General features: G+C 67.1%; 65 protein-coding genes (2 of these 65 only partly in view). 42 read left to right on the plus strand and 23 right to left on the minus strand.

The window, feature by feature from the left end; all coding sequences use genetic code 11:
* Both AM590_RS19225 and cysS read left to right on the plus strand, forming a co-directional pair.
* Positions 1-287 carry the final stretch of a globin-coupled sensor protein gene (locus tag AM590_RS19225; RefSeq protein ID WP_058828874.1) on the plus strand. Its footprint begins 1,495 nt before the window's first position, so the window shows 287 of its 1,782 coding nt (coding positions 1,496-1,782); its start codon lies off the left edge, out of view; it ends in the stop codon at positions 285-287.
* 128 nt (positions 288-415) lie between these two features.
* The gene (cysS, locus tag AM590_RS19230) at positions 416-1,900 is read left to right on the plus strand and encodes a cysteine--tRNA ligase (RefSeq protein WP_058828875.1); all 1,485 of its coding nucleotides are present in this window, start codon (positions 416-418) and stop codon (positions 1,898-1,900) included.
* On the opposite strand, the gene AM590_RS19235 is transcribed toward cysS, so the two are convergent.
* Positions 1,901-2,374 (minus strand): hypothetical protein, encoded by a 474-nt coding sequence (locus AM590_RS19235; protein ID WP_058828876.1) that lies wholly within the window; start codon positions 2,372-2,374, stop codon positions 1,901-1,903.
* A gap of 78 nt (positions 2,375-2,452) precedes the next feature.
* Positions 2,453-2,737 (minus strand): DUF357 domain-containing protein, encoded by a 285-nt coding sequence (locus AM590_RS19240; protein WP_058828877.1) that lies wholly within the window; start codon positions 2,735-2,737, stop codon positions 2,453-2,455.
* A gap of 141 nt (positions 2,738-2,878) precedes the next feature.
* Between AM590_RS19240 and AM590_RS19245 the strand changes: the two genes are divergently transcribed.
* The gene (locus tag AM590_RS19245; protein ID WP_058567201.1) at positions 2,879-3,928 is read left to right on the plus strand and encodes an NAD(P)/FAD-dependent oxidoreductase; all 1,050 of its coding nucleotides are present in this window, start codon (positions 2,879-2,881) and stop codon (positions 3,926-3,928) included.
* A gap of 62 nt (positions 3,929-3,990) precedes the next feature.
* Here AM590_RS19245 and AM590_RS19250 read toward each other — a convergent pair whose 3' ends face one another.
* The 3 genes from AM590_RS19250 to AM590_RS19260 form a co-directional block, all read right to left on the minus strand.
* Positions 3,991-4,176 carry a hypothetical protein gene (locus tag AM590_RS19250; RefSeq protein WP_058828878.1) on the minus strand — a complete coding sequence of 62 codons (186 nt, stop codon included), beginning with the start codon at positions 4,174-4,176 and terminating at the stop codon, positions 3,991-3,993.
* A gap of 72 nt (positions 4,177-4,248) precedes the next feature.
* The gene (locus tag AM590_RS19255) at positions 4,249-5,457 is read right to left on the minus strand and encodes a TIGR04347 family pseudo-SAM/SPASM protein (protein ID WP_058828879.1); all 1,209 of its coding nucleotides are present in this window, start codon (positions 5,455-5,457) and stop codon (positions 4,249-4,251) included.
* Entirely contained in the window at positions 5,454-5,771 is a 318-nt protein-coding gene (locus tag AM590_RS19260) for an Htur_1727 family rSAM-partnered candidate RiPP (RefSeq protein WP_058828880.1), read from the minus strand. The genes AM590_RS19255 and AM590_RS19260 overlap by 4 nt, the downstream gene beginning before the upstream one ends.
* Positions 5,772-5,871: 100 nt before the next feature.
* Here AM590_RS19260 and AM590_RS19265 point away from each other — a divergent pair, with 100 nt between their 5' ends.
* On the plus strand, positions 5,872-6,381 hold the full coding sequence (locus tag AM590_RS19265) for a halocyanin domain-containing protein (RefSeq protein ID WP_058828881.1): 510 nt from the start codon (positions 5,872-5,874) through the stop codon (positions 6,379-6,381).
* Positions 6,382-6,463: 82 nt separating this feature from the next.
* Here the strand turns inward: AM590_RS19265 and AM590_RS21315 are convergent, their stop codons facing one another.
* Positions 6,464-6,598, minus strand: coding sequence for a hypothetical protein (locus tag AM590_RS21315; protein ID WP_256364952.1), 135 nt, complete (start codon positions 6,596-6,598; stop codon positions 6,464-6,466).
* Between the two features lie 94 nt (positions 6,599-6,692).
* Positions 6,693-7,334 carry a helix-turn-helix domain-containing protein gene (locus tag AM590_RS19270; RefSeq protein ID WP_058828882.1) on the minus strand — a complete coding sequence of 214 codons (642 nt, stop codon included), beginning with the start codon at positions 7,332-7,334 and terminating at the stop codon, positions 6,693-6,695.
* A gap of 183 nt (positions 7,335-7,517) precedes the next feature.
* On the opposite strand from AM590_RS19270, the gene AM590_RS19275 reads away from it, so the two are divergent.
* Together AM590_RS19275 and AM590_RS19280 are read left to right on the plus strand one after the other, a co-directional pair.
* The gene (locus AM590_RS19275) at positions 7,518-7,865 is read left to right on the plus strand and encodes a helix-turn-helix domain-containing protein (RefSeq protein WP_058828883.1); all 348 of its coding nucleotides are present in this window, start codon (positions 7,518-7,520) and stop codon (positions 7,863-7,865) included.
* Positions 7,865-8,065: a hypothetical protein gene (locus AM590_RS19280; protein WP_058828884.1), complete on the plus strand. Its 201-nt coding sequence runs from the start codon at positions 7,865-7,867 to the stop codon at positions 8,063-8,065. Before AM590_RS19275 ends, AM590_RS19280 begins: the two co-directional genes overlap by 1 nt.
* A 20-nt stretch (positions 8,066-8,085) precedes the next feature.
* Here AM590_RS19280 and AM590_RS19285 read toward each other — a convergent pair whose 3' ends face one another.
* The 4 genes from AM590_RS19285 to btuC all read right to left on the minus strand — a co-directional run bounded on the left by AM590_RS19285 (position 8,086) and on the right by btuC (position 12,621).
* Positions 8,086-8,784 (minus strand): RNA ligase partner protein, encoded by a 699-nt coding sequence (locus AM590_RS19285; protein WP_058828885.1) that lies wholly within the window; start codon positions 8,782-8,784, stop codon positions 8,086-8,088.
* 74 nt (positions 8,785-8,858) lie between these two features.
* Positions 8,859-10,028, minus strand: a complete 1,170-nt coding sequence (gene cetZ3 / locus AM590_RS19290; RefSeq protein ID WP_058828886.1) for a tubulin-like protein CetZ3 — start codon at positions 10,026-10,028, stop codon at positions 8,859-8,861.
* Positions 10,029-10,111: 83 nt separating this feature from the next.
* Positions 10,112-11,530 carry a heme ABC transporter ATP-binding protein gene (locus AM590_RS19295; RefSeq protein WP_058828887.1) on the minus strand — a complete coding sequence of 473 codons (1,419 nt, stop codon included), beginning with the start codon at positions 11,528-11,530 and terminating at the stop codon, positions 10,112-10,114.
* Entirely contained in the window at positions 11,527-12,621 is a 1,095-nt protein-coding gene (btuC, locus tag AM590_RS19300) for a vitamin B12 ABC transporter permease BtuC (protein ID WP_058828888.1), read from the minus strand. The genes AM590_RS19295 and btuC overlap by 4 nt, the downstream gene beginning before the upstream one ends.
* 60 nt (positions 12,622-12,681) lie before the next feature.
* Between btuC and AM590_RS19305 the strand changes: the two genes are divergently transcribed.
* The 4 genes from AM590_RS19305 (at position 12,682) to AM590_RS19320 (ending at position 15,482) form a co-directional block, all read left to right on the plus strand.
* The gene (locus AM590_RS19305) at positions 12,682-13,818 is read left to right on the plus strand and encodes a PGF-CTERM-anchored ABC transporter substrate-binding protein (protein ID WP_058828889.1); all 1,137 of its coding nucleotides are present in this window, start codon (positions 12,682-12,684) and stop codon (positions 13,816-13,818) included.
* Between the two features lie 96 nt (positions 13,819-13,914).
* Positions 13,915-14,193, plus strand: a complete 279-nt coding sequence (gene srp19 / locus AM590_RS19310) for a signal recognition particle subunit SRP19 (RefSeq protein ID WP_058828890.1) — start codon at positions 13,915-13,917, stop codon at positions 14,191-14,193.
* Entirely contained in the window at positions 14,193-14,417 is a 225-nt protein-coding gene (locus AM590_RS19315) for an H/ACA ribonucleoprotein complex subunit GAR1 (RefSeq protein WP_004977496.1), read from the plus strand. Before srp19 ends, AM590_RS19315 begins: the two co-directional genes overlap by 1 nt.
* 48 nt (positions 14,418-14,465) lie before the next feature.
* Positions 14,466-15,482: a presenilin family intramembrane aspartyl protease PSH gene (locus AM590_RS19320; protein WP_058828891.1), complete on the plus strand. Its 1,017-nt coding sequence runs from the start codon at positions 14,466-14,468 to the stop codon at positions 15,480-15,482.
* 498 nt (positions 15,483-15,980) lie between these two features.
* Here the strand turns inward: AM590_RS19320 and AM590_RS19325 are convergent, their stop codons facing one another.
* Positions 15,981-16,460 carry a PUA domain-containing protein gene (locus tag AM590_RS19325; RefSeq protein ID WP_004970910.1) on the minus strand — a complete coding sequence of 160 codons (480 nt, stop codon included), beginning with the start codon at positions 16,458-16,460 and terminating at the stop codon, positions 15,981-15,983.
* 119 nt (positions 16,461-16,579) lie between these two features.
* On the opposite strand from AM590_RS19325, the gene AM590_RS20665 reads away from it, so the two are divergent.
* Positions 16,580-16,747 (plus strand): hypothetical protein, encoded by a 168-nt coding sequence (locus tag AM590_RS20665; RefSeq protein WP_008092747.1) that lies wholly within the window; start codon positions 16,580-16,582, stop codon positions 16,745-16,747.
* A gap of 88 nt (positions 16,748-16,835) precedes the next feature.
* Entirely contained in the window at positions 16,836-17,756 is a 921-nt protein-coding gene (locus tag AM590_RS19330; protein WP_058828892.1) for a hypothetical protein, read from the plus strand.
* 10 nt (positions 17,757-17,766) lie between these two features.
* Here the strand turns inward: AM590_RS19330 and AM590_RS19335 are convergent, their stop codons facing one another.
* Positions 17,767-18,264 carry an NYN domain-containing protein gene (locus AM590_RS19335; protein ID WP_058828893.1) on the minus strand — a complete coding sequence of 166 codons (498 nt, stop codon included), beginning with the start codon at positions 18,262-18,264 and terminating at the stop codon, positions 17,767-17,769.
* 389 nt (positions 18,265-18,653) lie between these two features.
* Between AM590_RS19335 and dapA the strand changes: the two genes are divergently transcribed.
* The 11 genes from dapA to psmA all read left to right on the plus strand — a co-directional run bounded on the left by dapA (position 18,654) and on the right by psmA (position 27,648).
* Positions 18,654-19,571 carry a 4-hydroxy-tetrahydrodipicolinate synthase gene (gene dapA / locus AM590_RS19340; protein WP_058828894.1) on the plus strand — a complete coding sequence of 306 codons (918 nt, stop codon included), beginning with the start codon at positions 18,654-18,656 and terminating at the stop codon, positions 19,569-19,571.
* Entirely contained in the window at positions 19,568-20,329 is a 762-nt protein-coding gene (gene dapB / locus AM590_RS19345; RefSeq protein ID WP_058828895.1) for a 4-hydroxy-tetrahydrodipicolinate reductase, read from the plus strand. The genes dapA and dapB overlap by 4 nt, the downstream gene beginning before the upstream one ends.
* Positions 20,326-21,168, plus strand: a complete 843-nt coding sequence (locus AM590_RS19350; protein ID WP_058567180.1) for a 2,3,4,5-tetrahydropyridine-2,6-dicarboxylate N-succinyltransferase — start codon at positions 20,326-20,328, stop codon at positions 21,166-21,168. The genes dapB and AM590_RS19350 overlap by 4 nt, the downstream gene beginning before the upstream one ends.
* Positions 21,165-22,412: a diaminopimelate decarboxylase gene (gene lysA / locus AM590_RS19355; protein ID WP_058828896.1), complete on the plus strand. Its 1,248-nt coding sequence runs from the start codon at positions 21,165-21,167 to the stop codon at positions 22,410-22,412. Before AM590_RS19350 ends, lysA begins: the two co-directional genes overlap by 4 nt.
* Before the next feature lie 20 nt (positions 22,413-22,432).
* Entirely contained in the window at positions 22,433-23,299 is an 867-nt protein-coding gene (gene dapF / locus AM590_RS19360) for a diaminopimelate epimerase (protein WP_058828897.1), read from the plus strand.
* Positions 23,296-24,393, plus strand: a complete 1,098-nt coding sequence (locus AM590_RS19365; protein WP_058828898.1) for a M20 family metallopeptidase — start codon at positions 23,296-23,298, stop codon at positions 24,391-24,393. Before dapF ends, AM590_RS19365 begins: the two co-directional genes overlap by 4 nt.
* Positions 24,394-24,443: 50 nt before the next feature.
* Positions 24,444-25,004 (plus strand): BGTF surface domain-containing protein, encoded by a 561-nt coding sequence (locus tag AM590_RS19370; RefSeq protein WP_058828899.1) that lies wholly within the window; start codon positions 24,444-24,446, stop codon positions 25,002-25,004.
* A gap of 84 nt (positions 25,005-25,088) precedes the next feature.
* Complete coding sequence (locus AM590_RS19375) at positions 25,089-25,784, plus strand: RNase P subunit p30 family protein (protein WP_058828900.1); 696 nt, start codon at positions 25,089-25,091, stop codon at positions 25,782-25,784.
* The gene (locus AM590_RS19380) at positions 25,768-26,394 is read left to right on the plus strand and encodes a class I SAM-dependent methyltransferase (protein ID WP_058828901.1); all 627 of its coding nucleotides are present in this window, start codon (positions 25,768-25,770) and stop codon (positions 26,392-26,394) included. The genes AM590_RS19375 and AM590_RS19380 overlap by 17 nt, the downstream gene beginning before the upstream one ends.
* 9 nt (positions 26,395-26,403) lie before the next feature.
* Positions 26,404-26,883 (plus strand): Rpp14/Pop5 family protein, encoded by a 480-nt coding sequence (locus AM590_RS19385; RefSeq protein ID WP_058828902.1) that lies wholly within the window; start codon positions 26,404-26,406, stop codon positions 26,881-26,883.
* Between the two features lie 6 nt (positions 26,884-26,889).
* Positions 26,890-27,648, plus strand: a complete 759-nt coding sequence (gene psmA / locus AM590_RS19390) for an archaeal proteasome endopeptidase complex subunit alpha (RefSeq protein WP_058828903.1) — start codon at positions 26,890-26,892, stop codon at positions 27,646-27,648.
* Between the two features lie 197 nt (positions 27,649-27,845).
* Here the strand turns inward: psmA and AM590_RS19395 are convergent, their stop codons facing one another.
* The 6 genes from AM590_RS19395 to purH all read right to left on the minus strand — a co-directional run bounded on the left by AM590_RS19395 (position 27,846) and on the right by purH (position 34,281).
* Entirely contained in the window at positions 27,846-28,199 is a 354-nt protein-coding gene (locus AM590_RS19395) for a transcription factor (RefSeq protein WP_058567171.1), read from the minus strand.
* Between the two features lie 25 nt (positions 28,200-28,224).
* Entirely contained in the window at positions 28,225-28,977 is a 753-nt protein-coding gene (locus AM590_RS19400) for an NRDE family protein (protein WP_058828904.1), read from the minus strand.
* A 68-nt stretch (positions 28,978-29,045) separates the two neighbouring features.
* Positions 29,046-29,243 (minus strand): hypothetical protein, encoded by a 198-nt coding sequence (locus AM590_RS19405; RefSeq protein WP_058828905.1) that lies wholly within the window; start codon positions 29,241-29,243, stop codon positions 29,046-29,048.
* A gap of 58 nt (positions 29,244-29,301) precedes the next feature.
* Positions 29,302-31,797: a dihydropteroate synthase gene (gene folP / locus AM590_RS19410; RefSeq protein WP_058828906.1), complete on the minus strand. Its 2,496-nt coding sequence runs from the start codon at positions 31,795-31,797 to the stop codon at positions 29,302-29,304.
* 163 nt (positions 31,798-31,960) lie between these two features.
* Complete coding sequence (locus AM590_RS19415) at positions 31,961-32,386, minus strand: universal stress protein (protein WP_058828907.1); 426 nt, start codon at positions 32,384-32,386, stop codon at positions 31,961-31,963.
* Positions 32,387-32,703: 317 nt separating this feature from the next.
* Positions 32,704-34,281: a bifunctional phosphoribosylaminoimidazolecarboxamide formyltransferase/IMP cyclohydrolase gene (gene purH, locus AM590_RS19420; RefSeq protein WP_058828908.1), complete on the minus strand. Its 1,578-nt coding sequence runs from the start codon at positions 34,279-34,281 to the stop codon at positions 32,704-32,706.
* A gap of 189 nt (positions 34,282-34,470) precedes the next feature.
* On the opposite strand from purH, the gene purB reads away from it, so the two are divergent.
* The 8 genes from purB (at position 34,471) to AM590_RS19460 (ending at position 42,045) form a co-directional block, all read left to right on the plus strand.
* The gene (gene purB / locus AM590_RS19425; RefSeq protein ID WP_058828909.1) at positions 34,471-35,862 is read left to right on the plus strand and encodes an adenylosuccinate lyase; all 1,392 of its coding nucleotides are present in this window, start codon (positions 34,471-34,473) and stop codon (positions 35,860-35,862) included.
* A gap of 324 nt (positions 35,863-36,186) precedes the next feature.
* On the plus strand, positions 36,187-37,260 hold the full coding sequence (locus AM590_RS19430; protein ID WP_058828910.1) for a glucose 1-dehydrogenase: 1,074 nt from the start codon (positions 36,187-36,189) through the stop codon (positions 37,258-37,260).
* A complete protein-coding gene (gene gfcR / locus AM590_RS19435) occupies positions 37,257-37,889 on the plus strand; it encodes a transcriptional regulator GfcR (RefSeq protein ID WP_058828911.1) in 633 nt (210 codons plus the stop codon). Before AM590_RS19430 ends, gfcR begins: the two co-directional genes overlap by 4 nt.
* A gap of 96 nt (positions 37,890-37,985) precedes the next feature.
* Complete coding sequence (locus AM590_RS19440; RefSeq protein WP_058828912.1) at positions 37,986-38,330, plus strand: glutaredoxin; 345 nt, start codon at positions 37,986-37,988, stop codon at positions 38,328-38,330.
* Between the two features lie 168 nt (positions 38,331-38,498).
* Positions 38,499-39,065, plus strand: coding sequence for a hypothetical protein (locus AM590_RS19445; RefSeq protein ID WP_004043858.1), 567 nt, complete (start codon positions 38,499-38,501; stop codon positions 39,063-39,065).
* Between the two features lie 137 nt (positions 39,066-39,202).
* The gene (locus AM590_RS19450; protein WP_058828913.1) at positions 39,203-40,180 is read left to right on the plus strand and encodes a phosphoadenosine phosphosulfate reductase family protein; all 978 of its coding nucleotides are present in this window, start codon (positions 39,203-39,205) and stop codon (positions 40,178-40,180) included.
* Between the two features lie 123 nt (positions 40,181-40,303).
* The gene (locus tag AM590_RS19455; RefSeq protein WP_058828914.1) at positions 40,304-41,257 is read left to right on the plus strand and encodes a phosphoadenosine phosphosulfate reductase family protein; all 954 of its coding nucleotides are present in this window, start codon (positions 40,304-40,306) and stop codon (positions 41,255-41,257) included.
* 77 nt (positions 41,258-41,334) lie between these two features.
* Positions 41,335-42,045, plus strand: a complete 711-nt coding sequence (locus AM590_RS19460; RefSeq protein WP_058828915.1) for a diphthine--ammonia ligase — start codon at positions 41,335-41,337, stop codon at positions 42,043-42,045.
* A gap of 33 nt (positions 42,046-42,078) precedes the next feature.
* On the opposite strand, the gene AM590_RS19465 is transcribed toward AM590_RS19460, so the two are convergent.
* Positions 42,079-43,047, minus strand: coding sequence for a sugar phosphate nucleotidyltransferase (locus tag AM590_RS19465; protein ID WP_042662255.1), 969 nt, complete (start codon positions 43,045-43,047; stop codon positions 42,079-42,081).
* Between the two features lie 115 nt (positions 43,048-43,162).
* On the opposite strand from AM590_RS19465, the gene AM590_RS19470 reads away from it, so the two are divergent.
* On the plus strand, positions 43,163-43,462 hold the full coding sequence (locus tag AM590_RS19470) for a transcriptional regulator (RefSeq protein ID WP_058828916.1): 300 nt from the start codon (positions 43,163-43,165) through the stop codon (positions 43,460-43,462).
* 51 nt (positions 43,463-43,513) lie between these two features.
* On the opposite strand, the gene AM590_RS19475 is transcribed toward AM590_RS19470, so the two are convergent.
* From AM590_RS19475 to AM590_RS19485, 3 genes are all read right to left on the minus strand, one after another.
* Positions 43,514-44,188: a type 1 glutamine amidotransferase domain-containing protein gene (locus AM590_RS19475; protein WP_058828917.1), complete on the minus strand. Its 675-nt coding sequence runs from the start codon at positions 44,186-44,188 to the stop codon at positions 43,514-43,516.
* Positions 44,189-44,289: 101 nt separating this feature from the next.
* Complete coding sequence (gene hpt, locus AM590_RS19480; protein WP_004977534.1) at positions 44,290-44,856, minus strand: hypoxanthine/guanine phosphoribosyltransferase; 567 nt, start codon at positions 44,854-44,856, stop codon at positions 44,290-44,292.
* Between the two features lie 160 nt (positions 44,857-45,016).
* Positions 45,017-45,418 carry a hypothetical protein gene (locus AM590_RS19485; RefSeq protein WP_058828918.1) on the minus strand — a complete coding sequence of 134 codons (402 nt, stop codon included), beginning with the start codon at positions 45,416-45,418 and terminating at the stop codon, positions 45,017-45,019.
* A gap of 537 nt (positions 45,419-45,955) precedes the next feature.
* Here AM590_RS19485 and AM590_RS19490 point away from each other — a divergent pair.
* The 10 genes from AM590_RS19490 to AM590_RS19535 all read left to right on the plus strand — a co-directional run.
* A complete protein-coding gene (locus AM590_RS19490; RefSeq protein WP_058828919.1) occupies positions 45,956-46,384 on the plus strand; it encodes an NAD-binding protein in 429 nt (142 codons plus the stop codon).
* Between the two features lie 2 nt (positions 46,385-46,386).
* Positions 46,387-48,588, plus strand: coding sequence for a universal stress protein (locus AM590_RS19495; protein WP_058828920.1), 2,202 nt, complete (start codon positions 46,387-46,389; stop codon positions 48,586-48,588).
* 86 nt (positions 48,589-48,674) lie between these two features.
* Positions 48,675-49,154: an Lrp/AsnC family transcriptional regulator gene (locus tag AM590_RS19500; protein WP_058828921.1), complete on the plus strand. Its 480-nt coding sequence runs from the start codon at positions 48,675-48,677 to the stop codon at positions 49,152-49,154.
* Positions 49,155-49,322: 168 nt separating this feature from the next.
* Positions 49,323-50,417: a monovalent cation/H+ antiporter subunit E gene (locus AM590_RS19505; protein WP_058828922.1), complete on the plus strand. Its 1,095-nt coding sequence runs from the start codon at positions 49,323-49,325 to the stop codon at positions 50,415-50,417.
* Between the two features lie 2 nt (positions 50,418-50,419).
* A complete protein-coding gene (locus tag AM590_RS19510; RefSeq protein ID WP_008092688.1) occupies positions 50,420-50,707 on the plus strand; it encodes a cation:proton antiporter in 288 nt (95 codons plus the stop codon).
* 1 nt (position 50,708) lies between these two features.
* Positions 50,709-51,026: a monovalent cation/H(+) antiporter subunit G gene (mnhG, locus tag AM590_RS19515; protein WP_058828923.1), complete on the plus strand. Its 318-nt coding sequence runs from the start codon at positions 50,709-50,711 to the stop codon at positions 51,024-51,026.
* 2 nt (positions 51,027-51,028) lie between these two features.
* On the plus strand, positions 51,029-51,565 hold the full coding sequence (locus tag AM590_RS19520; protein ID WP_042662263.1) for a DUF4040 domain-containing protein: 537 nt from the start codon (positions 51,029-51,031) through the stop codon (positions 51,563-51,565).
* Complete coding sequence (locus AM590_RS19525; protein WP_058828924.1) at positions 51,562-52,026, plus strand: MnhB domain-containing protein; 465 nt, start codon at positions 51,562-51,564, stop codon at positions 52,024-52,026. The genes AM590_RS19520 and AM590_RS19525 overlap by 4 nt, the downstream gene beginning before the upstream one ends.
* Complete coding sequence (locus AM590_RS19530) at positions 52,023-52,382, plus strand: cation:proton antiporter subunit C (protein WP_058828925.1); 360 nt, start codon at positions 52,023-52,025, stop codon at positions 52,380-52,382. The genes AM590_RS19525 and AM590_RS19530 overlap by 4 nt, the downstream gene beginning before the upstream one ends.
* Positions 52,375-53,645, plus strand: partial view of a monovalent cation/H+ antiporter subunit D family protein gene (locus AM590_RS19535; protein ID WP_058828926.1) — the 5' portion only. The gene runs 208 nt beyond the window's last position; only the first 1,271 of its 1,479 coding nucleotides appear in the window; it begins with the start codon at positions 52,375-52,377; its stop codon lies beyond the right edge, outside the window. The genes AM590_RS19530 and AM590_RS19535 overlap by 8 nt, the downstream gene beginning before the upstream one ends.

Genomic DNA, 53,645 nt, shown 5'->3' on the forward strand with positions numbered 1-53,645 from the left:
TCCGCCGGCGCGCGGAGACGACGACCGACGGCGGCGTCGCAACCAGAGGCGGGCACTACGCGCTCGCGTCGGCGGCGAACGCCGACCGCGCGGTCAGCAGGGAGGCGGAACCTGCGAGTCTGACGGGCGACCGAGTCGGCGGCGCGGGGTCCACCCCGGCCGACGGCGACGCGACTGACGACGACCCGACCGACCGGATTCCGGCGTTCGTCAAGCGACTGCTCTCGGAGGAGACGCTGGCGAAAATTCGCCGCGGCGAGGCCGACCGCCCGGAGTGGACGAAGTAGCCGCCGCGAGGAGGTGACGACGGCGCGGCGGTCGCCCCGTAAGGACGGAGACACACCGACCGCGCACCGACCGTGCACCGACCGCGCTTCCGACGGGTTGAAAGTGGTCCCGGAAGTAGCCGAGTGTGATGACCCTGTCCGTGACCAACACCCTGACGGGAGAGCGCGAGGAGTTCGAGTCGCACGGCGACGAAGTGTTGCTCTACGTCTGTGGACTGACGGTCTCGGACCACGCCCACCTCGGCCACGCCCGCCTGTGGATGCACGCCGACCTGATGCACCGCTGGCTGGACTACGAGGGCTACGACGTGCGCCACGTCGAGAACTTCACCGACGTGAACGAGAAGATAGCCGCCCGCATCGGCGAGGACGACCTCGGCGACGACGAGGCGAGCGTCGCCGAGCACTTCGTCGGCGACGTGATTCACGACATGCGCGGGCTCAACCTGAAGCGCGCCGAGGTCTACCCGCGCGTCTCCGAGCACGTCCCCGAGATTATCGACCTCATTCAGACGCTCGTCGACCGCGGCCACGCCTACGAATCCAACGGCTCCGTCTACTTCGACGTGTCCACGTTCGACGACTACGGGAAGCTCTCGAACCAGAAACTCGAGGAACTGGAGTCGCGGGCGACGAAAGACGAGCGCTCCGAGAAGCGCAACCCGACCGACTTCGCGCTCTGGAAGGCCGGCGCGGTCGACCCTAAGACGGCCGCCGAACACCGGAACCCCGACCTCGAACCGCTCCACGAACCGTGCGGCGAGACGTGGGAGTCGCCGTGGGGCGAGGGCCGACCCGGCTGGCACATCGAGTGCTCGGCGATGTCGATGACGCACCTCGGCGACACCCTCGACATCCACGTCGGCGGCCGCGACCTCGTGTTCCCGCACCACGAGAACGAAATCGCCCAGTCGGAGGCGGCGACCGGCCAGCAGTTCGCCCGCTACTGGCTCCACGTCGGCCTGCTCCAGACGGAGGGCGACAAGATGAGTTCGAGTCTCGGCAACTTCTTCACCGTCGGCGACGCCCTCGACGAGTTCGGCGCGGACGTGATTCGGACGTTCTACCTCTCGACGGCCTACGGCTCCGAACAGACGTACTCCGAGGAGACCATCGCCGAGGCCGAAGAGCGCTGGGAGCGCCTCGAACGCGCCTACGAGGCCGCCGTCGACGCGGTCGACAGCCCCGACGCCCGGACGAAAGTCGAGGCGACGGAACTCCGCGACACCGTGACCGCGACCCGCGAGAACTTCCGCGAGGCGATGAACGACGACTTCAACGTCCGCGAGGCGATGGCCGAGCTGCTCGGCCTCGCCGGCGCGGTCAACCGCCACGTCGCTGACGCCGACCACTACGACTACCGCGCGCTCCGCCGGGCCGTCGAGGCGTTCGAGGACCTCGGCGGCGAGGTGTTCGGCCTCTCGTTCGGCGACGCTGGCGAGGGCGGCGACGTGTCGGTCGCGGAAGACCTCGTGCAGCTCGTCTTGGACGTGCGCGAGGCCGAGCGCGAGGCGGGCAACTACGAGCGCGCCGACGACCTTCGCGACGACCTGACGGCGCTCGGCGTCGAGGTCGAAGACGGCCCCGACGGCGCGACGTTCCGCTTCGAGTAGTCAGTCGAACCGAAACAGCACGACTGCGACGTCGGCTCGCGCCCCCTCGTCGGCCGCGGTTCGACCGCCGCCGTTCTCGGATATCCCGAGTTCACGAGCCAACAGGCCGTGGGCCGCGGCGTAGCGGTCGAGCAGGTCCGCGGCGAACTCGCCCGTGACGACCTCGCCGGTCGCCTCGCGCCGCTGGCCGCGGTACCACAGGCGGCACGCCATCGGCCGGCGGAAGTTCTTCCACCAGTTGCTCTCCGCCTCGGGCGTGACGGCGACGATGCCGCCGCCCGCGACGGCGTAGGCGACGGGGAACCTGTACCGTCGCCCGCTCTTGGGGCCGACGTAGGAGACGAGCACGAACCAGCGACTGGCGAGTCGGTGGAGCGGCGAGCGGAGCACGCGACGCAGAAACGGGTTGGCGAACCGCTGTTCGAGCATTCGCTGTGCGTCCGAAACGCGGTCGGTGGCGGCGGTCGGGGACATCTGTTCGCGTATTCGTACGGCCCCGCCGGAGAAAAACCGGTCACACGGCAAACGGGTGTAAGGCAGGTGCGAAGCGGGTCACATCGTAAACAGGTGCGAGTCGTCCGGGATGTCGAACAACCCCATCCTGACGCCCGCGTCGAGCCAGCCGTAGCCGTACGAGAACGACGCCAGCGCGTTTACCCAGTCGTCGTCGGCCTTGAAGTGTCGGCCGTCGTCGAGGTAGGACTCGGCCATCTCTAAACAGTCGGCGGCTGCCTCGCCGAGGTGCGTCTCGTCGGGGACGGCCTGCACCGCCTCGTCGAGCGCGTCGGCGAGCATCCCCTCGTAACGGTTCGTCTTCTCCTGTAGGTCGGCGGCCATGCGGAGTGATGCGTCGGCGACGGATACCGGTCTTTCGCTCCGCGCGCCGCGAACGCTGTGGCATGCGATATCGTGCCGGTGTTGTAGCACTCCTCGCAATACAGCGAAACCTTAAGACACCGGTGTAGCGAACTATCGGACATGACAGAGGACGCCGATTCGTTCGTGGAACACAGGAAACTCATCATCGCCGGCTCGGGCATCTCCGGGCTTTCGTCCGCCATCTACGCGGCCCGCTCCAACAACGAGCCGCTGGTGCTTGAGGGCGACGAGCCGGGCGGACAGCTCACGCTCACGACCGAGGTGGACAACTACCCCGGCTTCCCCGAGGGCATCTCCGGCCCGGAGCTCATCAACAACATGAAAGAGCAGGCCGAGCGCTTCGGCACCGAGATTCGCCACGGCATCATCGAGGACGTTGACGCCTCGGAGCGCCCGTTCACGGTCACGCTCAAGAACGGCGACGTGTACACCGCGGACGCCATCATCGCGGCGTCTGGCGCGTCGGCCCGCACCCTCGGCATCCCCGGCGAGGAGAACCTGATGGGCTACGGCCTCTCGACGTGTGCGACCTGCGACGGCGCGTTCTTCCGCGGCGAGAAAATCATGGTCATCGGCGGGGGCGACGCCGCCGTCGAGGAGGCCAACTTCCTCACGAAGTTCGCCTCGACGGTCTACCTCGTCCACCGCCGCGAGGAGTTCCGCGCCGAGGACTACTGGGTCGACCGCCTGATGGAAAAGGTCGACGAGGGCGAAATCGAGCTCATGCTCAACACCGAGGCGACGGAGCTTCACGGCTCGCCCGAGGAGGGCGTCGACCACGTGACGCTCGTCCGCAACCCCGAGGGTCACCCGAGCGACAAGCTCGACGACCCCGAGACCGAGGAGTTCGACTTCGACGTGGGCGCGGTGTTCTACGCCATCGGCCACACGCCGAACGCCGACTACCTCGACGGCACGGGCGTCCAGCGCGACGACGACGGCTACATCGTCGCCAAGGGCGGCTCCGGCGGCGGCCAGACCGCGACCGACGTGCCCGGCATCTTCGCCGCGGGCGACGTGGTGGACTACCACTACCAGCAGGCCGCGACCGCCGGCGGCATGGGCGTGAAGGCCGCCCTCGACGCCGACGACTACCTCGAAGAACTCGAACGCGAGGAGAAGCAGGCGGCCGCGGGCGCGGCCGAATAGGCGGCATCGAGCGCTCGCGCTCGGCGTTCTGTTTTCTGACTCTGCCTTCCGCTCGGTGCTCCCTACGTCAGCGACCGCAACAGCCACGCGAGGATGAAGCTAATCGCCACGAAGACGAGGTAGACGCCCGGCGCGAACCGCACGTCCACGACGCCGGCCGCGCCCGCGACCGCCACCGCGAAGAGGACGAGCCCGATGCCGACGAGCCCGTTCCCGAGGATGTTCGGAACCCCTCGTTTGGTTTCCATACCCCGCGGTTGGACTCGCCGAAAAATAAGCGTACGGAGCGTTCCCAGCGGGTGAAAGGGTGCGTGATCGGCTCAGTCGGCCGCGCCCGGACTCGCATCGGCACCCGCGCCGCGCTCGTCGGGCGTCAGGTAGCACTGCGGGTCGGGCCCGAACAGTTCGCCCGTCGCCGCGAGCGACCGAAGCCGCGAGGAGCCGCGGCACACGTCCTGATACTGGCAGGTCGCGCACTTGCCGGTCAGGTGTTCTTTCCGCTCTCGAAGCCTGGCGAGAAGCGGGTTCGACTCGTCGTCCCAGATGTCGCCGAACGGCCGGTCCCGAACGTTGCCAAGGCTGTAGTTCTGCCAGAACTGCGTGAGGTGGACGTCGCCGCGGTAGTCCACGTCGGCGACGCGCTCGCCGGTCGGGTCGCCGCCGTTGACGCGGAGATACCGGTGAATCCGCTCGGCGTGGTCGGCGTCGAGTTCCTCACGGGCGTACTCGACCACGTAGGCGGAGTCGGCGTAGTTGCCGACCAGAAGCGTCTCTATCTCCTCGCCCTCGGCGTGGTACTCACGGGTCATGTCGAACAGCCGGCGGACGGCGCGACGCTGGGCCTCGTCGTCGAGGTCGGCGTCGGCGATGTCGCCGCCGCGGCCGCCGTAGTCGAGGTGGTAGAAACAGAAGCGGTCGACGCCCACGTCGTACAGCAGGTCCACCACGTCCTCCATGTCGGCGGCGTTGTGCTCGGTGATGGTGTACCGGAGGCCGGTCTTGAGCCCCACAGAGAGGCAGTTTTCGATGCCGCGGACGGCGGCGTCGAACGCGCCGTCCTTCCCGCGGAAGCGGTCGTTGCGCTCCTCTAACCCGTCGACTGAGACGCCGGCGTAGGAGAGTCCGGCGTCGCGGAGCGCTCGGGCCTTCTCCTCGGTGATGAGCGTCCCGTTGGTCGAAAGCACGGCCCGGATGCCGGCGTCGGTGGCGTAATCGACGAGTTCGACGAGGTCCTCGCGGACGAGCGGCTCGCCGCCCGAAAACAGCAAGACAGGCACGTCGTAGGCCGCGAGGTCGTCGATGAGCCCCTTCGCCTCGGCGGTCGAGAGTTCGCCCTGCGCGGGGTCGAGGTCGGCCCCGGCGTAGCAGTGTTCGCAGTAGAGGTTACAGCGCCGCGTCGTGTTCCAAACCACGACCGGGCGTTTCTGTTTCTCCTCGCGTATCTGGTCGATGTCGGCGTCGGGGTCGTCGTAGCGGAGGCCGTCACCCTCGGCTCCCTGCCCGCACAGGAGCTTGCTGATGGAAATCACTCGGCCGACACCCCGTTTTCGGCACCGCGGACGTCTCTCGCGGCGTCACGGTTCTCTGTCTCGCCGTTCGACCCCTCACCCTTCGCCGCGAGGTCGTTCCCACCGAGACGGAGGAACTCGTCGGCCGGCGCGAGCCAGAGGTCCGCGTCGCCGTCGCCGAACAGCGTCCGCGCCTGCTCGGTCGCGAGGTTCTCGGCGGGCGCGCTCACGCTGCCGACGTGGCGCATCGGCTCGGCCGACGCGTCGCGGTAGAACACTTCCCACTGGCGGCTGCCGTCGATTCGCGGTCGTCGCCTCGGGTCGTCGTCGTCCATGTCATCGCCTTCGGGTGGAGTGGCCACGCTCGTTTCGCCCGTTTTCAGCGCGTGGGAATCGAAGCTTTAGACTTGTTCGGCCACTCACTACGGCCAGCTAATGACGCAACGGTTCACCCGGCGGTCGGTTCTCCGCGCAACGGCGGCTTCGACAGGTATCGCGCTGCTGGCGGGCTGTTCGAGTTCGTCCGGCGGCGCGGACGACGAGGGCGGGGATGGCGACAGTTCCTCCGATGGGGAAGGCACCTCCGAACACGAGATGCGGGACTTCGGCGGCTGGTTCGACCGGACGGCGAACTACGACGGCGTCCACGACCTGACGGGACAGGACACCGTCACGGTCGCGGTCGGCGCGGCCGGCAACGGCGGCGGCTACGCGTTCGCCCCCGCCGCGGTGCAGGTCTCGCCGGGGACGACGGTCGTCTGGGAGTGGACCGGAAACGGCGGCACCCACAACGTCGTCAACCGCGAAGACGGGCTGTTCGAGTCGGAACTCACCGTCTCAGAGGGCCACACGTTCGAGTACACGTTCGAGGAGTCCGGCGAGTACAAGTACGTCTGCGTCCCGCACGAGACGCTCGGGATGGTCGGGGTCGTCGTCGTCGAGTAAGCGTCCGTCGTCGCGCTCGCGTCGTCGCGGGCGAGTGAACTCCTCGACCCTCAGTCCGCGGGCAGGCCGGCCGGCGTCGGCATCACGCGGACCGCAGGGTGTCGTTCAGCGGCGCGGTACAGAGGACACAGCCGGTCTCCCGGAGCGTCCGCATCATCGGCTCGTTGACCCGATAGCGCTCGCCGCACTCGGGACAGGTCACGTCGAACTCGCGCATCGTTGCTCACCGACTAGTGGTACGCCGTGGAGACTCGAGGGGGTGCACCCTGCATTCGCGGGGGGCTGATACCCCGTCGGCGCGTCTCATCTCGTCACCCCTGGAGGATAGCACCCATGAGCTTCTTTTGCGCCATGGCGAGGTGCTCGGAGAACGTCGAGGTCGTGATGCCGAGTTCGGTGGCGACCTCGCCCTTGTTGGCGCGCCGCGGGTGGTCGAAGTAGCCCATCTCGTGGGCCGTCTCCAGCACCTCGCGCTGACGGTCGGTGAGTTGGCCGCGTTCGACCAACACGAGGTCCCGCGACTCGTCGGACGACGACTGGAGCAGTCGGCGCACGTCCACCGATCCCGACGACTCCCGGAGGGAAGCGACCACGTCGCGGAGCGTCTCCACGTCGGGCGCGTGGAACGTCAGAAACAGCGCGCCGTCGCGCGTCTGCACGTCCACGACCGGGCAGTCGAACGCCTCGACGCGCTCGCAGGGACAGCCGATGCCGCCCTCGCGGTCGAACCGGTAGACGCTGCCGTCGCCGTACTCGAACAATTCCTCCATCTCCTCGGGGACGTCGGTGTCGTCGTCAAAGACGAACTCCTCTATGACCGACCCGCGCTCGTTGGGAGCCATGCTCCGCGAGAGCGCGTAGCCCGAGGTGTCGCCCTCGGAGACGGTTGCGACCGGACAGCCATCCGGCCCCGTCACCTTCAACTCCGCTCTGATGCCCGCTGCGCTCGTCATAAGAGTATGCAGTCGCTCCAACCTCTGATATAAACACCCCCGATACACCGGGCCTTTATATCGTGGTCCGTTTCCTCCGCCCGTCGTCGCCACGCGGCCCGCGGCCGGTCGCCGAGGGTATAAAGCGCCCTGTATATTCCGGGTGCCCTTCGACGGGCGACGCGGGCGAATCTACGGGTGAGCATGCAGACCGGCCTCAGACGCACGCCGACCGGACCGAAGCCCGCCGAACTGGAGGCGGAACAGGTGCTGGAAGCGCTCTCGGACCGCGCGTGCCGGCGAATCCTCACGACGCTACAGAGCGCGACCGAGCCGATGACCGCACAGGACCTCTCCGAGGCGTGCGACGTGCCGCTGTCGACGACCTACCGGAAAGTCGAACAGCTCTCGGAGGCGGCGCTGCTCGACGAGACGCTCCAACTGCGGGCGAACGGGACGCACACCAACCAGTACCGGTCGAACGTCGAGTCGGTCACGGTCTCGCTGAGCGACGACCGGGGGCTGGAAGTCGCCCTCGGAGGGGACCGCTGATGGGGTCGGAGCCGGCGCATCCGCCGGACTCGGGGAGCGAACATCCCGTGCGCCCGCGGCTCGCGTCTCGGCTGACCACGCATCCCGACGGGCGCGAGGAGTGCACGATTTACCCGGCCGACGCGACGCCCGAAGAACAGCTGACCCGGTGGCTATCGGCGTTCGAAGGGAGCTTCGTCGACCTCGAATCGATGGAGTAAGCGTCGGCGTGACCGGAAGGTTACAGTCGGTCGGGGTCGACGCCGTCGTCGCTCTTGCTCCACGGGCGCGGGCTGTCGAGCGCCATGAGGTACTCTTCTAAGAGGGTCGGAAACGCTCGCCCGCGGAGGTTTCGAAGGCCGAAGTCGGCGGCCCAACTGATGATGCCGGTGTCTTCCGTGACGACGCCGGCGTTGAGTTCGCGGGCGAGGATGAGGAGGTCGAAGTCCTCCCGGGAGTCGAGGACGCCCTGTCTGAGCGCGCCGCGGTAGTCCTCGCGGAGGTCGGAGATGACCTTGTCCACGTCGGAGAGCTTCGACCCGCCGTTGGACCGCTGTTTCGACTCTTCGGCCTTTCGGACGGCCTTCTCGGAGACGCGGAGGCCGCGATTGACCCGGTCTGACATCTCGTCGATGAAGCGGTAGACGACCTCCGCGGGGATGTACACCTCGTAGCGGTCGGGGTGTTTCTTGATGACCCACGTGTCGAGCTTGCCGAGTACGTCCTCCGAGACGCCGCGCTCGCGCAGGATGTGTTCCAGCTCCGCGGCGATAGAGGGCGGCATGTAACACGAGATGTTCAGGTCCAGCCGCGCGGCGGCGATGGTGTCGAGGAGCCGTTCGATTCTCTCCTCGAACGTCTCGTCGTCGTCTCGAATCTCCTCGGAGAGAAACAGCGAGGTGTCGAGCACGAACCGTTGTTTCAGCGGGTACTCGGCCATCGTTCGTCAGTTGGTACCGCGGCACTATGACCCTTCCCCGTGGATAAAACTGAGAGAAACCGAGAGCGGGAGGCTCAGAACAGCGGTTCGATGCGGTCGTCGCCGGTCGAGACGAGGTCGTCGAGCGACGCCGCGCTGGACTCGCGCTTGGCGAGCATGTCGCGTTGGGTCTCGATGGCGACCGCCTGCAACTCCTTCACCCGCGGCACGTCGTAGACGCCGGACAGGAGCACGACCGCCGCGACGAAGTTCGAGTCGACGGGGTAGTCGCCGCCGCGAATCTCCATCGTTCCGGTCTCGTCTTCGAGCCACGTCCGCGCGCGCTCGATGCCGCGGCGGGAGAGCACGTCCGACGGGCCGGCGACGACGACGAGGCCGCGCTCCGCGCCGGCAATCTCACAGGGCATCGTGAGCCGGCCGAGGGCGGCGCGGCGCACGAGGCTGGTGATTCGGTTCGTCGAGTCGCCGCCGTCCTCGGCGTCGGCCTTCCCGCCGGAGAGCCGGGAGAGCAGGCCGCGCTTGGGGCGGTCGAGTTCGACGGCGGCGTAGCCGATAGTCGAGACGCCGCCGCTGCCGAGCGTGTTGATTATCTCGGAGGCGTCCACAACGGACTCCGCCACCGCGCCGGAGCCGTCGCCCTCGCCGGCGCTGAACAGCACGCCGAGGCGGCGGGCGAGTTCGGCGTTGAGGCTGCCGTAACCGGCTTCGAGCGACTCGCCGGTCTTCCGCCAGGCGTCGTTGTCGAACACGATGAGGTTGTCCACCTCGCGGACGAACGTCTGGAGCGACCGCGCGGCGTTGAGCGTGTAGATGCCGCCTTCGTCCCGCGCGGGGAGGATGCCGAGGCCGTAGACGGGCTCGGTGTAGATGTGCTTCAGTTCGCGCGCGATGACGGGAGCGCCGCCCGAGCCGGTACCGCCGCCGAGCCCGGCGATGACGAGAAACGCGTCTATCTCGTGGACCGGGAGGTCGTCGACCATCGAGAGCACCTCGCCTACGTCCTCCGCGGTCACCTCCGCGCCGAGTTCGTTGTCCGCGCCGACGCCGTGGCCCTTGACGCGCGTCAGCCCGACGAGCACCTGCCGTGATTCGGGGACGTTTCGGAGCCCCCGGAGGTCCGCGCGCGCCGAGTTGACTGCGATGGCGTCGACGACGAACCCCGTCTTCGTCCGCCGCTCGTAGTCGACGAGGGCGTCGACGACCTTGCCGCCTGCCTGTCCGATACCGATGAGTGCGAGTTTCATGTCCGTGTTCCTCTCAGAAAACGAACTACTAGACGCGCGCTCAGGCCTTGAATATGCTGTGCGTAGCGCTGTGCAACGACAGCTTAATCGGAGAACAGGTCGGCAGCCGTGTCGTCGCCACCGGCGTCGTCGTGGGTCGATTCGGCGTCGTTCGCGCCGGTGTCGGCGTCGCCCGAACCGGCCCCGCCGTCGACGGTGCCGTCTGCGCCGTCGTCGCGCTCGCGGAACGAGTCGCAGGCGAGTTCGCCGACGACCGAGAGCAGGTCGCTCGGTTCGACGATGGTGCCGCGCTCCCGGAGGCGCTCGTAGACCGCGAAACCGTCGTCTCCTGCGTAGTTTCGCTCCGAGAAGGGGCGTTCCTCGACGAGGACGAGACGGTCGGCCTCGGCGGCCGCTTCGAGGTTGGCGAGGTTGCCGTCTCCGACCTCCACGTCGGCGACGACGGTCACGTCGGCGGCTTCGACCCGCGACTCGACCGCAGCCCGTGCGGCGTCGTCAACCGGCGAGTACGGTGGCACGGTCACGAGGTCCGCGCCGACCCGGCGGGCCGCCTCGGCGTCGGTGTCGCCCTCGTTGAGCGCGCCGGCGGAGAGGGCGTAACCCGCCGCCGACAGAAGGTGGAGCGCCCGCGCGCCGGTGCCGCCCCCGCCGACGACGTGGACCCGGCCGTTGGCGTCGTCGGACGACGGCGGGAGGGCGGTCACGTACACCGAACCGGTGACTGGGTGCCGCGAGACGACCGCCTCGGCGTCGAACGCCTCGCGTAAGTGCTCCTCGGAGAGCACCGCCGCGGGGTCGCCCGCCGAGAGGATGCGCCCGCCCGACAGGAGGACGAGCGCGTCGCAGTAGTGGGCCGCGAGGTTGAGGTCGTGGATGGCCGCGACCGCGGTCGTCCCGTCCGCGACGAGGTCGGAGACGAGTTCGAGCGTTCGGACCTGGTGGTTGATGTCGAGGCTGGCGGTCGGTTCGTCGAGGAGCAAGACGGGTGTCTCCTGTGCCAGCGCGCGGGCGATGAGGACGCGCTGGCGCTCGCCGCCGCTGACCTCCGTCACCGGGCGGTCGGAAAGCGACTCGACCGAGGTGCGTCGCATGGCGGACTCGACGGCCGCGTCGTCGCGCTCGCGCCAGCCCTCGAACCGCCCGCGGTGCGGGGTCCGCCCCATCTCGACGACGTCGCGGACTGGGAAGTCGAAAGTGACGCTCGTCGTCTGGGGAACCGTCGCCACGAGCCTGCTCGCTGCCTTCGACGACAGGGCATGCACGTCTTCGCCGACGACTCGGACCGACCCCTCGTCGGGCGCGAGCGCGCCGTTGAGGGTCCGGAGCAGGGTCGTCTTCCCCGCGCCGTTGGGGCCGATGAGACCCACGAAGGTGCCCTCGCCCACGTCGACGGAGACGGAGTCGAGAATCGAGTGTCCGCCGAGCGAAAGCGACACGTCGTCGAGCCGAATCGCCGGATCGGCGTCGCTGAAGGGGCCGGGACCGGAGTCGGAATCGCTCACGGCGAACGCACCTCCCGCGTGCGGAGCAGGTAGAGGAAAAACGGCGCGCCCACGGCGGCCGTGACGACGCCGACCGGAATCTCCGCGCCGCCGGAGCGGGCGACGGTGTCGGTGGCGACGAGGAACGACGCGCCGGCCAGCGCCGACGCCGGAAGCAGGACCCGGTGGTCGGGGCCGACGAGGAGCCGAAGCATGTGGGGGACGACGAGGCCGACGAAGCCGATGACGCCGGAGACCGAGACGGCCGCGGCGGTGACGACGCTCGCGGTGGCGAGGAGCAGTTGTTTCGTCCGCTCGACCTCGATGCCGAGGGCGTGGGCGTCCTCCTCGCCGAGCAGCAGGACGTTCAGGTCGCGGGCGTGGACCAACAAGACGACGAACGGAAGCGGCAGGACGAGCGTGAGCATGCCGACCTCGCTCCACGTTGCGCCCGCGAGATGGCCCATGAGCCAGAAGACGACCTGCCGGAGGCTCTCGCCGCTTTGGAGGAGGAGAAACGAGATGACCGCGCCGAGGAACGTCTGGATGGCGACGCCCGCGAGAAGCAGGGTCGCCACGGGCGTTCGACCGTTCTCGCTGGCGAGCAGATAGACGACGAAGGCGGTGACGACGGCGCTGACGAAGGCCGCGCCCTCGAGACCGAACGGAATCGAAAGCGACAGCACGATGGTCGCGACCGCGCCGACGGCGGCCCCCGACGAGACGCCGACGATGGAGGGGTCGGCCATCGGGTTGCGGAAGAAGCCCTGCATCACGGTTCCCGCGGTGGCGAGCGCGAAGCCGACGAGCGCCGCGAGGAGGATGCGCGGCAGGCGGACCGAGAGGACGATGATGCGGGCGGGTCTCGGCACGGAGAACGCGAACGGCGAGACGAACTCCAGCGTCGGCGTCGGAACCGACCCGAGGATAGGGAGGACCGTCGCGCCGCCGAGAGAGATGCCGACGGGGACGGGCACCGCGTCCGCGAGGATGGCGGCGACGGTGCGCGGCGGGATGGTCACGGCCCCGATACCGGCGCTCACGACGACGACGAGAAGCAAGAGCCCGGAGAGGCCGAGCGACCACGTGGTCGCCCGCGTTCGAACGCTCATTGAACACAACCGCGCTTTCAGTAGGTAAATATTTATTGAACAGTCGCTGAGGCCACTACCGTGAACCGACAACTCGTCGTCGCCCTACTCGCGTTCGCGACCGTGTTCGCCGGAGTTCCGGCACCGGCCGCGGCCGCGGTAGATCAGACCGCACAGCAGCAGACCGCGCAGTGTACGTTCCCGATGACCGTCACCGACGCCACCGGGACCGAAGTCACCATCACCGATGACCCCGAGCGGGTCGTCACGACCAACCCGAGCGCCGCCCAGACCATGTGGGAACTCGGCGCGCGCGACGAGGTCGTCGGCGTCTCGCAGTACGCCATGTACCTCGACGGCGCGTCGGAGAAGGGGAACGTCTCCGGCTCCGGCGGCCTCAACGTCGAGGCCGTCATCGGTCTCGAACCCGACCTCGTGCTCGTCCCGAACTCCTCGTACAACGCCGCGCCCGACCGCGTCGGACAGCTTCGCTCGGCGGACATCTCGGTCGTCGTCTTCGAGTCCGGGAAGTCGCTCGCCGCCGTCGCCAACAAGACCGAGCGCGTCGGCCGCATGACCGGCAACTGCGAGGCCGGCGTCGAGCGCGCGGCCGAGATGCGCGAGTCGATGGAGCACATGCGGGAAGCCCTCGACGGCGCGGAGCGCCCCGTCGGCCTCAACTCCTTTTTCGGCTACACCTCCGGCTCCGAGACGTTCATCTCCGACATCATGACGACCGCCGGCCTGCGCAACGGCGCGGCGGAGGCGAACCTCACCGGCTTCGCCCAGATTAACGAGGAACTCGTCGTCGAGATGAACCCCGAGTACATCGTCGTCCCAGACCACGCGCCGGTGCCGAGCAGTCCGGCGTACAACAGCACGACGGCGATACAGGAGGGCAACGTCATCGTCATCGAGGCGCACAAGCTCCAACAGCCCGCCCCGCGAGCAATCGAGGCGAGCGAGGAGATTCTCGAAGCGGTCCACCCCGACGCCTACGAACGCTACCAGCAGCTCGAAAACGAGTCGGCGACGGATTCGACCGCGGACGAGACTGAGACGACCACGGCCGCGGACACGACTGCGACCGACGCGGCCGAATCGACCGCGACGACCGAGTCGGCGGATTCCACGACAGAGAGCGACGCGCCCGGGTTCGGCGTCGTCGCCGGCCTCGCCGCCATCGGCGCGGTGGTCCTGCTCGCGCGTCGCCGATAACCGCGCAGACACCCACGCCGTCTCCGTTTCTCCACCGCAGTCACTCGGCTCCGTGAGACCACAACCGTATTACCGTCGGATGGCGGACACACGGGTATGGTCGAGAACGTCATCTACCCCGCCTACCTCGACGCCTCTCTCTCGCGCAGCGAGGGTCGGCGGGTCGCCCAGTCCGCGGCGGTCGAAACGCCGACCGTCGACGAAATCGCGAAGGCCGTCCAGCAGGTCGGCTACGACGCCGTCATCGAACGGGACAAGCGGTACTCCCGCGAGTTCGAAACCCGCGGGCGCGTCCTCGTGAACAACGCCGACGACGCCACGAAAAACGACATCGTGCAGGCGGTCGCCGCCTACGTCGGAATCCTCCGCGACTGATGCGGCGAATCGGCACGGTCTCCCGGACGGCGCAGGGCCTCGCTATCGTCCGCCTCGACGACGACGACACGCCGGACATCGGCACGATGGTCCTCGACGAGTCGCTGTCGACGGTGGGCCGCATCGTAGACGTGTTCGGCCCGGTCGACCGCCCCTACGTCGCCGTCACGGCGGACGACGGCTCGCCCGCTCGGCTCGTCGGCAGCAAGCTCTACGCTCGCTGACGACTCCAGAGCGCAACCCCCATACCCCTCGGGTGGGAACGCCCCTGCATGTCACGCCGCGCCTATCGGGGGGTCGCCCTCGCCGCCCTCATCTTCCTCGTCGTGCAGGTGGGTGCGCTCGCCCTCGTGCCGACGTTCTTCGAACAGGGGTACCAGACGGTCGAAGACCCCACCGACCCGACGAACAGCCTCCTCTACATCGGCGCGATTATCGTCATGACCGCGTTCATGCTCGCGGCGTTCAAGTATGACCTCGACCAGCTCATCCGCCTCGTCATCGTCTTCACGAGCGGCCTGCTCGCGTGGTACGTCTTCGCCGTCCTCGTCCCCAACGGCCTCGTCGCCATCGCCCTCTCCGCGGGCGTCTCCCTCGCCCTGCTCGTCTACCCCGAGTGGTACGTCATCGACGCCGCCGGGGCGCTCATGGGAGCGGGCGCGGCCGCCCTGTTCGGCATTAGCTTCGGCCTGCTGCCGGCAATCGTGCTCCTGTCCGTCCTCGCCATCTACGACGCCATCAGCGTCTACAAGACCAAACACATGCTCGACCTCGCGGAGGGCGTGATGGACCTCCGCATCCCGGTCGTGCTCGTCATCCCGACGACGCTGTCGTACTCGCTTCTCGACGACGACTTCGCCCGCGACGCCAACGAAGTCGGCGACGGCGAGAACGCGACCGACGGGGGTGAACCGGCGGAGGCGGCTGACGCGGAGACGGCTGACGCCGAGGCGACCGACGCCGACGACTCCGACCCCGCCGACCGCGACGCCTTCTTCATCGGTCTCGGCGACGCGGTCATGCCGACCGTGATGGTCGCCTCGGGCGCGTTCTTCTCGGAAGCGCCGTCGCTCGGCTTCGGCGCGCTCCCGGCGCTCAACCTCCCGGCGCTCCTCGCCATGGCCGGGACGTTCGCCGGGTTCAGCGGGCTGATGTGGGCCGTGATGAAAGGGCGGGCGCACGCCGGCCTGCCGCTTCTCAACGGCGGCGCAATCGGCGGCTACCTCGTCGGCTCGGTCGTCGCCGGCGTCCCGCTCGTCTCCGCGCTCGGTCTCGCGCCGTACCTCTGAAACGCGGGTCCGTCGAAGTGCTCGTCCGGTGATTGTTTGTTGAAACCGTACTGACTGGCGGGTGCGAGTTGGTCAGTAGTATCTGACGTTATTCAGATAGTATGACATCTTGTGGAGATTGGGAAAATCACTTTACAGCCGGGTCAATAATAAAAACAATGACATTTGAAGTGCCACGAACGTTTCGACGGGCTGGCGTCGGGGTTGCTGGTCTGACCTTCATCGTGACGCTACTTGGTGTCTATGAGACCTATCAAATGTGGAACGCTCCACCGCCATACATCACAGAGGGAACTCAACCGATTGTGGTAGATGTTGCAACTATCCTCGCAGGGCTGGTTTTCTTGATTGTTGGATTGTACATCACGCGGAACATCTATCGATGGTCTATGGCCAGTCCCGACGCTGAGAAATAAAACCTCCAAGTCTCGCACGCCGTTTCTCCCACCTCTCTAGAATCCCAACAGAGACGTACCGCCCGAGTTCCCCGGCTTCACTTCACTCTTCGTCCGCGCCCTCGCGGACGCGAACCGCCATCCCCGTCTGGAAGTCGAGCATCGCGTCCGCGGAGAGTTCCGCGCGACCGACGCCCAGCAGGTCGCCGTCGGGGCCGACGACGCACACCTCGTCGCCCGAGCGGACCGCCGGGTCGGCGTCGGTGACGAACTTCGCGAACGCGTTCTTACCGTCGCGGACGAACGGGACCGACTCGTCGCCGACGCGGACGACGTAGGCGTCGCCGTCGAGACTGTCGTAGAGGCGGCGGCCGCCGGCGACGCCGAGGGTGAACCGCCCGTCGGTGCCGTAGGAGGTGACGCGGTCGCCCTCGACGTACACCTGTCGCGGGCGGCCGCTCCGCGAGCGCGAGAGCTCGATGTCCGCGTCGGCCGGGAACAGCGCGTCGCCCGCGCCGGCCCCGAACTGGTAGTCGGCGACGACCCGGAGGTCGTCCAAATCGGTCGCGTGGCCTTCGGTCATACCCCGCCGTTCGCCCCGCCGGCTAAAGTGGGTCGCGGTCCCGTTCGACCGCGTGTGCCGAGCTACCACGCACGTTCGAGACGGAAAGTCCTAAGTACGGGACAGACCCCCCTCGGAGTATGTCTGTGGACGTTCGACTCGCCGCCGTGGGGACCGTGCTGCTGCTCGCGAGCAGTATGCTTCTCACGCAGACGGCGCTCGACTGGCGGCTCCCGACGGTGCTCGCCGCCATCGCGGCGCTCGGCGCGGTCGCCACCGTCGCCCGACTGGCGACGCCGACGGCCTGACTCCCGCTCGCGGGCCCGAATACGGACCCGACCACGCCGGCGTCTCGACCCTCCTGTTTTACGTATTGTCACATCGACACGTCGAGGTATGGCTGCTATTAGTTCCCTCCAAACCGCCCTCCGAGGCATCCGGTCGAGCCCGGTGTTGTTCCTCGGCGGACTCGCCTTGGGCCTCATCACGCTTCCGCAACTCGCCACGCAGTTGGCGCAGATACCGTTCGTTCCGACTATCCTCACGGCGGTGACGTTCTTCGTCACGCCGTTCGTCGCCGCCGGTCTCTACGGGATGGCCGACGAGGCGGTCGACCGCGAGGGTGGAGGCTCGACCTCGTTATCGACTCTGACCGCCGTCGGCCGCGAGAAGTACGTCCCGATGCTCCTGGCGAACATCGTCCAACTCGGCATCGTCATCGCCTTCGGTATCGTGTTCGTCATCGTCGTGGTTGCCATGGCCGTCTCGCTCGGTCTCGGCGGCCTCGCAGCCGGCGGTGGCGACGTCTCCAATCTGGCCCTCGGCGGCGGCTTCCTCGTCGGCATCGCCGTCCTCGCCCTCCTTGGACTGGTGTACGTCGTCGTCCTCTTCCTCGTCCAGTTCTACCCCGTCGCGGTCGTCGTCGGCGACAAGGGCGCAATCGAGTCGTTCGGCGAGAGCTACCGACTCGTCCGGAACAACATCATCCCCTCGCTCGGCTACTCGGTCATCCGGTTCGTGGTCGGCCTCGTCATCAGCATCCCAGTCACGGGATTCATCATCTTTCGGACGTTCCAGAACGTCCAGCGGGTACAGGACGCGGCGACCCCCGCGGCAGCACAAGCCGGTCTCGGCTTCTCGCCGACTGAAATCGCCGCTATCGCCGCCATCTCGATGGCGACGCAGATGGTTCTGGCGACGTTCCAGTACGTCTACGCGGTCGCCTTCTTCGAGGCCCACGACTCGGGGACCGATGGGGCGGCCGAGACGGCGGGCCCGGACATCGACGGCGACTCGGTGGTTCCACAGTTCGAATAGCCGGCGGAGACTACAGCAGGAACGTCTCTTTTCTTTCGGAGAGGTCGATGAACGTGTCCGCCGCCTCGACGAGTTCGTCCGCCGTGGACTCTTTGAACGCCATCACCTCGACGCGGACGCCCTCGTGGCGGAGATGGGTACAGAGCCGCTCGAAGTCGCCGTCGCCCGAACAGAGGACGACCGTATCAACGTGGTCGGCGAGGCTGACCGCGTCGAGCGCGATGCCGAGGTCCCAGTCGGCCTTCTTCGAGCCGTCACCGAACGTCTTGATGTCCTTGATCTTCGTCTCGAAACCGATGTCGACGAGTGCATCGAAAAAACTCCCCTCGTCGGGCGAGTCCGCCCGGATGACGTAGGCGATGGCGCGAGTGAGCGCGCGGCCCGCCGTTCCCTTCTTGAGGAGCGACGAGTAGTCGATGTTCCGCGAGTACAGGCTCTGTGCCGTATGGTAGAGGTTCTGCGCGTCGGCGAGGATGGCGACACGCTGGTTGGGGTGTATCTCGGTCATTCGTACGACGCTTGGGCGGCGCGGGCTAATAACCGTCCGGGGAGACGGGGACGCGTCGGACGAGTGTCCACCTCGGAGACTGGAAACCGGACGGAGACCGCCGCGAATCGCGCCTCAGCCCGCCCGTCGGGTCCGGCAGGTCCTGCAGACGGCGCAAGTTATATTACGCTTCCAGCACCTGCATCCGGTGTGAACGACGCGACGCGGCACTCGGAGGTCACCACACCCTCGACAGCGTCGCGTGCCGCTTTCTTTTCGAAAAAACGTGCGTACTGAATCGCTCGTTGCGGGAGTAGCGACCCCGTCTCGGGCGGCCTTCGGCTGACGCACGTTCCGGTCACACGACCGATATCGACTCCCACGACCGTCACCACACCCATCACCGACACATGACATCATTCGACTTCCGCGGCGTCTATCCCGCGATGACCACGCCGTTCCACGAGGACGGCAGTATCGACTTCGAACAGTTCCAGGCCGACGTGCGACGCCTCGAAGAGGCCGGCGTCGACGGCATCGTGCCCGTCGGTTCGACCGGCGAGTCCGCGACACTCTCCCACGACGAACACGTCGAAGTCGTCGAAGCGGCCGTCGAGGCCGTCGAGGACGTGCCCGTCATCGCCGGGTCCGGGTCGAACTCGACCCGCGAGGCGCTCGAACTCTCCCGACGCTCTGCCGACGCCGGTGCCGACGCGCTGCTTCTCATCTCGCCGTACTACAACAAGCCCGAGCAGAGTGGTCTCGTCGAGCACTACCGGACCATCGCCGACGAAATCGACCTGCCGCAAATCGTCTACAACGTCCCCGGGCGCACCGGGAGCAACATCCTGCCCGAGACGGCCGCGACCCTCGCCGAACACCCGAACATCACCGCCTACAAGGCCGCCAGCGGCGACCTCGGCCAGATTTCGGAGGTCGTCGAGCGGACCCGCGACGAGCAGTTCGCGGTGCTGTCGGGCGACGACGCGCTCACGCTCCCGGTTCTCTCGGTCGGCGGCGTCGGCGCTATCTCGGTCACGGCGAACGTCGAACCCGCGCGCGTCGGCGCGATGGTCCACTCCGCGCTGCAGGGCGACTACGAGCGCGCCCGCGACATCCACCACGACCTCGCCCCGCTGAACCGCCACCTGTTCTCCGAGACGAACCCCATCCCGGTCAAGGAGGCCATGGAGATTCGGGGCTACGGCCCGGCGCGCCTGCGCCCGCCGCTCACCCGCCTCACCGAGGAGAACACCGAGGAACTGCGCCGCCTGCTGTCCGACCTCGAAGCCGAGCAGGCGATTCCGGACGGGGGTGCTGCCGAGTGACGGTCTCTCTCGGCGTCACCGGCGCGACCGGCCGCATGGGCGGGGAAGTCCTCGCCGCGGCCGCCGACCGCGACGACCTCTCGGTCGCCTTCGCGGTCAGTCGCTCACCCGGCGACGAGGTCGAGGGCGTCGTCGTCGCGGATGCGGCCGACTTCACCGACCTGCTCGCTTCGCACGACCCCGATGTCGTGGTCGACTTCACCGGCCCGGCGGCCTGCATCGAGTACGCGTCGGCCTGCGCGGAGGCGGGCGTCGCCTTCGTCACCGGCACGACCGGCCTGAGCGAGGGCGGCTTCGACGCGCTCCGCGAGTCCGCATCGGAGGTCCCGGTGCTGTACGCCTCGAACTTCTCGCGCGGCATCGCGGCGCTCCGCCGGGCCGTCCGCGAGGCGGTCCCGGCCCTCGACGGTTACGACATCGAACTCACGGAGACGCACCACAACGCCAAGCGCGACGCCCCGAGCGGGACGGCGCTGACTATCCTCGACGATATCGACGATGTGCGCGGCGACTCCGAGCGCGTTCACGGCCGTGAGGGCGAAGCACCCCGGTCTGAGGGAGAAGTCGGCGTCCACGCTCGCCGGGCGGGGGATATTGCCGGTGAGCACGAGATATTACTGGCTGGAAATCACGAGTCACTATCACTCACACACCGCGCGGGGTCGCGGGGGGTCTTCGCCGCTGGCGCACTCGACGCCGCGGCGTGGCTCGCCGACCGCGACGCCGGGTGGTACGACTTCACCGAGGTACTCGAATGAATCTGGAATCCGACGTACGAGACCTGTGGCAGCGATACGACGACGGCGACGTAGACGCCGCGTCGGCGACCGTCGACGAACTCGACACGCTCGACGCGTTCCTCGACGCCCTCGAGGCGGGCGAGGTGCGCGCCGCCGAGAAGACCGGCTCCGACGTGACCTCGTGGGAGGCCAACGAGTGGGTCAAGCGGGGCATCCTGCTCAACTTCGGCCTGCGCGAGACGCTCGCCCGCGAGTACGGCGACGTTCGCTACCACGACGTGCTCCCCCTGCGCGACACCGAAGACCTCGGGGAGCGCGGCACGCGCAACACCCCCGACGGCACTGCCATCCGCCGCGGCGCGTACCTCGGCTCCGACTGCATCATGATGAGTCCCTCGTTCGTGAACGTCGGCGCGTACGTCGGCGACGGCACGCTCGTGGACTCCTGTGACACCGTCGGTTCCTGCGCGCAAATCGGCGCGAACGTCAAGCTCGGCGCGAACACGCTCATCGGCGGCGTGCTCGAACCCGTCGAAGATGCGCCAGTCGTCGTCGAAGACGGCGCGGCGCTCGGCGCGGGCTGTCGGGTCACCTCCGGCTTCGTCGTCGGCGAGAACTCCATCGTCGGCGAAAACACGCTTCTGACGCCTCGAATCCCCGTCTACGACCTCGTGGACGAGGAGATTTACTACGGCCACCTGCCCGCGAACCGCCGCGCCTTCACGCGCTTCGTGGAGTCGTCGCTCGGCGACCACGACCTGTTCGCCGGCGGCGCGTACAAGCCCGCGGTCGTCGCCCTCGACATCGAGGACGACACCCTCGACGCGACCCGTCGGGAGGAGGCGCTGCGCGAATGAGCGGCGGCGGGCCGGCCGTCCGGCGGCTCTCGGACTGGGACCGCGAGCGCCTGCTGTCGCTCGCCGACGAGTTCGGATCGCCGCTGTACGTGACCGACCTCCGTCGCGTCCGCGAGAACTGCGTCCGACTCCGCGAGGCGTTCCCCGAAGCGCACGTCAGCTATGCCGTCAAGGCCCACGCCGGTCGGGCGGTGCTCGAAACCGTCCGCGAGGCTGGCGTCGACGCCGAGTGCGCCTCCGCCGGCGAAGTCGAGCGCGCCCTCGACGCCGGCTTCCCCGGCGAGCGCGTCCGGTACACGGCGGTCAACCCGCCGGACGCCGACCTCGACCACGTCGTCTCGCGCTGGGAGTCGAACCCCGAGATGACCGTCACGGTCGGCGCGGCGGACACTATCGACCGCCTGCGCGAGCGCGGCTTCGACGGTCGGCTCTGCCTCCGGGCGAACCCCGGCGTCGGCGCGGGCCACCACGAGAAGGTCACGACCGGCGGGCACGCGAAGTTCGGCATCCCCATCGACCGCGTCCCCGACCTCGCCGCCGACGTACGCGACGAGTTCGACCTCGTCGGCGTCCACGCCCACGCGGGAAGCGGTATCTCCGGCGACGACCTCTCGGCGCACCGCGAGTTGGTCCGCCGGATGGGCGACCTCGCCCGCGAGGTCGGCGACCTCGAATTCGTCGACGTAGGCGGCGGCTTCGGCGTCCCGTACCGCGAGGACGAACCGCCGCTCGACCTCGACGCCGTCGCCGACGCGACCCGCGAGGCGCTCGGCGAGGTGGACGCACAACTCGCAGTCGAACCCGGCCGCTACGTCGTCGCCGACGCCGGCGTCCTCCTCTCGCGGGTCAACACCGTGAAGGACGCCCCCGAGACGACCGTCGTCGGCATCGACGCTGGTATGACGACTCTGCTCCGACCGGCGATGTACGACGCGTACCACGCGATTTCGAACCTCTCTCGGCCCGATGCCGACCCGGTTTCGACCATCGTCGCGGGCCCCGTCTGCGAGACGAGCGACGTGTTCGCCGACGGCCGCGACCTCCCCGCCCCCGAGCGCGGCGACTGTCTCGCGCTCGGCAACGCGGGGGCGTACGGCTACGAGATGGCGAGCACCTACAACTCTCGTCCGCGCCCCCCGGAAGTCGTCCTCGACGCCGACGGCCCCCGACTGGCCCGCCGGCGCGAGACCCTCGACGACGTCACCGCACTCGAACGAACCGTATCCGAGCACATCCCCAACTGACCAAGCACCCACACAGAACCATGAGCGTACTCAACACCGTTCCCTTCGAAAAGTTCCACGGCACCGGAAACGACTTCTTCGTCGTCGACGCAGACGATCCGGTCCCGGATCGCCCCGCCTTCGCCCGCACCCACTGCGACCGCGAGGCCGGAATCACCCTGAGCGAGAGCGAGCGCCGCGGCGCAGACGGCGTCCTGTTTCTCGCGCTCGAATCGCGATACGACCCGCCGCGGGTCGTCATGACCCTCGTCCAGCCCGACGGCTCCGTCGCCGCCATGTGCGGCAACGGCGCTCGCGTCGCGGCCGCGTGGGCCGCCGAGCGAACCGGCACGAACGAAGTCATGATAGACACGCCCGCCGGCACCCGCCGCGCGAGCCTCGACGGCACCGACGTGACCGTCGAGATGGGCGTCCCCTCCTTTTCCCCACGGGACGTGCCGCTCGCGGCCGACGACGAACTCGTCGAGACCGAGGTCGAGGGGCTGACCGTCACGGCCGTCAACACGGGCGTCCCCCACGCCGTCGCCTTCGTCGACGACGTGGACGCCGTGGACCTCGAATCGGTCGCCCCCGCCGTCCGCCACGCGTCGGTGTTCCCCGAGGGCGCGAACGTCACGCTCGCCTCCCCCGACGGCGAGGGGGGCTTCCGACAGCGCACCTTCGAGCGCGGCGTCGAGGGCGAGACGCAGTCCTGCGGCACCGGCGCGGTCGCCGTCGTCGCGGCCGCGAAGCGACTCGGACACGTCTCCGGTGACGACCCCGTAACCGTCACCCCGCCGGGCGGCGCGCTCTCCGTGACCGTCCCCGACGAGGGGTCGGCGCTCCTCGGCGGCCCGGCCGTCTACGAGGGCGACGGCGAGGCCGACATCGTCTTCCGCGAGCGATGAGCGGCGACGCCGACGGGTTCGACCCCGTGGCGTTCCTCGAACGGGCCGTCCCCGTCGCGTCGAACGACGACGTGGGCGAGATGCGCGACCTGCTGGTCGAGACGCTCGAAGCCGAGGGTGTCAGTCCGACTGTGGACGACGCCGGCAACACCGTCGCCTCGAAGGGAGCGGCGGAGCCGACGACGCACCTCGTCCTCAATACGCACATCGACACCGTCTCGCCGCACGTCCCGTACGAACGCGACGAGGGAGTCATCCGCGGCCGCGGCTCCTGCGACGCGAAAGGACCGCTCGCGGCGCTTCTCTCGGCGTTCTTCGCCGCCGACCCCGGTCCCGACGCCCGAGTGACGCTCGCCATCACGCCCGACGAGGAACTCCTCTCGACGGGCGCGGCCGCTCTCGACCTCGACGGAGACATGTACATCGTCGGCGAACCGACCGGCCTCGACGTCTGTACGGCCGCGAAAGGTCGGTTCGAGGGGACGGTGTCGCTGTCCGGCGTCGCCGCGCACGCGGCCGAGCCGCAGTCGGGGAGCAACGCCGTGGACGCGCTCGCGCCGGTCCTCGACGCCCTCCGGTCGTTCGACGACGACCGCGAGTCCCACCCCGAACTCGGAGCGGCGACGCTGACGCCGACGATGGTCGACGGCGGCGCGAACTCGAATCAGGTGCCCGCCGACTGCCGACTCGTGGTCGACCGCCGGAGCGTCCCGCCGGAGACGGCCGACGGTTTCCGCGAGGAACTCCAATCGACGCTTCGGGCCGTCGTCCCCGACGACGTTGGCGTCGACTTCGCGCTCACGGAGCGCCCGACACCGTTCCTCGAAGCGTTCGCGACCGACCCCGACCACGAACTCGTGACGACGCTCGCCGCCGCCTCCCGAGACGCCGGCGGCCGGGCGGACGTTCGGCCCTTTACGGCCGCGACCGAGGCCTCCTACTTCTCTCCCGCGCCCGTCGTCGTCTTCGGGCCCGGCGACCTCGCCGACGACGAGGGCGCGGTCGCGCACGCCGACAGGGAGTACGTGCGTACCGACGACGTGCGAACCGCGGCCGCCGCGCTCACCGCCGCCGTCGCCGCGCTCACCGCCTAACTGTTAATTAATCAAAACGTACTTGTTGTCCGAACGATACGTTTCGGACGATGCGCCCTCCCCACCTCGTCGTCGTCCTCCTCGTCGTGGTCGCGCTCTCGCTTCCGGGAGCCGTCGCCGCCGACGGCACCGTTATCGACCACTCCGGCGAGGGACTCACTCTCGACGCGGCCGATGGCGAACGTATTCACGGTTCGACCCCGTTCGAGTCCGGGACGCTCATCGGCGTCCGCGTGCAGTCCGTCGGTGACACCCACTCGTTCCTCGTTTCGAGGATCGTCCGCGTCGGCGAAAACGGCACGTTCGACGTGACGTTCGACCTCTCGGGGCTGTCTCAGCTCCGCGGCGGTCCGGTTCGAGTCTCGATTCGCCACAACCAGCAGGCCATCTACCAAGAAAACGCCACGCTCGTGACGTACGACATGCCCGGTAACTCGACGCTCACGCCCGACGTCGAGACCACGGAGACGACGACCGAAACCGCCCAGCCGTCGACGGCGACGGCGACGTCAACCGATTCGCTGTCCGGGTTCGAGGTGCCCGGCTTCGGCGCCGGTGCGGGCGTCGTCGCGCTCTGCCTCGCCTCGATCGCCGCGTACGCCCGGTTCTAACAGCCCGTCGCCCGGCCTCGCGCCGGCCTCGCGCCGGAGTTCCGGAACGCAACGCCCTTTTCCCACCCGTTCCTGTGTCGGCGTATGTACGAGGCGGTCTACGCACACCCCGACGGCGAGAGCACGGCCAGTCGCGCCGCCGTCGCCGCCGGTCGGTACGACTACGACGGCGTCGTCGTCCGCGCGCTCGACGCCAGCCCCGACTACGACCGCCTCCGCGACGCCCTCGATGTGGACCTCGTCGACGCCGTCGAAATCGACGCGTCGAACCCGGAGCGCGCCAGCGGCGCGGTCGGGAACTACCGCCCGCAGCGCGAACTACTCATCCTCCGCGGCGGCACGAACGCGCTCAACCGCTTCGCCGTCGAACAGCCGCGAGTCGACGTGCTCTCGCGTCCGATGGAGGGCAACGGCAACTTCAACCACGTCCTCGCCAAGGCCGCCCGCGACAACGGCGTCCGCGTCGAGTTCGACTTCGGGCCGGTGCTCCGAAGCGACGGGGGGACTCGCGTGCAGGCCATCTCGGCCCTTCGAAAGCTCCGAGAACTCGTCGAGTACTACGACGCCCCGTACGTCGTCTCCGCGACCCCGTCGTCGCACCTCCAACTGCGGAGCCCCCGCGAGTTGGCGGGACTGGGCGAGGTCATCGGCTTCGACCGCGAGCAGGTGCTCGACGGCCTCCGCGAGTGGGGCCGCCTCGCGGCGCGCAACCGCGAGCGCATGTCCGAGTCGTTCATAGCCCCCGGCGTCAAACGGGGACGATATGAAGAAGACGATTGAGGAACACGCCGCCCGCTTTTCCCACATCGCCGCGGAGTACGACGATTCGCAAGACAGCGATGAGTACCGCGCGTGCGTCTCGCTCGTCGTTCACTACGCCGACCCCTCTCCCGAGGACGTGGTCCTCGACCTCGGCACCGGCACGGGCGCTATCGCCCTCGCGCTCGCCCCCGACGCGAAGCGCGTCGTCGGCCGCGACATCAGCGAGGGGATGCTCGAACAGGCCCGCGCCAAAGCCGCCGAAGTCGGCATCGAGAACGTCGAGTTCGGTGAGGGCCGGTTCCGCGAACCGAACGTGGACGACGACGAGCAGGTGGACATCGTGGTCACGAACTTCGCCATGCACCACCTCTCGGACGAAGAGAAACGCGAGGCCATCAACGTCATCGCCGACCTCGAACCGCGCCGGTTCGTCCTTGGCGACGTGATGTTCTTCGGGACGCCCGACCCCGACGAGCCGTTCTACTCGCCCGAGGTGGACGACCCCGCGACTGTCGGCTTCCTCGCCGACGCGCTCACGGACGCCGGATTCGTCCTCACAGCCGTCGAGTCCGTCCACGAACAGGTGGGCGTCCTCGTCGCCGAGCGAGCGCCGAACGCCGACGAGTGAGCTGAGCCGATGAAACACCTGCCCAAACACCTCCGGCCGCGACGGCGCTACCTCGCCGTCGAAGTCGAGACGTGGCCCGACGCAGACCTCGCCCGCGGGCCGTTCCAGCGCGAGCTCTGGTACGCCGCGCAGAACCTCTACGGCGACGCCGGGAGCGCCGACGCCGACCTGACCGTCCTCGGGTTCGACTACGACGACGGCATCGCCGAGACCATCGTCCGCGCCCGTCGCGGTCACGTCGAGGAAGCCCGGGCCGCGCTCGCCTGCATCGACGCCGTCGGCGGCGACCCAGTCGGGGTGAGAGTGCGAGGCGTCTCGGGGACAGTGCGTGCCTGTTCGGAAAGGTATTTACACGGCCGGGCCGGAATTTCTGAGGAGAGAACCGTCGTGTTCGAGAACGAATCCCGAACCGCTGTCGTCCGCGACTCACTCTTGGACGTCGGCGGTTCGGACGGGTTCACGGGCGCGACGCAACTCGATTTCGAGTGATATTCCATGCAGGGACAAGCGCAACAACAGGCGTACGACCGCGGGATTACGATCTTCTCGCCGGATGGTCGACTCTATCAGGTCGAATACGCTCGTGAGGCCGTCAAGCGCGGCACCGCGAGCATCGGCGTTCGAACGCCCGAGGGCGTCGTCCTCGCGGCGGACAAACGCTCTCGCTCGCCGCTGATGGAGCCGACGAGCGTCGAGAAGATTCACAAGGCGGACGACCACATCGGCATCGCAAGCGCCGGCCACGTCGCCGACGCCCGCCAGCTCATCGACTTCGCCCGCCGCCAGTCGCAGGTCAACCGCCTCCGCTACGGCGAACCCATCGGCATCGAGACGCTGACCAAGGAAGTCACCGACCACATCCAGCAGTACACGCAGGTCGGTGGCGCGCGCCCGTTCGGCGTCGCGCTCCTCATCGGCGGCGTCGAAAACGGTACGCCCCGCCTCTACGAGACGGACCCCTCGGGGACTCCCTACGAGTGGAAGGCCGTCTCCATCGGGGCCGACCGCGGCGACCACCAAGAGCACCTCGAAGAGAACTTCCGCGACGACCTGACCCTCGACGAGGGCATCGAACTCGCGCTCGAAGCCATCGCCTCGACCAGCGAGGAGGGCACTGCGCCCGACGGCGTCGACGTGGCGACCGTCTCCGCGGAGACCGAGCGCTTCGTCGAACTGTCTAACGACGAAATCGAGAGCTACCTCGAAGCCAACGACCTGTTGGCGACCGAGGACGACGAACAGTCCGAAGAGTAAGCCGCGTCCCGCGGTTTCCCTTCTCGCGCGTTCTTCTCCGACCCCCGCCCGGCGAGCGACTGCGCCGTCGTCTCGGTCGCGACGGGGAGCGGTCGCGTCGCTCGCGGTCGGAACGCGAGTCGAGATACGGAAACAGAAGCGGAATAGAACCGAGACCGCAGTCGGTTATCGGGGTCTCAAACGAGAGGGCGGACGGCTCAGTACTCCTCGTAGGCGAGGTTCATGAGCCACTGCGAGAAGGCGTTGCTGTTGGCGTTGATCTCCTCTTCGCCGATGAGGGGAGACAGCATGTCGCCCGCCATCAGCATCGAGAAGTCGAGGTCGCGCGCGGCGGGTTCGAGGTAGTAGGTGGTGTGTCCGTTGTAGACGGTCTCGGTCCGCTTGATGAGACCGAGCGACTCCAGCACCTCGGCGATTCGGCTCCCCTTCCGGGAGGAGATATCGAGTTCTTTCCAGAAGTCGCTCTGGTGGATGCCGCCCGACTCGCGGATGAGTTCCAGTCCCGCGTGCTCGTCGGAAGAAAGGTCTTGCTCGGCTTCGCTCGCGCTCATACCACCTACACGTCGTGCGAGCGGTTTAATCCTGACGTTCGACCGGTTCGAAGGCGGTCTGACACGGCGGGCCGTCGGCGAATTCGTACGCGAATTCCGCCTCGCCGAGCGTGATGACCGACGACGAGCGCGTGCCGAACCGACCCTCCGGGTCGTGGACGCAGACGCCGAAGTCGTGGTCGCCCAGCGCCGCCTTCGCCCGCTCGCGCCACGCCGTCACCGACTCGCTCGGGCCGGGCTGAAGCGCCTCCTCTAGCCGCCGGGCGTTGTCGGCCTGCCGCTCCCCCACCTCGGGGCGTCGCTCCGGGACGAACCACGAGTCGGGCGTGCCGACGTTGACGACGACGCGAACGCCGGGGTCGAAGTTCCGAACCGACAGGCTTCCGTCCCACTCGAAGAACAGCGCGGCGTTCTCGTCGGCGACGACGAGGTTGAAGCCATCGTAGGTGTGGTCCTCGACCGCGCGTTCGACGAACCGGGCGGCGTCCTCGGCGGTCTCGTGACGGAGCGCGTCGCGGACGAGGTGGCCTCGGGAGCGCTCGCCGCCGCCCGCGACCTCGACCCAGCGGTTGGTGATGCCGACGAAGACGCCGGCGTCGTTGTAGCCGACCCACGTCCCGCCCGCCTCGGCGTCCCGCGGAGCGACGATTTCGGGACCGTCGCCGTCGTCCCACCGCCGGGGCGGTTCGGCGGGCCTGCCGAGTTGCTCGTCGCGGTTGGCGGCGACGACGACCGGCGCGTCCTCGAACACCTGCCACGCGAGGATGAGTGTGCACACGAGGTGGGAGTAGGCACTCGGCGCAGAAAAACACCGGTTCCGTCTCGGGGTCTGAACGTCCGGGGAACTCACTCGTCGGACCGCTCATCGAGTCGCGCTTCCAGTTCAGCCACTCGGCGTTCGAGGTCCCGCCGCGGTTCGAGCACCCACGAGGCGAGCGCGTTCGCGGCGAGGCCGCCGACGAAGAGCAGTATCAACAGGAGCGGAATCACGATAACCAGAACGTGCGGGAACTCCGTCGGAAGCCAGTACGGGAGGAGAGACATACACGAGTCGAATCGGTGATCTGACAAAAAGTCGTCGTCGGCCGCCGGGCGTCGGTTCTCAGTCCTCGCTCTCGGAGCCGTCTTCGAACCGGGTCGGGTCCCGCGAGGCGAGCGCGACGTTCACGGCCGCGACGTTCTCCGGCACGTCGTGGACGCGGACGATGTCGGCCCCGCGGTCGGCGGCGATGGCCGTGCCCGCGACGGTCGCCGCGAGGTTGTCGCCCGGTTTCTCGCCGACGAGCGAGAACATCGACTTGTGGGAGTGGCCGACGAGAATCGGACAGCCGAGCGCGGCGAACTCGTCGGCGCGTCCGAGGAGTTCGAAGTTCTCGGCCTTCGACTTCCCGAAGCCGAGACCGGGGTCGACGATGAGATTCCGACGCGGGATGCCCGCCTTCTCGGCGAGTAACACCAGTTCGGTCAGTTCGTCGATAACGTCCTCGACCACGTCGTCGTAGTCCACCTCGCGGTCCGGGTCGACCGGCGCGTCGATGCTGTGCATCACGATGACCGGCGCGTCGCGTTCGGCCGCGAGGAAGCGCATCTCGGGGTCTTCGAGACCGGTCACGTCGTTGAGGATGTCCGCGCCGGCGTCGAGGGCGGCCTCGCCGACGGCCGCCTTGCGTGTGTCTACGGAGACGAGCACGTCGAGGTCGGCGATGGCTTCGATGACGGGCGCGACGCGGCGAATCTCCTCGTCGATGGGGACCTCTTCCGCGCCGGGGCGGGTACTCTCGCCGCCCACGTCGATGATGTCCACGCCGGCGTCGACCATCGCCTGCGCCTGCTCGACGGCGTCGTCGATGTCGTAGAACTCCCCGCCGTCGTGGAAGCTGTTCGGCGTCACGTTCAGGATACCCATGACGGCCGTGTCGTCGTCCCACGGGTAGTCGTCGGCGTCGCCGCCGGTCGCGCCGCCCTCGTCGCCTTCGCTACTGCCGTCCGCGTCGAGCGCTTCCCGAATCTCGGCTGCGACCCCCGCGAGCGCGTACGGGCGGGCTTCGAGTGCCGCCGTCAGTCGCTCGAACTGGTCGAGCGTCCCGGTCAGGACCACGTCGACGAGTTCGCCGCCGAACTCGTGACCCGAGACGGCGCAGTCGCCGCCGACGGACAGCAGTTCCTCACGGAGCACTCGGGCCTGTCGGCGTTGGACGCGGGTGTGGACCGTTCGGTTGACCGCCCGCTTCGCGCGCTCGCTCCGGTCGGCGGCGTCGGCGACGTTCGCACGGTCCAGAGTCCGACGGGCGTCGTCGAGAGTTCGGTGGGCCTTCGGGACAACCGCCCGCGTCCACGTCGTGCGGGCCTCGGCGACGACGTACAGCGAACCGACGACGAGTACGCAGTCGTCGGGGTCGGCGCGGGCGCGCGCCCGGTCGAGCGCCGAGGCGACCGCGCCGCCGGTCTCGACTGCGGGACCATCGAGTCGCCCGAAGACGGACGACAGAATCTCGGGGTCTTCGCCGCGCGAGATGTCGGCCTTGCAGGTGACGACGGACGCGACCTCCGGGAGCGCCCCGACCATCTCGCTGTGGTCCTTGTCGTGCATCGCGCCGTAGACCAGGTGGAGGTCGTCGTAATCGAACTCGTCGAGGACGGTGGCGACCTGCGCGCAGGCGTCGGGGTTGTGCGCGCCGTCGAGGATGACCGTCGGCTCCGTGCCCATGACCTCGAACCGACCCGGCCAGTGGGCGTTTCGGAGGCCGCGGTGAATCGCCTCCTCGCTGATGTCGGGGCGGACCTGCCGAGCGAGCGAGACGGCGATGCCGGCGTTTCGTGCTTGATAGGCACCCAAAAGCGGGATTCGAACGTCCAGCGTCTCGTCGTCGGTCTCGACGGTGACGGCGGCCTCCTGGTGGTTGACGCGGCCGCCGTAGGCGGCGCGAACGTCGGCGTCAGAGTCGGCGTCGCCGACGGTCAGCACGTCGCCGACCTCCTCGCGGATGACCGACAGCGCCTCGCCGGTCGCCCCGGTCACGAGCGGCGCGTCGGCGGGCGCGACGGCGGCTTTCGTCTTCGCGATTTCCGCGACGGTGTCGCCGAGGACGGCGGTGTGTTCGAGCGAGACGTTGGTGACGGCGCTGGCGACCGGGTCGACCGCGCTCGTCGCGTCGAGTTCGCCACCCATCCCGACTTCGAGGACCGCCACGTCCACGTCCGCGCGGTCGAAGTACCACAGCGCGAGCGCGGTCACGGTCTCGAAGAAAGTCAGCGGCTCGCCGTCGGCGGCCCGCTCGACGAGATACGGTTTGGCTTCGGCCACGAACGTCGACAGCGCGGACTTCGGAATCTTCCGGCCGTCGACGCGGATTCGCTCTCGCACGTCGTCGAAGTGCGGCGAGGTGTAGAGGCCGACGTGCGCGCCCGACTCGCGCAGCATCGCGTCGACCATCCGGGCGGTGCTTCCTTTGCCGTTCGACCCCGCGACCTGCACGAACGACACGTCTTCGTGGGGGTCGCCGAGGTGAGAGAGCAACCGCTGAATCGACTCAGTCCCCGGCTTGACCTGAAACCGCCGGAGGTCGAAAAGGAAGTTCACCGCCTCGTGGTACTCCATACGCGTGAGAAACCGGACGGTGGGCTTAGGCCTAACGCTCCACGTCACTCCTGCGACACGACGCCGGCTTCCGGAGCACTCCACCCGACGCGGCGCGCGGCGGGTGGCGGCGGCGCCTGTGAGCGCTTCGAAGCGTCACCCGAGCACCCCTGAAGCGCCGGTGTCAGTCGATATGAACGACAAGTACCGGGCGCTTCGCGTTCTCGATGACGCGCTCTGTGACGCTCCCGAGCGACGTGAGTTTGTCGCGGCCGGTCCGTCCGTGGGTCCCCATCACGACCACGTCGACGTCGTGTTCGTCGGCGTAGTCGAGGATGACCCGGTGGGGAACGCCGTCCCGAACCGCCGTCGTCGCCGAGGCCTTCCCCTCGCACTTCTCGGCGCACCGCTCGACCGCCTGTACCGCGTCGTCGCGGAGCGACTGGATGACCGCGTCCTGTTGGTCGCCGCCGGCGGCGAGGTACACCCGCTGGTCGACGACCGACAGCACGTGAATCTTCGACTCCGCGTCGGCGAGTTCAAGCGCGTGCTCGATTGCCTGCATCGTCCCCTCGCTCCCGTCGGTCGGCACCAGGATGTCTTCGTACATACCTCTGTGTTCGCCTCGCCGACACTTGAAGGGACACCGTCGGTGTTAGGTCGTGAGAACGGACGGCCCGTGAAGAAAGCGAGGTCCTGAGAACAGGAGACAGACGTTCCATCGCTCCGCTCAGTCGTGTCTCAAATCGCGCGAGACTCGTACCGCTCGTCTCGCTGACTTCCGTCACTTCTTCACGCTGTTCAGTCGTGGCGGAAGCACCGTGTCCGCGCTACCCGCGGCCACGAGTTTCCGTCACTAATCGTGACGGAAACACCGGTGCACTCGCATTGCTCGTGCATCGAGCTGTAGACGCTCCTTCGTTTCACTCAGTCGTGTCTAAAGCACCGCTGGCCGGTGAAGACCATCGCAATCCCGCGCTCGTCGCAGGCCTCGATGACCTCCTCGTCGTTCACCGAGCCGCCGGGCTGGATGACCGCCTCGATGCCCGCGTCGGCCGCCTTCTCCACGCCGTCCGGGAACGGGAAGAACGCGTCGGAGGCCATCACGGCACCCTGCGCGTCCTTGCCCTCAGCGTGTTCTTCGGCCTTCATCGCGGCGAGTTCGACTGCATCGACGCGGGAGACCTGCCCCATGCCGACGCCGACCGTCTCGGTGCCCTTGGCGAAGAGAATCCCGTTGGACTTCACGTGCTTCAGCACCTTCCACGCGAACAGCATCGTCTCCAACTGCTCGTCGGTCGGCTCCGTCTCGGTGACGACTTCGAGGTCGTCCAGCGTCGGCGTCCAGAGGTCGCGCTCCTGGACGAGTCGCCCGCCGACGAGCGCTTTTTCCGTGTAGGTCTCGGTGCGCTCGCCGAGTTCGCCAACATCGAGGACGCGGAGATTTTTCTTCTCGGTGAGCACGTCGAGCGCGTCGTCGGTGTAGCCGGGCGCGACGACGACTTCCTTGAACGAGTCGATGATGAGTTCCGCAGTCTCGGCGTCGCACTCGCGGTTGAGTGCGACGATGCCACCGAAGGCGCTCATCGGGTCGGTGGCGAGGGCGTCGGCGTAGGCCTCCGCGAGCGTGTCGGCGGTGGCGCAGCCGGCGGGGTTCGTGTGCTTGATGACCGCCGCGGCGGGCTCGTCGAACTCCTTGATGATGTTGAGCGCGCCGTCGGCGTCGTTGTAGTTGTTGTACGACAGCCCCTTCGCGCCCTCGTTGAGCTGGGGCGCGCCGACGACCGACGCCTCGTCGCACGTCTCGTCCACGTAGACGGCGGCGTCCTGGTGCGGGTTCTCGCCGTACCGGAGTTCGTCGTAGCGGTCCTCGGAGGTGACGCGGCGCTCGGGGAGGCCGGCGTCAACGTCGCCCTCGACGGTGACGGTGTCGTCTTCGACCGTCACGCGGCCCTCGGCGAACCAGCGGACTGCGCGCGGGTAGGCCTTGAACTCGGCGTCGTAGAGGACGCGCGATTTGAGGTCGTCCGCGTCGTCGTCGGTGTACACCGGGACGGCTTCCTGTGTGACGATGGGGCCGGCGTCGACCTCCTCGTTGACGACGTGGACCGTACAGCCGGTCGTCTTGACGCCGGCGTCGAGCACCTGCTCGTGGGCGTCCATGCCGGGGAACGCGGGGAGCAGCGACGGATGGACGTTGAGCGTCGTCGGCGCGGCGTCGAGGAACGTCGAAGTGAGCACGCGCATGTAGCCGTCGAGACAGACGATATCGAAGTCGTAGTCCGCGAGGGCGTCGAGGATGCGCTCCTCGTGGGACTCGCGGGACTCGTCGTCGCCGCGTTCGACGACTTCGCTGGGGATGCCGTGTTCGTCAGCCCAATCGAGGACGGGCGCGTCGGCGCGGTTCGAGACGACGACGCCGAGTGCCGCCCCGCCGGGGGCGCGGTCGGCGATGTTGCGCAGGTTTCGTCCGCGGTTGCTCGCGAGACCGGCGATGGTTACCATGTGAGAAAGGGGACTCGCAGCCCTCAAAGTGGTTGCGGTCCTCGACGGCAATATATACTCGATTGTGTATATGTGGGGCGGAACGTAGCCGCAGAGTGCGGCTGAGTAGGCACACTTGTGCGCAAGTATCGCCTCCGCGGCGGCGACGAATCCCCGGCGTTTAACCTCCCCCATCGTGACGACTCAGACATGACCGACGCCGACCGGTACGACCCGCTGTACGCGGTGTCCCCGCTCGACGGGCGATACGCCTCCCGAACCGCACCCCTCGCGCCGCACGTGAGCGAGGCCGCCCTCATGCGCGCCCGCGTAGAAGTCGAAGTGGAGTACCTCCTCGCGCTCGCCGACCTCGACGCGACGCCGCTTTCGTTCGCCGAGTCCGAGCGCGCCGACCTCCGGGCGCTCTACGAGGGGTTCGACGCCGACGACGCCGACCTCGTGAAGCGACTCGAAGTCGAGGGCGCGGCGGGCTTCTCGGCGACGAATCACGACGTGAAGGCCGTCGAGTACTTCATCCGCACCGAGACCAACGAGTCGGTCCACCCGTGGATTCATTTCGGCCTCACCTCCGAGGACGTGAACAACCTCGCCCAGCGCCTCATGGTGAAGGGCGCGGTCGAGGAAGTCATCGTACCCGAACTCCGCGACACCCGCGATGAACTCGTCTCGCTCGCGCGGGAGTTCCGCGACGTGCCCATGCTCGCGCGGACCCACGGCCAGCCCGCGACGCCGACGACGTTCGGCAAGGAGATGGCCGTCTACGCCGCCCGCCTCGGTCGGACGCTCGCCCGCGTCGAGGCCGCGACCGACGACCTCGCAGGCAAGCTCGCGGGCGCGTCGGGCGTCTACGCCGCCCACGTCGCCGCCTACCCCGACGTTGACTGGCGGGCGTTCTCCCGCGAGTTCGTCGGGTCGCTCGGCCTCGACCACACCGCGCTCGCCACGCAGGTCAACCCCTGCGACGACCTCGCGGCGCTGTTCGACGCCGTCCGCGGCGTCAACAACGTCCTCGTCGACCTCGACCGCGACGCATGGCTGTACGTCTCCGACCGCTATCTCGGACAGGAGGCCGTCGAGGGCGAAACCGGCTCCTCGACGATGCCGCACAAGGTCAACCCCATCGACTTCGAGAACTCCGAGGGCAACCTCTCGAAGGCCAACGCGGACCTGACGTTCCTCGCCGACTACGTGACGACCTCGCGCCTCCAGCGCGACCTCTCGGACTCCACGGTCAAGCGCAACGTCGGCGCGGCGTTCGCCCACTGCCTCATCGGCTACAAGAAGACCCAGACCGGCCTCGGAAAGGTCGTCCCGAACGAGCAGGTCATGCGCGACGAACTCGACGACACGCCGGCCATCATCGGCGAGGCCGTCCAGACGATTCTCCGCCGCGAGGGCGACACGCAGGCCTACGAGCGGGTGAAGGAACTCACCCGCGGCCGCGAAGTGACCCTCGACGACTTCCACGACCTGTTTGCGGACCTCGACGTGGACGAGGAGACCCGTGAGGAACTGCTCGCGCTCACGCCCGCGACGTACGTCGGTCTCGCGGACGAACTCGTCGACGACATCGACAACTGAACTGCCTGTCGAGTCGTCGGGTCGGCAGGTAGCGGCCCGACGAAGTGACGCGTCCTTTTTCTGCGGTCAGTCGAACGCGCCGCTGAGCCGAGCGAGCGTCAGGAGAAAACCGAAACCGCCTCAGAAGCCGATGGGCACGGGATATCGGCTTCGGCGCGGTTCGGGCACGGGTTCGGCGAGCGCCGGCACGGGTGGGCTGGACAGGCTGGTCCGCGCGGCGCGGTTCGTCATGGGCTGGTGCGACGACGCAGGGCGCTCACCGTGGCTGAATTATTTACTCATCATAGAATAAGTCTTTTGGTGGGGTGGTGCATTGGTGGGGGTATGAAAGCAATCGCCGTCAAGCGCGGGGAAGACAAGCCGGTCGTCATCGAGAAGCCGCGACCGGAACCCGACGCCGGGGAGGCGCTCGTCCGAACGCTTCGGGTCGGCGTGGACGGGACGGACCACGAGGTCATCGCCGGCGGTCACGGGGGGTTCCCCGAGGGCGAAGACCATCTCGTGCTCGGCCACGAGGCGGTCGGCATCGTCGTCGACCCGAACGACACCGAACTGGAGGAAGGCGACATCGTCGTGCCGACGGTCCGCCGCCCGCCGGCGTCGGGGACGAACGAGTACTTCGAGAAGGACCAACCCGACATGGCCCCCGACGGGATGTACGCCGAACGCGGCATCGTCGGCGCGCACGGGTTCATGTCCGAGTACTTCACCAGCCCATCGGACTATCTCGTCCGCATCCCGCGCTCGCAGGCCGAACTCGGCTTCCTCATCGAGCCCATCTCCATCACCGAGAAGGCCCGAGAGCACGCCTACGCGAGCCGTTCCGCGTTCGACTGGAACCCCTCGTCGGCGCTCGTCCTCGGCAACGGGAGCCTCGGACTCCTGACGCTCGCCATGCTGAAAGCCGACGATAAGGGCTACGAGGACCTCTACTGCCTCGGTCGGCGCGACCGCCCCGACCCGACTATCGACATCATGGAGAAACTCGGCGCGACCTACGTCGACTCCCGCGAGACCTCGGTCGAAGAGATTCCGGGTGCGCACGAGGAGATGGACTTCATCTACGAGGCGACCGGGTTCCCCAAACACGCCATCCAGTCGGTGCAAGCGCTCGCGCCGAACGGCGTCGCCGCGCTCCTCGGCGTCCCGAGCGACTGGGAGTTCGAGGTTGACGCCGGCGCGTTCCACCGCGAGATGGTCCTCCACAACAAGGCGCTCGTCGGCAGCGTCAACTCCCACGTCAAGCATTTCGAGGCCGCGACCGTGACGTTCACCAAGCTTCCGCGGTGGTTCCTCCGTGACCTCGTCACCGGCGTCCACCCGCTTTCGGAGTTCGAAGCAGCATTCGAAGACGACGACACCACTATAAAAACGGCCATCGAATTCGGTACTGTATGAAGAACGTCGACGACCTCATCGCCAGCGCGGCGGAGCTCGCGGACCGTGGCCTCTCGAAAGGCGAGATTGCCGACGAATTGAACGTCTCCCGCGAGACCGCAAGCTGGCTGGTCGAACGGAGCGGCGCGGCGACCGAACCCGAACCACAGGTAGAGCCCGACGGCCCCGACGACATCCACGTCGATTGGAACGCCATCGGCAGCGGCGGCAAGCGCCTCACCTACGTCGGGCGCGCGCTCGCCGACCTGCTCATGGAGACGAACGGCGAGGCCGACGTGACCGTCGGTATCGAGAAGGCTGGAGTCCCCCTCGCGACCTCCGTCTCGCGCGAACTCGAAACCACCCTCGCGGCCTACTCGCCCGCGAAACACCAGTGGGACGAAGGTGACATCGAAGACCTCGGCGGCGGCTTCTCCCGAAACTTCGCGCCCGTCGAAGGGCGCAAGTGCTTCATCGTCGACGACACGGTGACGAGTGGTACGACCCTCCGTGAGACCATCGACGCCATCCGCTCCGAGGGCGGCGAACCGCTCGCGTGCGTGGTCATCGTCGACAAGCAGGGCGTCGAAGAAATCGACGGCGTCCCCGTCCACTCGCTTATCAACGTCGTCCGCGTCGGCGAGCAGTAACACCCCACACGGGCCGCCGCACAGTCGGCGTCAGCCCTGCGGACCGAACTCACCGGCGACGCAACTCCTTTGTCCGCCCGGCGGTTACTTGGGCGCATGACGTTCCAACCGGAGAGCCTCGACCCCGAGGAAGTACAGTCCCGCGTCGACGAGGCGGTCGGGAACAACCGCGTCGTCCTGTTCATGAAGGGTAACCGCCTGATGCCGCAGTGCGGCTACTCCGCGAAGGCGGTCGACCTCATCTCCCAGTACGTCGACGAGTTCGAGACCGTCGACGTGCTTCCCGCGCTCCCGCACTACCGCGAGGCGCTCAAGGAGAAAAGCGACTGGGAGACCATCCCCCAGACGTTCGTCGACGGCGAGTTCGTCGGCGGCAGCGATATCCTCGAAGAACTCGACGAGCGCGGCGAACTCGAAGCGACGCTGACCGGCGCGAACTGACCGCCGGAAGCGACCCCGGCAAACCGCCGGACTGCGGCCCGACGCCGACTTCTTATCTCTCGCCTACCGAGAAGGGGAGGCCATATAAGCCTCGAACTCGTACATGCACACAGGTATCGCCATCCGGGTGCGCCCGCACCGTGGCTCTCGTCGATACCGAAGCCAACAATGTCAGGCCGCGTATATCGACTCCATTCGACGTTGGAACTGCCACTCGAAGACGTGATGGACTACTTCGAAAACGACCCAGAACTTCCGCCTGAGGTCGAGAACGTAGACATCACCCGCCGAAACAACACCCTCATCATCAAAGCCGTCTCCGCCGACGACAACCTCAGCAAGTACACGCCGACGGCCCAGTTGAAAGCGAGCGTGACGGAAAACCGCGTCTACGAGGAAGAGCCACCCCGAGCGGGTGCGCCCAACTGGGGAGATGAAGAAGAAGAGGAGATTCCCTCCGAACTCGTCGAGTTCGCCTGCTTCAAAGGCGACCTCGAAACCGTGCTCCAGAACACGGCGCTCCAGTACCCGATGTTCCTCGTCCTCCGCGAGATTGCGATGCTCTCGGAGAAGGGGACGCTGACCGCCATCACCGAGGAAAGCGACGAACTGCAGGCGACGCGCATCGTCGAAGGCGAGGTGCGCGCCGCCTCCGTCGAAGTCGTCGAGAACCCCCAGCAGAACGGTTCCTCGGACAGCGGAATCAACTGGCGCGACAACAAGTTCATCTCCTAAACGCGTCGTATCTCCTCATCCAGCCACCGCCGAGCCACGTGAGTCAGCGGCCCAAATCGTGTTCGGCGGTATCACGCATCACACTAATCCTCGGGCAAAAAGCATTTACACCGCCTAATTAGATGTAATTACACATCATGTCGGAAGCCGAATCCTTCCCGGACTATCTCGACGTCGACTACACCGACGGCGAGGGCGAGACGCCGGGGGACTACCCGAGTATCGAGGACAAAATCGAGAAGGCCATCGAGGTCACGAAGCAGGGCCTCGAACAGTACGAGAACCCCGCCGTGATGTGGACCGGTGGCAAGGACTCGACGCTCACGCTCTACTTCATCAAGGAGGTCGCAGAGCGCTACGATCTCGAAGTGCCGCCGGCGGTCTTCATCGACCACTACCAGCACTTCGACGAAATCATGGACTTCGTCGAGCACTGGGCCGACGAGTGGGACCTCGACGTCATCTGGGCGCGCAACGAGGACGTCGGCGCGTACGTCGACGAAAACGGCCTCGAACCTGGCGACGACATCCCGGTTTCCGAACTCTCGGAGCACAACCAGCACCACATCCGTAACATCCTCGAATACGAGGAGGACACGTTCCCGTTCCTGCTCGACACCTACGTCGGCAACCACCTGCTGAAGACCGTCGCGCTCAACGACACCCTCGAAGAGTACGACATCGACGGCGTCATCTCCGGCGTCCGCTGGGACGAGCAGGAAGCCCGCGCCGACGAGACGTTCTTCAGCCCCCGCCACGACCCCGACATCTACCCGCCGCACGACCGCATTCAACCCATCCTCCAGTTCGAAGAGAGCGCCGTCTGGGACGCCTTCTGGTACTTCGCGGTCCCGGACACCGTCGAGAACTACCCCGAGGACGGTTACGTCCCCACCAGCGACACCGACCTCCCCGAGGGTGTCACGCAGGAGGACGTGCCCGTCTCGCCGAAGTACTTCGCCGGCTTCCGGAGTCTCGGCAGCGAGGTCTCGACCGACAAGTCCGCCGAGGAACCGGCGTGGCTGCAGGACATGGAGAACACGACCGAGCGCGCGGGCCGCGCCCAGGACAAAGAGGACCTGATGGAGCGCCTGCGCGACCTCGGCTACATGTGACGTCGGCCGAAATCTAACGCGAACATCGCGCCGCGACCACTTTTTCGCGGACTCGCTCCCGACAGCGACAGCGACTGTCTCACAGCGGAAACAGCGATATCCTCCGCGAGCGACACCTTCCCTATGAGCCTCGTGTTCCCCGACTACCTCGACCTCGACTACGACGACGGCCGAGACCGGACCGCCGCCGACTACCCGACGCTCGAAGACAAACTCAAAAAAGCGGCCGCGGTGACCGCGACCGCCCTCGAACAGTACGAGCGCCCGGCCGTGATGTGGACCGGCGGCAAGGACTCAACGCTCGTGCTCTACGTCGTCCGCGAGGTCGCTGCCGACATGGGCGTCCCCGTGCCGCCCGTCGTCTTCATCGACCACTTCGAGCACTTCGACGAGACCGAGGCGTTCGTCCGCGAGTGGGCCGACCGCTGGGACCTCGACCTCGTCGTCGCCCGCAACGAGGACTTCGCACGACTCGGCGCGTCGCCGGGCGACGAGATTCCCCTCTCGGCCCTCGGCGACGACACCCGCCGCGAACTCGACCGCCTCGGCTACGAGGGCGAGACCGTCGTCCTCGACGCCGACACCTTCGAGGGCAACCACCTCTTGAAGACCGTCGCGCTCAACGACACCCTCGAAGCGCGCGGTTTCGACGGTGTCTTCTCGGGCGTCCGCTGGGACGAACAGGAGTCCCGCGCCGACGAGACGTTCTTCAGCCCCCGCCACGACTCCGAGAAGTACCCGCCGCACGACCGCATCCACTCCATCCTCCAGTTCGAGGAGGCCGACGTGTGGGCGGCGTTCTGGAACTACATCGTCCCCGACTCAGTCGAGGGCTACCCCGCGGGCCGCGTTCCCGCGTCCATCGACGACCTCCCCGACGGCGTCGAACCCGCCGACCTGCCCGTCTCGCCGAAGTACTTCGAGGGCTACCGCTCCCTCGGCACCGAATCCGGCTCCGCGAAGTCCGACGACCGACCCGCGTGGGTGCAGGACCTCGGCGCGAGCGCGGAACGCGAGGGGCGCGCGCAGGACAAAGAGGACCTGATGGGTCGGCTTCGGGATTTGGGGTACATGTAAGGTCACGGGAGTCGCTCGAAACGAGTCCGCGGCGCGAACACCGTAGCGCCTATCTCCCCCAACACGCTATCGCCTCCATGACAGCCGAGTGGGTCAGCCTCTTCTCCGGCGGAAAGGACTCTTCGTGGGCGCTCTACCGCGCGCTCGAGGAGGGTCTGAACGTCACCCGCCTCCTGACCGTCCACCCGAGCGACGACTCGTACATGTACCACGTGCCGGCGACCGACCTCGCCGCGCTCGCCGCCGAAAGCACCGGCATCGAACTCGTCGAGGTCCACCCCGGCGACCTCGAAGCGACCGACGCCGACGACTCGGGCGCGCAGGGCGACGCCGAGCTCGAACCCCTCGAAGCGGCGTTGTCTGACCTCCAATCCGAGATGGACCTCGCGGGCGTCACGGCCGGAGCCATCGAAAGCGAGTTCCAGACGAACCGGATTCAGGCGATGTGCGACCGCCTCGACATCGACCTGTTCGCCCCGCTGTGGCAGGAGAATCCCCGCGAACTCGGCGACGCCATGCTCGAGGCGGGCTTCGAAATCACCATCATCCAAGTCGCGGCCCACGGCCTCGACGAGTCGTGGCTCGGCCGGACGCTCGACGCCGACGCGCTCGACGAACTCGAAGCGCTCAACGAGCAGTACGGCGTCCACATCCTCGGCGAGGGCGGCGAGTTCGAGACGCTCGTCACCGACGGCCCGCACATGGACCGCCCCATCGAACTGGAGTACGAGACGGAGTGGGAGGGGACCCACGGCAGGCTCCGCATCACCGACGCGTACCTCGGCTAAGAAAAAGCGCCCGCGGTTGCGGTTCGGGCCGCGTTACTGGCCGTTCGTCAGCCGCGAGTGCGCCCCGATGAGGGCGTTCGAGAGGTCGAGGCTCTCGATGTGAGTCTCCTCGTCGACGATAGAGTTCTTCAGCTCCGCGTTTCGGATGACTGCGCCGGGGAAGACCACGGACTCTTCGAGCACGGAGTCTTCGACCACCGCGTTGGCCATCACGTGGACGTTGGTGCCGACCTCGGTGTTCGTGAGCGTCGCCGACTCGTGGACGAAGTTCTCGCCGCCGAGGTACCACGCCACGGCGTCGAGGTAGCTCTGGGGCGTGCCGATGTCGAACCACGCGCCGTCGAACGTGTAGGCGAACACGTCGCCGTTCTGCTGGAGCCACTGCATGAACCAGCCGGGCTCGTCGGGGTTGTTGTCACCGGAGAGATACTCGTCGAACTTGGGCAGGTCATCCGCAGGGAAGGCGTAGCAGGCGATGGAGACGAGCGTGCTCTTGGGGTCTTCGGGCTTCTCCTGGAAGTTGATGACGCGGTCGCCGTCGAGTTCGACGAGGCCGTAGGACTTCGCGCGCTCCTTGTCGCCCACGTCGTAGGCGGCCAGACACGGCGCATTCTTCTCGTAGAAGAAGTCCACGAAGTCGCCCACGTCGAAGCTGATGAGGTTGTCTCCCGCGATGACGACGAGGTCCTCGTCGACCTCCTCGCGGTCGATGAGCTGGGCGAGCGCGCCCACGACGCCGAACTTCTCGTCTTCTTCGCTGGTGTCTTCGACCGACAGCGTCGGCTTTTCGAACGGCGATTCGTCGATATACTCCTCGAATGCGCCGGCGAAGCGCTCGTTCGTGCTCACGAACACCTCCGAGACCCGGTCGTCGGCTTCCAGGTCTTCGAAGATGGTGTCGATGACCGTCTGGTCACCGACGGGTAAGAACATCTTGGGTCGGTGTTTGGTAATCGGCCACAGACGCGTCGCGTACCCTCCGGCAAGGACGACTGCCTTCATATCCCCCAAATCCCGCCACGTAGACAAGGCCTTTTTGCATCCTCTCTATCTTGCTGACACTTTTTTCGACCGAGGCGGCGCAAGGGATTTTCCCTTCGACTCCCAATCGAGCGATATGACAGCCCGGGAGTCCGACACGACGGCCCGCCAGCGCATCGCCGACGCCCTCCGCGACGACCCCGCGACGGCCTCCGAGCTTTCGGCGAGTGTCGGCGTCTCGGTGTCGTCGGTGTACGGCCATCTCCAACACGTCGCCCAAACAGTCCACGGAGAGGACGGCGAGCAGTTCCTCGTCGCGCCGCCGGAGTGCAAACACTGCGGATTCAGCGCCTTCGACGACCCCGTGAACTACCCCTCGCGGTGTCCGGAGTGTCGAAGCGAGGGCATCGAAGAGGCCGTGTTCAAAATAGAGTAGCGCAGCGCGACCGCGTCACGGTGCGGCCGAGACGCCGGTTCCGTTCGCGGCTTACAGTTCGTCCAAGAGCGTCCGCGCCGCCGCCGACGAGGAACCGGGGCCGCGCGCGGTGATGAGGTCGCCATCGACCGTGACGCTGGTGTCACTGTCGAGTTCGGCGTCCCAGACGCCGCCGGCGGCCTTCACCTCGTCTTCGACCCAGTACGGGAGCTTTCGGCCGTCGGGCATCAGGTCGTCGTCGTCGACGATGCCTTCCTCCCACTCGTTGGGGAAGCCGGTGACCTCGCGCCCCTCGACGAGGAACGAGCCGTCGGCCTCGCGGGTGAACCCGAGGATACCGACCGCGTGACAGACGACGAGCGCCTTCGAGCCGTCGCCGGCGACCGCCTGCAAGAGCGCCTGTCGGGCGTGTCGGTCCTGATTGATGTCCCACGCGGTGCCGTGGCCGCCGGGGAACACCACGGCGTCGTACTCGCGGGCGTCGACCTGCGCAATCGGCTCCGGGTTCTGCAGTCGCTCGTCGTTCTCGTGGACCTCGACGACGCGTTCGGCGAGTTCCTCGCCGACCGCCTCGGGGTCGATAGAGCGCTCGTCGACGACCGGCGGCGCGCCCGTCGGCGTCGCGACCGTCACGTCCACCCCGGCATCGGTCAGGGTAGTGAGCGGCTCGATGCATTCCTCTCCCCAGTAGCCGTCTTCGCTGACGATAAAAAGCGCCGATGTCATCGCTCCCGAGTACGGTCCGGCCACAAAAAGGCCCCGCGGAGGCGGAAATCCGCGAGGGAGGACGGCGCGACGGTGAGGCGTCGCGGCCGTGTCGGCGTCGGTCAGTCGTCGCCGTGTTCGTCGACGATAACGACTTCGCCGTCTTCGACGGTGACGTTAATGAGCGTCTTGACGTGGTGGTCCGAGTCGTCGAGTTCGTTCGGCCCGGCCTTCTTGATGATGGCGACGGTGTCGACGACGTCCGCGCCGATGTGGTCGAGCGCGTCGAGGACGGCCTTCATCGTGCCGCCGGTCGAGAGCACGTCGTCGAGGACGAGCACGCGGTCGCCCTCGTTCACGTCGTTGATGAACATGTCGCCCTCGGAGTAGCCCGTCTGCTGGTGGAGCGAGACCTCGCCGTCGAGGCCGTACTCGCGCTTGCGGATGACGACGAGCGGGATGTCCGTCATGAGCGAGACGGCCGTCGAGATGTGGATGCCCATCGCCGCGGGCGTGACGATTTTGTCGACGTCTTCGAGGTTCGCCTTGCGGATGATCTTGATGACAATCTCGCGCAGGAGCCCCGGCTTTAGCATCGGAACCCCGTCGCTGATGGGGTGGACGAAGTACTCGTAATCTCCTTTTTCGATGATCGGCGCGTCGAGGAGAGACTGCCGCAACTGGTCCATGGCGCTCGTTTCCCCGGTTAGGCATAAAATGTGGCGGTTCGATGGCTCTCGGACACGCCGACCCACGTCTCGCGGTATCGACTACCGTGGGCCGACCGACGCCGAGCGCGACCGCTCACCGACAGCGGTCTCCGCACGGAGCGCGACGCTCCGAGGGCGGTTACATCCCGCCGAGAAGCTGTGACGCGGTTTTCACCAGCGGCTCAACCGTCTCGTCCGGTTCGACGAAAAGCAACATGCCGCGACCGCCGCAGTAGACCTGCAACACGCCGTAGCCGTCGCGTTCCTCGAACCGGTACTCGACGCTGTTCTGTACCGGACTAAGCCCGGAAAACAGCCCGCGCTCCATGAACTCGCGCCGAGTCTCCTCAGCGAGCGAGCTCAGGTGCGTCACGAGTTCGTCGCGACTCCCGAAGTCCTCGCGGACCGACTCCCCGACGTGAAACAGGTCGAAGGCCGTCGCACCGTAGACGGCGACCAGAGAGACTGCCCCCTTCGCAGTCCCCCAAAGCGCGTCCATCGCGACCTCGCTGTCGGGTCCCGGTCCGTTGACGGATGCCATCCGTGACGGGTCGATTATCATTCGTTTCCCCCCTTGCCCTGACGCTGCGCGTCTCCCTGCCCGGAGCGCGCGCCTGGACGGATCATAAATGTCCGATTGTGAGTCAGTGTTATAAATTTGAGGGTCACACTGGAGGTAATAATTATCCCCCGCCAAATCCGGCCAGAAATCGCCTGAAACCGGCGTCTACTACGAGACCGGACTCTCTGATTTGACCCCGGTCTCGAGGGCGGCGTTTCGCCCCCATGTGGCTGGTGGGAACCGTTAAGAAATGGGCCCGTGAGCGCGTTATCGCACAACTACATTGATTATTAGTGGACTACGCTACCCGTATTTTCAGCTATTTCATCCCAAAACCAACAGACCGCGTAGTAGTTCGGGGTCGGTTCCCCCTCTCCAGCGATCTAGGACGATTCGATAAATAGTATACTTCTATTTTGTCGATTGGCTACAAAACCCGATTAAAATATATGCTTTCGTCTCATAGGTAGCGTGAGTGACCGAACGCTGCGCCCAGCTTGAGTCACGACCATACCCATGATACACCAACCACTCGTGCTCGGTGGAGAGCACGCGGGTCGCGCGCTCGCCGAGCGACTGCTGGAGGAGTACGAATCCGTCACGTTCATCGACGAGAACGAGGCAGTGGTCGCCCACGCGATCGAACGCGGCATCGACGCGCGAGTCGCGGCGTTCGACGAGCCACAGTCCCTCCGAGCCGCGTGGAACGAAAACGCGGACGCGGTCATCGTCGTGGGACGGATCGATCCGACGAACCTGCTTCTCACGCAGGCTTCGCGAACGACGTTCGACGTCGACCGAGTCACCGTACTCGTTAACGACCCGCAGAACACGGACGTGTTCGAGGACCTCGGTGTCGAAGTGATCTGTGTCACATCGCTCGTCACTGACATGGTCGTCGGGTCGCGCGCCGAACCGGCAGAGGACGCGCGAGCGGGTGGATAACCGTGGAAAAAACACTCGAACGAGACCTCGGTCTCTTCTCGGTGCTCGCGATCAGTATCGGGGCGATGGTCGGCAGCGGAATCTTCATTTTACCGGCGCTCGCGGTCGATATCGCGGGTCCCGCGGTTATCTTGGCGTACTTGATCGCCGGTGTTCTCGTGCTGCCCGCGGCGCTGTCGAAATCCGAGATGGCGACGGCGATGCCCGAAGCCGGCGGCACCTACTTGTTCATCGAACGGGGGATGGGTCCACTGTTGGGCACCATCGCCGGTATCGGCACGTGGTTCTCGCTCTCGTTCAAAGGTGCGCTCGCACTCGTCGGCGGCGTGCCGTACCTGCTGTTGCTGTTCGACGTCCCCTCCACAGTCGTCACGCCGGTCGCGCTCGCGCTCGCGGCGCTCCTCGTCGTCGTCAACCTCGTCGGGGCAAAACAGACCGGGAGGCTACAGGTCGGTATCGTCGCCATCATGCTCGTCGCGCTCGTCTGGTTCGTCCTCGGCGGGACGCCGACCGTCGAGTCGACGAACTTCCGTCCGTTCTTCAACGGCGGAGTCGGCGGCTTGCTCACTGCGACCGGTCTCGTGTTCGTCTCCTACGCGGGTGTGACGAAAGTAGCGAGCGTTGCCGAGGAGGTCGAAGACCCCGACCGAAACATCCCGCTCGGCATCCTCGGGTCGCTCGGGTTCACGACGGTCCTCTACGTCCTCATCGTCGCCGTGATGGTCGGGGTCACCGACCGCGGCGTCCTCGCCGAGAGCGCGACGCCGATGGCACTCGCCGCGGAGGCTTCGCTCGGAACCGCGGGCGTCATCGCCGTCGTCGTCGCTGCGGTCCTCGCACTGGTCAGTACCGCGAACGCCGGGGTTCTCTCCTCGTCGCGGTACCCGTTCGCCATGAGCCGAGACAAACTCGCGCCGCCGTCGTTATCGACCATCAGCGACCGATTCGGAACCCCGAGCACGTCGATTACCCTCACTGGCGTCGTGCTGTTGCTCCTCATCGCGTTCGTTCCGCTGCTCGACATCGCGAAGCTCGCGAGCGCGTTCCAACTCCTCGTGTTCGTCCTTATCAACCTCGCCGTCGTCGCGTTTCGAGAGGGCCACGTCGAGTACGAACCGTCGTTCACCTCGCCGCTGTACCCGTGGATGCAGGTGTTCGGCGCGGTCAGCGGTCTCGTCCTCCTCACCCAGATGGGGACTCTCCCGCTCGTCGGTGCGGTCGTTCTCACCATCGCGGGTGCCCTCTGGTTCTTCGTGTACGCCCGGTCTCGCGTCGACCGCGAGGGCGCGGCCGCTGACGCCGTTCGCCAAGAGGTCAGCCGCAACGCGGTCGAACGAACCGAAGCGGCCATCCAAGCGCACCGCGACGAGTACCACGCCCTCGTGGCGATTTCGCACGACATCTCGAAAGCCAGAGAGCGGGCGCTGATTCAGGTGGCTTCGAGACTCGCTCGCGCCAACGACGGACGAGTCACGGTCGCGCGGTTCGAGACGGTGCCGGACCAGACATCCTTGGCCTACGCGTCCGCGGTCGAATCGCCAGCCGACGTCGAGTTCGAACGGCAGACCGACGAGCTCGACGACGAGTTCGGCGTGCCGATACGGTGCGGCACCATCGTCACCCACGACACGCGACACGCGGTCGTCAACTACGCCGCCAACCAGGACGTCGACTTCCTCCTCGTCGAGCACCCGACGGGGACAAAGCGCGTGAGCGAGCGCCTCTTCGGAACCGATACGTCGTGGATTCTCCGTCACGCACCCTGCGAAGCCGGTCTACTCAAGGGCCCCGACCTCGACGGGATTCGCACCGTCGAACTGCTCGCGAGCCAGGGGCCGTACGACCCGACGAAAGTTGCCGTCGCGGACGCGCTGGCGAGCGAGTCCGAAGGTCGGATCCACCTGAGTCACTGCGGGGACACCACCGACTCGGCGGCCCGGCGACGGTCCCTCGAACAGTACAAAGCCGACATCGCCGAGTTGTGTAGCGCCCCCGTCGAGATGGGGACGCTCTCCACGGACAGTGGCCCCCACACTCTGCCGACCGAGAGCGACCTCCTCGTTGTGGCCGCCGACGAGTGGAACGGGCGGTCGGACGCGAAGGCGGTCATCGACGAGTGGAGCGGTTCGGTACTCGCGGTTCACGGTCAGGACGCGACTCGGCGCGGGCGACTCATGCGCGCGCTCGACCGTCAGTTGTTCTGACCTCGGCGGACAGTTCGCTCTCCGCGCGTTCATCGGCGGTTCACGCGACCAAAACACATATTTTCGGGAGCCCCATTGGTCGGCTCATGGCGTCGACATCCATCGACGAGCTCGATAGATACATCCTTTATGCGCTGCAGAAAGACGCGCGACACACGTCGGGAAACGATATCGCCTCCGCACGTAACGTCTCTTCGAGCACGGTCCGAAACCGGATTTCGAAGCTCGAATCGAGCGGCATTATCCGGGGGAGCCACCTCGACATCGACTACGAGGCGCTCGGCTACCAGCTCCACACGATTATCTTCTGTACGGCGCCGATTTCGAAGCGAGAAGAGCTCGCGAGAAACGCCCTCTCGGTCGAGGGAGTCATCTCGGTTCGAGAGATTATGTCCGGCGAGAAGAACGTCCACATCGTCGCGCTCGGCCGAAACAGCGACGACTTGAGTCGAATCGGGCGCGAACTCAGCGATATGGGGTTCGAGATTGCAGAAGAAGAGATAATCCGCAACGAGTACACCTGCCCCTACAGCCCGTTCGCCGGAGACTCGACGAACGAGCCGTAACCCCGGATGTCGACGCCGTTTCAGCGGTCTCGATTGGACAGTGCGACCCACGTCTGACCGACGGATAGCGGAAAGGGTTTTGCTTGGCTTTCGCTACAGTCACGTAGTACCAATGAGCCAGTATCGAACGTCCCGACGAATCGTCCGGTCCGACTTCGGAGGTGGCTGATGCCCGATACGAGTTCCCGAATTCTCGTTCCGGTCGGAGAGTCGTCCACGTTCCGGAACACCGTCGCATACGCGGTCCGCGAGGCGCGGCGCATCGCCGCGGAAACCGGCGAAGAATCGACCGTTCACTTCGTGTACCCCGTCCGATGGCAACTGGTCGACGAGAGCGAGCGTTCGGCGGCCGACGCCGTCGCCGATACCCTCGAACGGGCGCGCGTCTGGGCGAACGACGACCTCGACTACGACGACGACGGCGACCTCGACGCCGAGGACGTCTCGGTCTCTATCGAGACCGCCGTCGTCGGCGAGGACCGATACCTCTTTTCGCCGAACGATTTCGCCGAAGTACTCCTCGAGTACGCTCGTGACCGCGGCCTCGACCGCATCGTTCTCGACCCGGAGTACCAACCCGGCGGGAGCGCTCCGATGCTCCAGCCCCTCGAGTTCGAACTCGCGCGGTCGGGGTTAGTAGTCGAGGAAGCGCCGGTCGACCGCGTCGTCGAGCGCGGCCGGCTTCCCAGCCGAGCGAACGTCTCGAAGGCCCTCGCGATGTTCGGCGTCTCGTTCGGATTCTACCTCCTCCTCGCGGGCGTCTTCGACACGTTCAACCTCGTCACCGGCGCGATCTCCGCCGGCGTCGTGACGGCGGTCTTCGCACGCATCTCGTTCGTGAACACGCCGTCCGTGACCGGAACCGTCGCCCGAATCGCCCGCTTTCTCCTCTACGTTCCCTACCTGCTGTGGGAGATCGTGAAGGCCAACTTCTCCGTGGCCTACATCATCCTCCACCCGGACCTCCCCATCGACCCGGAGATGCAGCGGTACCGGGCGGCAATTTGGGGAGACCTCTCGGTGACGACCCTCGCGAACAGCATCACGCTCACGCCGGGGACGCTGACCGTCGATATGGACCGGGACAGCCTTATCATCCACTCGCTCACCGGCTCCGCCCGAGACGGACTCGCGGGCGGCGCACTCGAACGCGCCGTTCGGTTCGTCTTCTACGGACGCTCGGCGGCGCGTATCCCGACGCCCGCCGAGCGCGGGACGATAGCCTCGTGGACCGACGACGACCAAACGGATGGTGACGAGTGACGATGCTCGGACAGCTCTCGACGTTCGAGACGGTGTTACTCGGTGCCGCGGGCGCGTTCATCACGTTCGCGGTTGTCCTCCTGTACCGCGTCGTCCGCGGACCGACGATGGAAGACCGCGTCATCGCGATCAACGCCATCGGGACGAACACGGTCGTCGTGTTGGCGCTCGTCGCCGCGGCGTTCGGTCTCTCCGGATTCCTGGACGTCGCGCTCGTGTACGCGCTCTTGAACTTCCTCGCCAGCATCGCCATCTCCAAGTTCATCGTCGAGCGCGGAGGTGTCCTCTGAGATGACGCCCCTCGAATATCTCGTCGTGGGACTCGTCCTCGCGGGCGTCTTCTTCAGCTTCGTCGCGGTCGTCGGAATCATCCGACTGCCCGACCTCTACACCCGCGCCCACGCGACTTCGAAGAGCGATACGCTCGGAACGGTGCTCTCTCTCGGCGGCATCGCGCTCCTGTTCGGCGCGGAGGTCTCCGCCGTCAAGACGGTCTTGCTTCTGTTGTTCATGCTTATCACCAACCCGACGGCCGCTCACGCCATCGCACGGGCGGCCCACGACCAAGGTATCGAACCGTGGACCACGAGCGATGAGGAGGGTGACTGAACGTGCAGCTACTCCTCTACGGGGTGTTGCTGACGTTCGTCGTCTTCGCCGCGCTCGCCGTGGCCTTCCTCCGAGACATCCTCAGCGCGATTATCGCGTTCGCCGGGTTCAGTTTCGGCGTCGCAATCGTCTACATCCTCCTCAGAGCGCCCGACGTGGCGCTGACGGAAGCGGCCGTCGGAGCGGGTGTCACGACGGTGCTGTTCCTCCTGGCAATCGTTCGGACGGTCCGGCCGGGAGGAGACCGACTCTTCGAGCGCGTCGCGTGGGGGCCCGCGATAATCGCGACCGGTCTCGTGGGCGTGTTGCTCACGACGGTTCGGTCGCTCCCGACGATCGGCGATCCGAACTCACCGGTTGCGACCTCGGAGATTACCCGGTACTACCTCGAAAACGCCTATCCGCAGACCGACGTCGAAAACGTCGTGACGGCGATCCTCGCCGCCTACCGTGGGTTCGACACGCTCGGTGAGGCCGCGGTCGTTCTCGCGGCGGGGCTCGCAGTTCTCGTCGTCCTCCGCAAGGAGGTGTACGTATGAGCGCCGCCGACGGCTCTCTCAGCGCGTACGTCGAGAGTACGATTATCATGACGACGGTTCGCGTCGTCAGCCCGTTCGTGTTCACCTTCGGGCTGTTCGTCATGTTCCACGGCGCGGAGTCCGCCGGTGGCGGGTTCCAGGGCGGCGCAATTGTCGCGTCCAGCATCATCATGCTCGCGTTCGCGTTCGGTATCGAGCCGACGCGCGAGTGGCTCGACGACAGCGTCATCCGGCTCATCGTCGGCGTCGGCGCGACGACGTTCGTCGGTATCGGCATCGGCGCGCTCGCGTTCGACGGGGCGTTCCTGGAGTACGCCGCCTACGGGATCAGCCACGGCGTGAAGTACGGTATCGAACTCGTCGAACTCGGTATCGGCGCAATCGTCGCGGGCGTCATCGTCTCGCTGTTCATGAACCTCGCGGGTGGATTCAACCACGACTCCGGAGGTGACGACACGTGATCGACCTTCTCACGACGCACTACAACTACATTGCGAGCATCCTGCTGTTCGGTATCGGACTCTACGTCGTCATGGGCAGTCCGAACCTCGTCAAGAAAATCATCGGCATGAACATCTTCCAGGTCGGAATCTTCCTGTTTTTCGTGACGACCGGGTACGTCGACGGCGGGGCTCCGCCCGTGGTCGGCCACGGCGAAGAGACGTTCGTGAGCCCGCTCCCGCACGTGCTCATCCTGACGGCGATTGTCGTCGGGGTCAGCCTGACGGCAGTCGCGCTCGCGCTCGTCATCCGCATCTACGACGGCTACGGTTCGCTGGACGAAGACGTCATCAAGGAGGTGCAGGTCGATGACTGACGCGCTCGTCCTCCTCGTGGTCGTCCCCATCGCCGCGTCGCTGTTCCCCGTCGCTCTCGGGGGACGGTTCGAGCGAATCGGTTGGTTCGTCGCGGCCGCGATGGGGCTCGTCCACCTCGGACTCTCCGCGACCGTCGCGGCGCAAGTTCTCGAGAGTGGCGTCATCTCGTACGCAGTCGGTGGGTTCGAACCGCCGTTCGGTATCGAACTCGTCGCCGACGGCGTCTCCGCGCCGCTGCTCGTGCTCGTGTCGCTTTCGACGCTCGGCGTGCTCGCCTACGCCCGCCGCGCGGGGCCGCACTCGAACGCGTTCTACAGCGAACTCGCACTGCTCACAGCCGGCATCTCCGGCGTCTTCGCGACTGCGGACGTGTTCAACCTGTACGTCTTCCTGGAGATTACGGGTCTTGCGACCTACGCCCTCGTCGCCAGCGGTCGGTCGCCGAGGGCGGCGCTGGCGAGCCTCAAGTACCTGTTCGTCGGGACCATCGGCGCGTCCCTCTACCTGCTCGGCGTCGGGTACCTTTACATCATGACGGGGACGCTCAACATGGCGGACCTTACCGGAGCGGTCGCGTCGGTCGGCTACACCTCGCCGGCGATACTGACCAGCTTCGGGCTCATCGTGACGGGCCTCCTAGTCAAGGTCGCCGTCTTCCCGCTGCACACGTGGCAGCCCGGTGCCTACGCCGAGTCGCCCGACACCGTCAGCGCGTACATCTCCGCGCTCGTCTCGACGGCGGCCGCGTACGCACTCGTCCGCATCATCTACGCGGTGTACACGACCAAGTTCCTCGACGAGATCTCGCTCGCCGGCGATGCCCTCGTGGCGCTCGCGTCGGTGAGTATCGTCGTCGGGGCGGTCCTCGCGGTCATGCAGTCCGACCTCAAACGCATGCTCGCGTACTCCTCGGTCTCGCAGTTCGGTCTGGTCGTCGCCGCAATCGGCCTCGCGAACGAGACGGCGCTCGTCGGAGCGGTCGTCCACCTCGTCGGCCACGCAGTGATGAAAGGCGGACTGTTCCTCACCGTCGGCGTATTCGCCACCGGTCTCGGCGTGCGGACGGTCGAGGACTTCGCGGGACTCGCCGCGAAGGCACCGATATCGAGCGCGGCGTTCGCCGTCCTCGCCTTCTCGATGGTCGGCATCCCGCCGGCCGTCGGGTTCGTCGGGAAGTGGAACATCGTCGTCGGTGCGGTCGAAGCCGGCGCGTGGTCCGTCGCGGCCGTCGTCGTGGTGAGCACGCTTCTCACCCTCGCGTA

The sequence above is a fragment of the Haloferax sp. Q22 genome (genome assembly GCF_001482285.1).
GTDB lineage: Archaea > Halobacteriota > Halobacteria > Halobacteriales > Haloferacaceae > Haloferax.

What these genes read in the sequence shown, in the direction of transcription:
- AM590_RS19500 (WP_058828921.1), top strand. Translation starts at nt 48,675, where the DNA reads ATGGCGTCGACATCCATCGACGAGCTCGATAGATACATCCTTTATGCG.
- AM590_RS19350 (WP_058567180.1), top strand. Translation starts at nt 20,326, where the DNA reads ATGAATCTGGAATCCGACGTACGAGACCTGTGGCAGCGATACGACGAC.
- AM590_RS19245 (WP_058567201.1), top strand. Translation starts at nt 2,879, where the DNA reads ATGACAGAGGACGCCGATTCGTTCGTGGAACACAGGAAACTCATCATC.
- AM590_RS19505 (WP_058828922.1), top strand. Translation starts at nt 49,323, where the DNA reads ATGCCCGATACGAGTTCCCGAATTCTCGTTCCGGTCGGAGAGTCGTCC.
- psmA (WP_058828903.1), top strand. Translation starts at nt 26,890, where the DNA reads ATGCAGGGACAAGCGCAACAACAGGCGTACGACCGCGGGATTACGATC.
- dapF (WP_058828897.1), top strand. Translation starts at nt 22,433, where the DNA reads ATGAGCGTACTCAACACCGTTCCCTTCGAAAAGTTCCACGGCACCGGA.
- AM590_RS20665 (WP_008092747.1), top strand. Translation starts at nt 16,580, where the DNA reads ATGTCTGTGGACGTTCGACTCGCCGCCGTGGGGACCGTGCTGCTGCTC.
- AM590_RS19415 (WP_058828907.1), bottom strand. Translation starts at nt 32,386, where the DNA reads ATGTACGAAGACATCCTGGTGCCGACCGACGGGAGCGAGGGGACGATG.
- AM590_RS19320 (WP_058828891.1), top strand. Translation starts at nt 14,466, where the DNA reads ATGTCACGCCGCGCCTATCGGGGGGTCGCCCTCGCCGCCCTCATCTTC.
- AM590_RS19265 (WP_058828881.1), top strand. Translation starts at nt 5,872, where the DNA reads ATGACGCAACGGTTCACCCGGCGGTCGGTTCTCCGCGCAACGGCGGCT.
- AM590_RS19405 (WP_058828905.1), bottom strand. Translation starts at nt 29,243, where the DNA reads ATGTCTCTCCTCCCGTACTGGCTTCCGACGGAGTTCCCGCACGTTCTG.
- AM590_RS19260 (WP_058828880.1), bottom strand. Translation starts at nt 5,771, where the DNA reads ATGGACGACGACGACCCGAGGCGACGACCGCGAATCGACGGCAGCCGC.
- AM590_RS19450 (WP_058828913.1), top strand. Translation starts at nt 39,203, where the DNA reads ATGTCGGAAGCCGAATCCTTCCCGGACTATCTCGACGTCGACTACACC.
- purB (WP_058828909.1), top strand. Translation starts at nt 34,471, where the DNA reads ATGACCGACGCCGACCGGTACGACCCGCTGTACGCGGTGTCCCCGCTC.
- AM590_RS19385 (WP_058828902.1), top strand. Translation starts at nt 26,404, where the DNA reads ATGAAACACCTGCCCAAACACCTCCGGCCGCGACGGCGCTACCTCGCC.
- AM590_RS21315 (WP_256364952.1), bottom strand. Translation starts at nt 6,598, where the DNA reads ATGCGCGAGTTCGACGTGACCTGTCCCGAGTGCGGCGAGCGCTATCGG.
- AM590_RS19380 (WP_058828901.1), top strand. Translation starts at nt 25,768, where the DNA reads ATGAAGAAGACGATTGAGGAACACGCCGCCCGCTTTTCCCACATCGCC.
- dapA (WP_058828894.1), top strand. Translation starts at nt 18,654, where the DNA reads ATGACATCATTCGACTTCCGCGGCGTCTATCCCGCGATGACCACGCCG.
- AM590_RS19440 (WP_058828912.1), top strand. Translation starts at nt 37,986, where the DNA reads ATGACGTTCCAACCGGAGAGCCTCGACCCCGAGGAAGTACAGTCCCGC.
- btuC (WP_058828888.1), bottom strand. Translation starts at nt 12,621, where the DNA reads ATGAGCGTTCGAACGCGGGCGACCACGTGGTCGCTCGGCCTCTCCGGG.
- AM590_RS19470 (WP_058828916.1), top strand. Translation starts at nt 43,163, where the DNA reads ATGACAGCCCGGGAGTCCGACACGACGGCCCGCCAGCGCATCGCCGAC.
- AM590_RS19365 (WP_058828898.1), top strand. Translation starts at nt 23,296, where the DNA reads ATGAGCGGCGACGCCGACGGGTTCGACCCCGTGGCGTTCCTCGAACGG.
- mnhG (WP_058828923.1), top strand. Translation starts at nt 50,709, where the DNA reads ATGACGCCCCTCGAATATCTCGTCGTGGGACTCGTCCTCGCGGGCGTC.
- AM590_RS19525 (WP_058828924.1), top strand. Translation starts at nt 51,562, where the DNA reads ATGAGCGCCGCCGACGGCTCTCTCAGCGCGTACGTCGAGAGTACGATT.
- cetZ3 (WP_058828886.1), bottom strand. Translation starts at nt 10,028, where the DNA reads ATGAAACTCGCACTCATCGGTATCGGACAGGCAGGCGGCAAGGTCGTC.
- srp19 (WP_058828890.1), top strand. Translation starts at nt 13,915, where the DNA reads ATGGTCGAGAACGTCATCTACCCCGCCTACCTCGACGCCTCTCTCTCG.
- AM590_RS19315 (WP_004977496.1), top strand. Translation starts at nt 14,193, where the DNA reads ATGCGGCGAATCGGCACGGTCTCCCGGACGGCGCAGGGCCTCGCTATC.
- AM590_RS19445 (WP_004043858.1), top strand. Translation starts at nt 38,499, where the DNA reads ATGTCAGGCCGCGTATATCGACTCCATTCGACGTTGGAACTGCCACTC.
- AM590_RS19460 (WP_058828915.1), top strand. Translation starts at nt 41,335, where the DNA reads ATGACAGCCGAGTGGGTCAGCCTCTTCTCCGGCGGAAAGGACTCTTCG.
- AM590_RS19280 (WP_058828884.1), top strand. Translation starts at nt 7,865, where the DNA reads ATGGGGTCGGAGCCGGCGCATCCGCCGGACTCGGGGAGCGAACATCCC.
- AM590_RS19270 (WP_058828882.1), bottom strand. Translation starts at nt 7,334, where the DNA reads ATGACGAGCGCAGCGGGCATCAGAGCGGAGTTGAAGGTGACGGGGCCG.
- AM590_RS19370 (WP_058828899.1), top strand. Translation starts at nt 24,444, where the DNA reads ATGCGCCCTCCCCACCTCGTCGTCGTCCTCCTCGTCGTGGTCGCGCTC.
- AM590_RS19335 (WP_058828893.1), bottom strand. Translation starts at nt 18,264, where the DNA reads ATGACCGAGATACACCCCAACCAGCGTGTCGCCATCCTCGCCGACGCG.
- folP (WP_058828906.1), bottom strand. Translation starts at nt 31,797, where the DNA reads ATGGAGTACCACGAGGCGGTGAACTTCCTTTTCGACCTCCGGCGGTTT.
- AM590_RS19325 (WP_004970910.1), bottom strand. Translation starts at nt 16,460, where the DNA reads ATGACCGAAGGCCACGCGACCGATTTGGACGACCTCCGGGTCGTCGCC.
- AM590_RS19330 (WP_058828892.1), top strand. Translation starts at nt 16,836, where the DNA reads ATGGCTGCTATTAGTTCCCTCCAAACCGCCCTCCGAGGCATCCGGTCG.
- AM590_RS19465 (WP_042662255.1), bottom strand. Translation starts at nt 43,047, where the DNA reads ATGAAGGCAGTCGTCCTTGCCGGAGGGTACGCGACGCGTCTGTGGCCG.
- AM590_RS19285 (WP_058828885.1), bottom strand. Translation starts at nt 8,784, where the DNA reads ATGGCCGAGTACCCGCTGAAACAACGGTTCGTGCTCGACACCTCGCTG.
- AM590_RS19430 (WP_058828910.1), top strand. Translation starts at nt 36,187, where the DNA reads ATGAAAGCAATCGCCGTCAAGCGCGGGGAAGACAAGCCGGTCGTCATC.
- gfcR (WP_058828911.1), top strand. Translation starts at nt 37,257, where the DNA reads ATGAAGAACGTCGACGACCTCATCGCCAGCGCGGCGGAGCTCGCGGAC.
- AM590_RS19275 (WP_058828883.1), top strand. Translation starts at nt 7,518, where the DNA reads ATGCAGACCGGCCTCAGACGCACGCCGACCGGACCGAAGCCCGCCGAA.
- AM590_RS19510 (WP_008092688.1), top strand. Translation starts at nt 50,420, where the DNA reads ATGCTCGGACAGCTCTCGACGTTCGAGACGGTGTTACTCGGTGCCGCG.
- AM590_RS19235 (WP_058828876.1), bottom strand. Translation starts at nt 2,374, where the DNA reads ATGTCCCCGACCGCCGCCACCGACCGCGTTTCGGACGCACAGCGAATG.
- AM590_RS19475 (WP_058828917.1), bottom strand. Translation starts at nt 44,188, where the DNA reads ATGACATCGGCGCTTTTTATCGTCAGCGAAGACGGCTACTGGGGAGAG.
- AM590_RS19395 (WP_058567171.1), bottom strand. Translation starts at nt 28,199, where the DNA reads ATGAGCGCGAGCGAAGCCGAGCAAGACCTTTCTTCCGACGAGCACGCG.
- lysA (WP_058828896.1), top strand. Translation starts at nt 21,165, where the DNA reads ATGAGCGGCGGCGGGCCGGCCGTCCGGCGGCTCTCGGACTGGGACCGC.
- AM590_RS19375 (WP_058828900.1), top strand. Translation starts at nt 25,089, where the DNA reads ATGTACGAGGCGGTCTACGCACACCCCGACGGCGAGAGCACGGCCAGT.
- AM590_RS19250 (WP_058828878.1), bottom strand. Translation starts at nt 4,176, where the DNA reads ATGGAAACCAAACGAGGGGTTCCGAACATCCTCGGGAACGGGCTCGTC.
- AM590_RS19455 (WP_058828914.1), top strand. Translation starts at nt 40,304, where the DNA reads ATGAGCCTCGTGTTCCCCGACTACCTCGACCTCGACTACGACGACGGC.
- AM590_RS19240 (WP_058828877.1), bottom strand. Translation starts at nt 2,737, where the DNA reads ATGGCCGCCGACCTACAGGAGAAGACGAACCGTTACGAGGGGATGCTC.
- AM590_RS19490 (WP_058828919.1), top strand. Translation starts at nt 45,956, where the DNA reads ATGATACACCAACCACTCGTGCTCGGTGGAGAGCACGCGGGTCGCGCG.
- cysS (WP_058828875.1), top strand. Translation starts at nt 416, where the DNA reads ATGACCCTGTCCGTGACCAACACCCTGACGGGAGAGCGCGAGGAGTTC.
- purH (WP_058828908.1), bottom strand. Translation starts at nt 34,281, where the DNA reads ATGGTAACCATCGCCGGTCTCGCGAGCAACCGCGGACGAAACCTGCGC.
- AM590_RS19485 (WP_058828918.1), bottom strand. Translation starts at nt 45,418, where the DNA reads ATGGCATCCGTCAACGGACCGGGACCCGACAGCGAGGTCGCGATGGAC.
- hpt (WP_004977534.1), bottom strand. Translation starts at nt 44,856, where the DNA reads ATGGACCAGTTGCGGCAGTCTCTCCTCGACGCGCCGATCATCGAAAAA.